44 protein-coding genes, 2 tRNA genes, 3 rRNA genes and 7 pseudogenes (2 of these 56 cut by a window edge) are annotated in these 57,671 nt (G+C 45.5%); 40 read left to right on the forward strand and 16 right to left on the reverse strand.

Annotated elements, in window-relative coordinates; translation table 11 throughout:
- The 9 genes from V6N89_RS01640 to V6N89_RS01680 all read left to right on the forward strand — a co-directional run.
- Window positions 1-730, forward strand: a 16S ribosomal RNA gene (locus tag V6N89_RS01640); it begins 803 nt to the left of the window's first position.
- A 78-nt stretch (window positions 731-808) separates the two neighbouring features.
- Window positions 809-884, forward strand: a tRNA-Ala gene (locus V6N89_RS01645).
- A 1-nt stretch (window position 885) separates the two neighbouring features.
- Window positions 886-962: transfer RNA gene (locus tag V6N89_RS01650), tRNA-Ile, on the forward strand.
- 405 nt (window positions 963-1,367) lie between these two features.
- Window positions 1,368-4,241, forward strand: a 23S ribosomal RNA gene (locus V6N89_RS01655).
- Window positions 4,242-4,360: 119 nt separating this feature from the next.
- Window positions 4,361-4,476 (forward strand): 5S ribosomal RNA (gene rrf / locus V6N89_RS01660).
- The 16S, 23S and 5S rRNA genes sit together here with 2 tRNA genes alongside, the layout of an rRNA operon.
- Before the next feature lie 469 nt (window positions 4,477-4,945).
- Window positions 4,946-5,413 (forward strand): hypothetical protein, encoded by a 468-nt coding sequence (locus V6N89_RS01665; RefSeq protein WP_338519859.1) that lies wholly within the window; start codon window positions 4,946-4,948, stop codon window positions 5,411-5,413.
- A gap of 43 nt (window positions 5,414-5,456) precedes the next feature.
- Entirely contained in the window at window positions 5,457-5,780 is a 324-nt protein-coding gene (locus V6N89_RS01670) for a PH domain-containing protein (RefSeq protein WP_338519860.1), read from the forward strand.
- An 89-nt stretch (window positions 5,781-5,869) separates the two neighbouring features.
- Window positions 5,870-5,992 carry a hypothetical protein gene (locus V6N89_RS01675; RefSeq protein WP_346993316.1) on the forward strand — a complete coding sequence of 41 codons (123 nt, stop codon included), beginning with the start codon at window positions 5,870-5,872 and terminating at the stop codon, window positions 5,990-5,992.
- Between the two features lie 211 nt (window positions 5,993-6,203).
- Entirely contained in the window at window positions 6,204-7,205 is a 1,002-nt protein-coding gene (locus V6N89_RS01680) for a branched-chain amino acid aminotransferase (protein WP_346993317.1), read from the forward strand.
- A gap of 63 nt (window positions 7,206-7,268) precedes the next feature.
- Here V6N89_RS01680 and gpmA read toward each other — a convergent pair whose 3' ends face one another.
- Both gpmA and V6N89_RS01690 read right to left on the reverse strand, forming a co-directional pair.
- Complete coding sequence (gpmA, locus tag V6N89_RS01685; protein ID WP_338519862.1) at window positions 7,269-8,015, reverse strand: 2,3-diphosphoglycerate-dependent phosphoglycerate mutase; 747 nt, start codon at window positions 8,013-8,015, stop codon at window positions 7,269-7,271.
- 182 nt (window positions 8,016-8,197) lie between these two features.
- The gene (locus tag V6N89_RS01690) at window positions 8,198-8,659 is read right to left on the reverse strand and encodes a cupin domain-containing protein (RefSeq protein ID WP_338519863.1); all 462 of its coding nucleotides are present in this window, start codon (window positions 8,657-8,659) and stop codon (window positions 8,198-8,200) included.
- A gap of 348 nt (window positions 8,660-9,007) precedes the next feature.
- Here V6N89_RS01690 and acnA point away from each other — a divergent pair, with 348 nt between their 5' ends.
- Entirely contained in the window at window positions 9,008-11,725 is a 2,718-nt protein-coding gene (acnA, locus tag V6N89_RS01695; protein WP_346993318.1) for an aconitate hydratase AcnA, read from the forward strand.
- A gap of 80 nt (window positions 11,726-11,805) precedes the next feature.
- Here the strand turns inward: acnA and V6N89_RS01700 are convergent.
- Window positions 11,806-14,024: pseudogene (locus tag V6N89_RS01700) on the reverse strand (GspE/PulE family protein).
- A 573-nt stretch (window positions 14,025-14,597) separates the two neighbouring features.
- Between V6N89_RS01700 and rpsJ the strand changes: the two are divergent.
- From rpsJ to V6N89_RS01760, 12 genes and pseudogenes are all read left to right on the forward strand, one after another.
- The gene (rpsJ, locus tag V6N89_RS01705; RefSeq protein ID WP_010179497.1) at window positions 14,598-14,909 is read left to right on the forward strand and encodes a 30S ribosomal protein S10; all 312 of its coding nucleotides are present in this window, start codon (window positions 14,598-14,600) and stop codon (window positions 14,907-14,909) included.
- Window positions 14,910-14,927: 18 nt separating this feature from the next.
- Window positions 14,928-15,566, forward strand: coding sequence for a 50S ribosomal protein L3 (rplC, locus tag V6N89_RS01710; RefSeq protein ID WP_014947975.1), 639 nt, complete (start codon window positions 14,928-14,930; stop codon window positions 15,564-15,566).
- 18 nt (window positions 15,567-15,584) lie between these two features.
- Window positions 15,585-16,190, forward strand: coding sequence for a 50S ribosomal protein L4 (gene rplD / locus V6N89_RS01715; protein WP_012516958.1), 606 nt, complete (start codon window positions 15,585-15,587; stop codon window positions 16,188-16,190).
- The gene (rplW, locus tag V6N89_RS01720) at window positions 16,187-16,486 is read left to right on the forward strand and encodes a 50S ribosomal protein L23 (protein WP_012516959.1); all 300 of its coding nucleotides are present in this window, start codon (window positions 16,187-16,189) and stop codon (window positions 16,484-16,486) included. Before rplD ends, rplW begins: the two co-directional genes overlap by 4 nt.
- 14 nt (window positions 16,487-16,500) lie before the next feature.
- The gene (rplB, locus tag V6N89_RS01725; protein WP_202263273.1) at window positions 16,501-17,325 is read left to right on the forward strand and encodes a 50S ribosomal protein L2; all 825 of its coding nucleotides are present in this window, start codon (window positions 16,501-16,503) and stop codon (window positions 17,323-17,325) included.
- A gap of 15 nt (window positions 17,326-17,340) precedes the next feature.
- Entirely contained in the window at window positions 17,341-17,616 is a 276-nt protein-coding gene (rpsS, locus tag V6N89_RS01730; protein WP_012516961.1) for a 30S ribosomal protein S19, read from the forward strand.
- A gap of 11 nt (window positions 17,617-17,627) precedes the next feature.
- A complete protein-coding gene (gene rplV, locus V6N89_RS01735; RefSeq protein ID WP_014947977.1) occupies window positions 17,628-17,960 on the forward strand; it encodes a 50S ribosomal protein L22 in 333 nt (110 codons plus the stop codon).
- Window positions 17,961-17,969: 9 nt separating this feature from the next.
- A complete protein-coding gene (gene rpsC / locus V6N89_RS01740; RefSeq protein WP_346993319.1) occupies window positions 17,970-18,674 on the forward strand; it encodes a 30S ribosomal protein S3 in 705 nt (234 codons plus the stop codon).
- A gap of 2 nt (window positions 18,675-18,676) precedes the next feature.
- Window positions 18,677-19,087 carry a 50S ribosomal protein L16 gene (gene rplP, locus V6N89_RS01745; protein WP_338519864.1) on the forward strand — a complete coding sequence of 137 codons (411 nt, stop codon included), beginning with the start codon at window positions 18,677-18,679 and terminating at the stop codon, window positions 19,085-19,087.
- Window positions 19,087-19,278: a 50S ribosomal protein L29 gene (gene rpmC / locus V6N89_RS01750; protein ID WP_012516965.1), complete on the forward strand. Its 192-nt coding sequence runs from the start codon at window positions 19,087-19,089 to the stop codon at window positions 19,276-19,278. Before rplP ends, rpmC begins: the two co-directional genes overlap by 1 nt.
- Entirely contained in the window at window positions 19,278-19,535 is a 258-nt protein-coding gene (gene rpsQ / locus V6N89_RS01755) for a 30S ribosomal protein S17 (protein ID WP_159627389.1), read from the forward strand. The genes rpmC and rpsQ overlap by 1 nt, the downstream gene beginning before the upstream one ends.
- Window positions 19,536-19,814: 279 nt before the next feature.
- Window positions 19,815-21,130: pseudogene (locus tag V6N89_RS01760) on the forward strand (3-deoxy-D-manno-octulosonic acid transferase).
- A gap of 300 nt (window positions 21,131-21,430) precedes the next feature.
- Here the strand turns inward: V6N89_RS01760 and V6N89_RS01765 are convergent.
- Window positions 21,431-23,237 (reverse strand): annotated as a pseudogene (locus V6N89_RS01765) (cation:proton antiporter).
- A 275-nt stretch (window positions 23,238-23,512) separates the two neighbouring features.
- Between V6N89_RS01765 and V6N89_RS01770 the strand changes: the two are divergent.
- Together V6N89_RS01770 and V6N89_RS01775 are read left to right on the forward strand one after the other, a co-directional pair.
- On the forward strand, window positions 23,513-24,355 hold the full coding sequence (locus V6N89_RS01770) for a hypothetical protein (protein ID WP_338520196.1): 843 nt from the start codon (window positions 23,513-23,515) through the stop codon (window positions 24,353-24,355).
- 165 nt (window positions 24,356-24,520) lie between these two features.
- Complete coding sequence (locus V6N89_RS01775; RefSeq protein ID WP_338519865.1) at window positions 24,521-25,108, forward strand: hypothetical protein; 588 nt, start codon at window positions 24,521-24,523, stop codon at window positions 25,106-25,108.
- Between the two features lie 21 nt (window positions 25,109-25,129).
- On the opposite strand, the gene V6N89_RS01780 is transcribed toward V6N89_RS01775, so the two are convergent.
- Window positions 25,130-27,040, reverse strand: a complete 1,911-nt coding sequence (locus tag V6N89_RS01780) for a methyl-accepting chemotaxis protein (RefSeq protein WP_346993320.1) — start codon at window positions 27,038-27,040, stop codon at window positions 25,130-25,132.
- Between the two features lie 275 nt (window positions 27,041-27,315).
- Window positions 27,316-29,500, reverse strand: a pseudogene (locus V6N89_RS01785) (M3 family metallopeptidase).
- Between the two features lie 331 nt (window positions 29,501-29,831).
- Between V6N89_RS01785 and V6N89_RS01790 the strand changes: the two are divergent.
- Window positions 29,832-30,104: a hypothetical protein gene (locus V6N89_RS01790; RefSeq protein WP_346993321.1), complete on the forward strand. Its 273-nt coding sequence runs from the start codon at window positions 29,832-29,834 to the stop codon at window positions 30,102-30,104.
- Between the two features lie 51 nt (window positions 30,105-30,155).
- The gene (locus V6N89_RS01795) at window positions 30,156-30,353 is read left to right on the forward strand and encodes a YgjV family protein (protein ID WP_338519868.1); all 198 of its coding nucleotides are present in this window, start codon (window positions 30,156-30,158) and stop codon (window positions 30,351-30,353) included.
- 7 nt (window positions 30,354-30,360) lie between these two features.
- On the opposite strand, the gene V6N89_RS01800 is transcribed toward V6N89_RS01795, so the two are convergent.
- The 3 genes and pseudogenes from V6N89_RS01800 to thpR all read right to left on the reverse strand — a co-directional run bounded on the left by V6N89_RS01800 (window position 30,361) and on the right by thpR (window position 32,450).
- Window positions 30,361-30,594, reverse strand: a complete 234-nt coding sequence (locus tag V6N89_RS01800; RefSeq protein WP_338519869.1) for a hypothetical protein — start codon at window positions 30,592-30,594, stop codon at window positions 30,361-30,363.
- Window positions 30,595-30,817: 223 nt separating this feature from the next.
- Window positions 30,818-31,672, reverse strand: coding sequence for a formyltetrahydrofolate deformylase (purU, locus tag V6N89_RS01805; protein ID WP_338519870.1), 855 nt, complete (start codon window positions 31,670-31,672; stop codon window positions 30,818-30,820).
- Between the two features lie 125 nt (window positions 31,673-31,797).
- Window positions 31,798-32,450 (reverse strand): annotated as a pseudogene (gene thpR, locus V6N89_RS21650) (RNA 2',3'-cyclic phosphodiesterase).
- A 155-nt stretch (window positions 32,451-32,605) separates the two neighbouring features.
- Between thpR and hrpB the strand changes: the two are divergent.
- The gene (gene hrpB, locus V6N89_RS01820) at window positions 32,606-35,212 is read left to right on the forward strand and encodes an ATP-dependent helicase HrpB (protein ID WP_338519873.1); all 2,607 of its coding nucleotides are present in this window, start codon (window positions 32,606-32,608) and stop codon (window positions 35,210-35,212) included.
- A 28-nt stretch (window positions 35,213-35,240) separates the two neighbouring features.
- Here the strand turns inward: hrpB and V6N89_RS01825 are convergent.
- A pseudogene (locus V6N89_RS01825) lies at window positions 35,241-36,415 on the reverse strand (lytic murein transglycosylase).
- 338 nt (window positions 36,416-36,753) lie between these two features.
- Here V6N89_RS01825 and mrcB point away from each other — a divergent pair.
- Window positions 36,754-39,114, forward strand: coding sequence for a penicillin-binding protein 1B (mrcB, locus tag V6N89_RS01830; protein WP_346993323.1), 2,361 nt, complete (start codon window positions 36,754-36,756; stop codon window positions 39,112-39,114).
- Window positions 39,115-39,397: 283 nt separating this feature from the next.
- On the opposite strand, the gene V6N89_RS01835 is transcribed toward mrcB, so the two are convergent.
- Both V6N89_RS01835 and V6N89_RS01840 read right to left on the reverse strand, forming a co-directional pair.
- Window positions 39,398-39,676 (reverse strand): hypothetical protein, encoded by a 279-nt coding sequence (locus V6N89_RS01835; RefSeq protein ID WP_338519874.1) that lies wholly within the window; start codon window positions 39,674-39,676, stop codon window positions 39,398-39,400.
- A gap of 334 nt (window positions 39,677-40,010) precedes the next feature.
- A complete protein-coding gene (locus tag V6N89_RS01840) occupies window positions 40,011-40,925 on the reverse strand; it encodes a DUF808 domain-containing protein (protein ID WP_338519875.1) in 915 nt (304 codons plus the stop codon).
- A 107-nt stretch (window positions 40,926-41,032) separates the two neighbouring features.
- Between V6N89_RS01840 and V6N89_RS01845 the strand changes: the two genes are divergently transcribed.
- From V6N89_RS01845 to V6N89_RS01860, 4 genes are all read left to right on the forward strand, one after another.
- Complete coding sequence (locus V6N89_RS01845; RefSeq protein ID WP_346993324.1) at window positions 41,033-41,578, forward strand: AraC family transcriptional regulator; 546 nt, start codon at window positions 41,033-41,035, stop codon at window positions 41,576-41,578.
- A gap of 35 nt (window positions 41,579-41,613) precedes the next feature.
- Window positions 41,614-41,760 carry a helix-turn-helix domain-containing protein gene (locus V6N89_RS01850; protein WP_346993325.1) on the forward strand — a complete coding sequence of 49 codons (147 nt, stop codon included), beginning with the start codon at window positions 41,614-41,616 and terminating at the stop codon, window positions 41,758-41,760.
- Window positions 41,761-41,957: 197 nt separating this feature from the next.
- Complete coding sequence (locus V6N89_RS01855) at window positions 41,958-42,149, forward strand: hypothetical protein (RefSeq protein ID WP_346993326.1); 192 nt, start codon at window positions 41,958-41,960, stop codon at window positions 42,147-42,149.
- Entirely contained in the window at window positions 42,109-43,515 is a 1,407-nt protein-coding gene (locus tag V6N89_RS01860) for a substrate-binding periplasmic protein (RefSeq protein ID WP_346993327.1), read from the forward strand. Before V6N89_RS01855 ends, V6N89_RS01860 begins: the two co-directional genes overlap by 41 nt.
- 246 nt (window positions 43,516-43,761) lie before the next feature.
- Here V6N89_RS01860 and V6N89_RS01865 read toward each other — a convergent pair whose 3' ends face one another.
- Entirely contained in the window at window positions 43,762-44,292 is a 531-nt protein-coding gene (locus tag V6N89_RS01865) for a hypothetical protein (protein ID WP_346993328.1), read from the reverse strand.
- A gap of 279 nt (window positions 44,293-44,571) precedes the next feature.
- On the opposite strand from V6N89_RS01865, the gene glnK reads away from it, so the two are divergent.
- The 4 genes from glnK (at window position 44,572) to V6N89_RS01885 (ending at window position 49,240) form a co-directional block, all read left to right on the forward strand.
- Window positions 44,572-44,910: a P-II family nitrogen regulator gene (gene glnK, locus V6N89_RS01870; protein ID WP_012516988.1), complete on the forward strand. Its 339-nt coding sequence runs from the start codon at window positions 44,572-44,574 to the stop codon at window positions 44,908-44,910.
- Between the two features lie 32 nt (window positions 44,911-44,942).
- On the forward strand, window positions 44,943-46,190 hold the full coding sequence (locus V6N89_RS01875; RefSeq protein ID WP_202263291.1) for an ammonium transporter: 1,248 nt from the start codon (window positions 44,943-44,945) through the stop codon (window positions 46,188-46,190).
- A gap of 281 nt (window positions 46,191-46,471) precedes the next feature.
- The gene (gene ggt / locus V6N89_RS01880) at window positions 46,472-48,163 is read left to right on the forward strand and encodes a gamma-glutamyltransferase (protein WP_338519881.1); all 1,692 of its coding nucleotides are present in this window, start codon (window positions 46,472-46,474) and stop codon (window positions 48,161-48,163) included.
- Between the two features lie 150 nt (window positions 48,164-48,313).
- Complete coding sequence (locus tag V6N89_RS01885; protein ID WP_338519882.1) at window positions 48,314-49,240, forward strand: Dyp-type peroxidase; 927 nt, start codon at window positions 48,314-48,316, stop codon at window positions 49,238-49,240.
- A 70-nt stretch (window positions 49,241-49,310) separates the two neighbouring features.
- On the opposite strand, the gene hemL is transcribed toward V6N89_RS01885, so the two are convergent.
- The 3 genes from hemL to V6N89_RS01900 all read right to left on the reverse strand — a co-directional run bounded on the left by hemL (window position 49,311) and on the right by V6N89_RS01900 (window position 52,404).
- Entirely contained in the window at window positions 49,311-50,591 is a 1,281-nt protein-coding gene (gene hemL, locus V6N89_RS01890; RefSeq protein ID WP_338519883.1) for a glutamate-1-semialdehyde 2,1-aminomutase, read from the reverse strand.
- 4 nt (window positions 50,592-50,595) lie between these two features.
- Entirely contained in the window at window positions 50,596-51,609 is a 1,014-nt protein-coding gene (locus tag V6N89_RS01895) for an aspartate carbamoyltransferase (protein ID WP_346993329.1), read from the reverse strand.
- Window positions 51,610-51,756: 147 nt separating this feature from the next.
- On the reverse strand, window positions 51,757-52,404 hold the full coding sequence (locus V6N89_RS01900; RefSeq protein ID WP_338519885.1) for a TetR/AcrR family transcriptional regulator: 648 nt from the start codon (window positions 52,402-52,404) through the stop codon (window positions 51,757-51,759).
- Window positions 52,405-52,619: 215 nt separating this feature from the next.
- On the opposite strand from V6N89_RS01900, the gene V6N89_RS01905 reads away from it, so the two are divergent.
- The 4 genes and pseudogenes from V6N89_RS01905 to V6N89_RS01920 form a co-directional block, all read left to right on the forward strand.
- Window positions 52,620-52,778 carry a hypothetical protein gene (locus tag V6N89_RS01905; RefSeq protein ID WP_338519886.1) on the forward strand — a complete coding sequence of 53 codons (159 nt, stop codon included), beginning with the start codon at window positions 52,620-52,622 and terminating at the stop codon, window positions 52,776-52,778.
- 5 nt (window positions 52,779-52,783) lie between these two features.
- Complete coding sequence (locus V6N89_RS01910; RefSeq protein ID WP_338519887.1) at window positions 52,784-53,761, forward strand: efflux RND transporter periplasmic adaptor subunit; 978 nt, start codon at window positions 52,784-52,786, stop codon at window positions 53,759-53,761.
- Window positions 53,761-56,911: pseudogene (locus tag V6N89_RS01915) on the forward strand (efflux RND transporter permease subunit). The gene V6N89_RS01910 and the pseudogene V6N89_RS01915 overlap by 1 nt, the downstream one beginning before the upstream one ends.
- Window positions 56,912-57,062: 151 nt before the next feature.
- Window positions 57,063-57,671, forward strand: partial view of a DUF2982 domain-containing protein gene (locus tag V6N89_RS01920; RefSeq protein WP_346993330.1) — the 5' portion only. 90 nt of this gene lie beyond the right edge of the window; the window shows 609 of its 699 coding nt (coding positions 1-609); it begins with the start codon at window positions 57,063-57,065; its stop codon lies beyond the right edge, outside the window.

Raw genomic sequence — 57,671 nt, forward strand, 5'->3', positions numbered from 1 at the left:
GTAAACGCTGTCTACTAGCTGTTTGTGATTTTAAATCGTGAGTAGCGAAGCTAACGCGCTAAGTAGACCGCCTGGGGAGTACGGCCGCAAGGTTAAAACTCAAATGAATTGACGGGGGCCCGCACAAGCGGTGGAGCATGTGGTTTAATTCGATGCAACGCGAAGAACCTTACCTACACTTGACATGCAGAGAACTTTCTAGAGATAGATTGGTGCCTTCGGGAACTCTGACACAGGTGCTGCATGGCTGTCGTCAGCTCGTGTCGTGAGATGTTGGGTTAAGTCCCGCAACGAGCGCAACCCTTGTCCTTAGTTGCCAGCATTAAGTTGGGCACTCTAAGGAGACTGCTGGTGACAAACCGGAGGAAGGTGGGGACGACGTCAAGTCATCATGGCCCTTACGTGTAGGGCTACACACGTGCTACAATGGCATTTACAGAGGGAAGCGAGACAGTGATGTGGAGCGGACCCCTTAAAGAATGTCGTAGTCCGGATTGGAGTCTGCAACTCGACTCCATGAAGTCGGAATCGCTAGTAATCGCAGGTCAGAATACTGCGGTGAATACGTTCCCGGGCCTTGTACACACCGCCCGTCACACCATGGGAGTGGGATGCAAAAGAAGTAGTTAGTCTAACCTTCGGGAGGACGATTACCACTTTGTGTTTCATGACTGGGGTGAAGTCGTAACAAGGTAACCCTAGGGGAACCTGGGGTTGGATCACCTCCTTACCATTACGTCGATAGACGCACTTGATGCAGTGCCTACACAGATAGTCTTGTTTAAAACGAAGAACGACACAAGTTTATGGGGCTATAGCTCAGCTGGGAGAGCGCCTGATTTGCATTCAGGAGGTCAGCAGTTCGATCCTGCTTAGCTCCACCACAGGCTTGTAGCTCAGCTGGTTAGAGCGCACCCCTGATAAGGGTGAGGTCGGCAGTTCAAGTCTGCCCAAGCCTACCATTTCTTACTTATACTGCGTTATCGTATCGCTCACGTGCTACTAGCACGCTACGCAATCCGATGCCTTGTCTAAGCAAGAAATAGATGGCAAAAATGTCAAAACGGAATTTAAATCCTAATGAATATTTACTGTTTCAGTAAGCATTGATTAGGGTTTTTTACTCTAAGGATGAAAGTACTGCTTTTGCAGGAAACATCTAACGTTCTTTAACAATTTGGAAAGCTGATATTAATAGTAATCAATCAAAATTGAGTAACTGAGAAATCGAAAGATGACTTTTTACTCTACTTGACTGAATTGCTTGTTATCAATCGATGATTTGATAACAAGGCAATTCTTCCGATTAGCTTGTCATTCATGCGACATAACTCAGGCAGAAGTCAAAAGGCTGTTTGGGGTTGTATGGTTAAGTGACGAAGCGTATACGGTGGATGCCTTGGCAGTTAGAGGCGATGAAGGACGTGTAAGTCTGCGAAAAGCTGTGGTGAGCCGACAAAATGCATTTGAGCCACAGATGTCCGAATGGGGAAACCCACCTATTTATAGGTATCGTTGCATGAATACATAGTGTAACGAGGCGAACGAGGGGAACTGAAACATCTAAGTACCCTTAGGAAAAGAAATCAACCGAGATTCCCCTAGTAGCGGCGAGCGAACGGGGAGCAGCCCTTAAGCTGTTTAGAATTTAGTGGAATCCTTTGGGAAGAGGAGCGATACAGGGTGATAGCCCCGTACACGACGAGTTCTTTATAGTGAAATCGAGTAGGTCGGGACACGTGTTATCTTGACTGAATATGGGGGGACCATCCTCCAAGGCTAAATACTCCTAACTGACCGATAGTGAACCAGTACCGTGAGGGAAAGGCGAAAAGAACCCCTGTGAGGGGAGTGAAATAGAACCTGAAACCGTATACGTACAAGCAGTGGGAGCCCTTCGGGGTGACTGCGTACCTTTTGTATAATGGGTCAGCGACTTATATTTAGTAGCAAGGTTAAGTGAATAACGGAGCCGTAGCGAAAGCGAGTGTTAACTGCGCGTTTAGTTGCTAGGTATAGACCCGAAACCCGGTGATCTAGCCATGGGCAGGTTGAAGGTTGAGTAACATCAACTGGAGGACCGAACCCACTAACGTTGAAAAGTTAGGGGATGACCTGTGGCTGGGGGTGAAAGGCCAATCAAACCGGGAGATAGCTGGTTCTCCCCGAAATCTATTTAGGTAGAGCCTCGGACGAATTCCATTGGGGGTAGAGCACTGTTAAGGCTAGGGGGTCATCCCGACTTACCAACCCTTTGCAAACTCCGAATACCAATGAGAACTATCCGGGAGACACACGGCGGGTGCTAACGTCCGTCGTGGAGAGGGAAACAACCCAGACCGCCAGCTAAGGTCCCAAAATATTGCTAAGTGGGAAACGATGTGGGAAGGCATAGACAGCTAGGAGGTTGGCTTAGAAGCAGCCACCCTTTAAAGAAAGCGTAATAGCTCACTAGTCGAGTCGGCCTGCGCGGAAGATGTAACGGGGCTAAGCAATATACCGAAGCTGCGGCAGCATGTTTACATGCTGGGTAGGGGAGCGTTGTGTAAGTGGATGAAGGTGAGTTGTAAAGCTTGCTGGACATATCACAAGTGCGAATGCTGACATGAGTAACGATAATGGGAGTGAAAAACTCCCACGCCGGAAGACCAAGGTTTCCTGTCCCATGCTAATCAGGGCAGGGTAAGTCGGCCCCTAAGGCGAGGCAGAAATGCGTAGTCGATGGGAAACGGGTTAATATTCCCGTACTTATATAATCAGTGATGGAGGGACGGAGAAGGCTAGGCAAGCTTGGCGTTGGTTGTCCAAGTGAAAGCGAGTAGGCCGAGTGTTTAGGTAAATCCGGACACTTAAAGCTGAGACGCGAGACGAGCCACCAAGGTGGTGAAGTTGTTGATGCCCTGCTTCCAGGAAAAGCTTCTAAACTTATGATTATATGAACCGTACCCCAAACCGACACAGGTGGTCAGGTAGAGAATACTAAGGCGCTTGAGAGAACTCGGGTGAAGGAACTCGGCAAAATTGTACCGTAACTTCGGGAGAAGGTACGCCCCTGTTTGTGAACACTTTACGTGGTAAGCAGATGGGGGCCGCAGTGACCAGGTGGCTGGGACTGTTTATTAAAAACACAGCACTCTGCAAACTCGTAAGAGGACGTATAGGGTGTGACACCTGCCCGGTGCCGGAAGGTTAATTGATGGGGTTAGTTCGTACGAAGCTCTTGATCGAAGCCCCGGTAAACGGCGGCCGTAACTATAACGGTCCTAAGGTAGCGAAATTCCTTGTCGGGTAAGTTCCGACCTGCACGAATGGTGTAACCATGGCCACGCTGTCTCCACCCGAGACTCAGTGAAATTGAAATCGCAGTGAAGATGCTGTGTACCCGCACCTAGACGGAAAGACCCCGTGAACCTTTACTACAGCTTGGCACTGAACATTGAACCTACATGTGTAGGATAGGTGGGAGGCTTTGAAGCACAGTCGCTAGATTGTGTGGAGCCGTCCTTGAAATACCACCCTTGTATGTTTGATGTTCTAACATAGGTCCCTAATCGGGATTGTGGACAGTGTCTGGTGGGTAGTTTGACTGGGGCGGTCTCCTCCCAAATAGTAACGGAGGAGCACGAAGGTTAGCTAATCACGGTCGGACATCGTGAGGTTAGTGCAATGGCATAAGCTAGCTTAACTGCGAGACAGACACGTCGAGCAGGTACGAAAGTAGGTCATAGTGATCCGGTGGTTCTGTATGGAAGGGCCATCGCTCAACGGATAAAAGGTACTCCGGGGATAACAGGCTGATACCGCCCAAGAGTTCATATCGACGGCGGTGTTTGGCACCTCGATGTCGGCTCATCACATCCTGGGGCTGAAGTCGGTCCCAAGGGTATGGCTGTTCGCCATTTAAAGTGGTACGCGAGCTGGGTTTAGAACGTCGTGAGACAGTTCGGTCCCTATCTGGTGTGGGCGTTGGATGATTGATGGGAGCTGCTCCTAGTACGAGAGGACCGGAGTGGACGAACCGCTGGTGTTCGGGTTGTCATGCCAATGGCATTGCCCGGTAGCTATGTTCGGAACGGATAACCGCTGAAAGCATCTAAGCGGGAAGCCGGCCCAAAGATGAGTCATCCCTGACCTTTAAGGTCTGGAAGGGTTGTTATAGACGATGACGTTGATAGGCAGGGTGTGGAAGCGTTGTAAGGCGTTAAGCTAACCTGTACTAATTGCCCGAGAGGCTTAACCATACAACGCCCAAAAAGCTTTAGGCTTTTGAGTGTTGTAGACAAGCTAAAGTAAGTAGAGTGAAAAGTAGTTACTCACTGATTGAATTAATATTATCTTTCCCAAATTGTTACCAGTTTTTCCTGGCAGCCATAGCGATACGGTACCACCTGACCCCATTCCGAACTCAGAAGTGAAACGTATTAGCGCCGATGGTAGTGTGGGGCTTCCCCATGTGAGAGTAGGACACTGCCAGGTCCTAATTCTAAAACAAAGAACCCAGCGAAAGCTGGGTTTTTTGCTTTAAGGACTAGCACTAACGTGCTACTCCCGCGGTCAGCCATCCCGAAGGGGCTTCCATGGTCTCGCAGAGCTCGACCGTTCATCACTTGCCGAATGCCATTAGGCATCCGTCATGCACCTGCGGTGCAGCGTTCCTCACCCCCAAGTGAGCTAGGACACTGCCAGGTCCTAATTAAAGAAAAGCCCTTGTCTGACGACAAGGGCTTTTTTTGTGTCTGTTCAAAAGCCTTACAAATATAGCCAATTGCTTAATGTACTGTAATTTAATGTTTCATATTATTTGCTTACACTTTTAACGCAATTTGGGGATAACCTCTTCCATAAAACCCTTTATATTTAATCAAATTGAATGTGTCTTTGTTCACCTTAAGTTCACTTAAAAGTGGTTATATTTATTAGATATTAATCGTACTAAAGGAATATCATGCGTAAACATATCGGGTTTCTAATAACACTTCTTTGTTTTTCTTCAACCGCCTATGCTCAAGGCGTCAATATGAGCGTCAGCGCAGGCTGGCCATTCTTTTTGATACCGACTGTATCGACTACATATAACGACATCGAATTTTATGCGAACTACAAAGTGGGGCTTGATGACGGGTTTACTGTTGGCGCAGAAAAGCAATATGGTCATCATGTATTTGGTGTTTTTATTGGGGCTGTAGGTGCAAGAGATGCAAATTATCCATGCGAGGCTGACGACTCTTGCCCACCTCTTCGAATAGTATTTACTGATGCTCAAACAACGCAAGGCTTAGGTCTATCTTACGAATATCGTTTGAATCAGGGGAGAGAAGGCTGGGCTTTTCGTGCAGAAGCGGGCTACGGTAAAGAATCTCAGAATGATGAAAAGCGCTTTGATGGTAACGTACAGGTTGTTTACCATTTTTAAGGCGTGTTAGCGTTGAACTAACTATTACAACAAGGAACTTATAATGTCTGAAAAAATAATAATTAATGCGACCTTTAACCCAGCGGTAAAAACTTACTGGCTTATAAGTTTATTGTTAGTGTCTACTCTCACAATAGTAGGAATACCTTTCTTGATTATTTCTATCCCGCTATTTTTCGTGATCAGCGGTAAAATACTTGCTGCAATGTCCGCTATTGTGACAGAGCGAAAGCTAGTGGTTAAGCGGGGTGTTTTTAACAAAGAAGAGAAGTCTATTCCATTAGAGAAAATAACCGATGTTGCTATGGTGCAAGGGCCGCTAATGCGCGTCTTCAATCTCTATCGGCTTTCTTTTGAGACTGCTTAGGTCAATCTGCCCAAGGCGCTTTAGTCTCACTGATTGGAATCAATGAGGCTGATACTTTTAGAGAGACCATCCTGGCGCAAAAAGATAAGTTGTTAACGGGTAGCAACGCCGTAACAGAACAGAAAAGCGATGAACAAAGTGATATGAAGGCACTTATTGAAAGTGTTAAACGCATAGAGCTATTGCTAGAGAAGGCACTGGAAGGAAAATAGCAGATATTCATATTTGCCGTTTAACGTCAATTAGCCAGCTTTAATAGCTGGCTTTTTTGTTTTTGAATTTTGAATTTGTTTTGCCGTCAGTATTTCTAGACGATCTTAGAAAATAAAAGCGCCAATAGAACCTACTTACTTTTAGCAAAGTGAGCAATTTTTGGTAAACTCTACCGGATATTTTTTTAGTCGAAGTAAATAGGACGAACCAATGGCCGTATTCGGTACAGTATTTATGCCACAAATGGCACTTGCTACCTTTGTCAACGATAAGTGGACTGACACCGAATTTGTCAGCGCAGACAGCATTAAATTGCATCCTGGTGCACATGTGCTTCATTATTCAAGTACTTGTTTTGAAGGCTTGAAAGCATTTAAGCACGAAGATGGCAGTATCAATATTTTTAGAATGGATAAAAACATTGAGCGTTTTGCTCAAAGTAGCCGTCTTCTTAACTTGCCTGAAATAGACAAAGCGCAAGTAGAAAAGATGATTATTGATATTGTAGCGAAATACGCGTCTGAAGTACCTGAGCCTCCAGGCTCCATGTATATCCGCCCTACGCATATCGGTACCGAAGCGTCTATCGGTAAAGCAGCAGCGCCATCAGCAAGCTCAATGTTGTATGTATTGTTATCGCCAGTAGGTGATTACTTTGCGGGCGGTGCAAAACCACTTCGCTTACTGCTTGATGAAACAGGGATGCGTTGTGCACCGCATATGGGAATGGTTAAGAGCGGTGGTAATTATGCCAGTGCATTACCTCCTATTTTAAAAGCGCGTGCTGAAGTGCAGGCAGACCAGATATTGTTTTGCCCTAACGGCGATGTTCAAGAAACGGGTGCAGCTAACTTCTTACTTATTGACGGTGATGAAATCATTACTAAAGGGTTAGATTCTAGTTTCTTGCACGGCGTGACACGTGCAACAGTACTTCAAATTGCTAAAGATCACGGCATGAAGGTTAGCGAGCGTGATATCACTGTAGATGAATTGCTAGAACGTTCAGCAAAACCTAATACTGAAGCGGCACTTTCAGGTACTGCGGCTGTTCTTACGCCGGTAGGTACATTTATCCACAACGATAAAGAGTATCAGGTTGGAAGTGGTGAGGCTGGCCCGGTAACCATGAAGTTAAGACAGGCGCTAAATGATATCCAATGGGGTAAAGCAGAGGATACTCACAACTGGTTGGTGAAAGTACCTCGCTAGTTCGTTGGGACACAAATAAAAAGCCTGCATAAGCAGGCTTTTTTGTATCTAAACGGTTACGGCTTATTTTGCTTTACCTTGCTTAGCAACAGCATCCATCATCGCCTTAATGGCTTCTGGATCGCCTAAGTATTCTTTTGAAATTGGCTTTAAGTTCTCATCTAGTTCGTAAACTAGAGGAACACCAGTAGGAATATTTAAACCAAGTACTTCTTCATCAGACATACCGTCTAAGTATTTAACCAGCGCGCGTAGGCTATTGCCGTGAGCCGCAATAATGACACGTTTGCCTGCTTGAATATCTGGACGAATTACATCGTGCCAATATGGAAGTACACGCTCGATAGTTAGCTTCAAGCTTTCTCCGCGAGGAAGGATGTCTGCATCTACCTGGCTGTAACGCGGATCGTGACCTGGGAAGTGTTCGCTTTCGTCTTCAACCGCTGGAGGTGGAATATCGAAGCTGCGACGCCAAATCTTTACTTGCTCTTCACCGTGTTTTGCTGCGGTCTCTGCCTTATCTAAACCAGTAAGCGCACCATAGTGACGTTCATTTAAGCGCCAGTGACGCTCAACAGGTAAATAGTGCTGACCCATCTCTTCAAGAGCAATGTTAAGCGTTTTAATGGCGCGTAATAATACAGACGTGTAAGCCTGATCAAATGCAAATCCTGCATCTTTAAGTAGCTGACCAGCGGTTTTCGCTTGCGCTACGCCAGTGTCAGTCAAATCAACGTCGTGCCAGCCTGTGAAACGGTTTTCTAAGTTCCACTGACTCTCGCCATGACGAATAAGTACCAATTTATACATAGTTGGGTTACCTGCGGCGTTATAGTGAGATAGTCTGAGAAGTGCCAATATCACGAATCGTATATAGACGTTCAGACGTATATTTAAAAACTGCCGTTATCATCCTTGATCGGCACTAAAAAATCCAGTTTCTCTACCGACAAAAATGCAGGTACGACAAGTGATGTCAAAGATGGGTAACGTTAAATGAATCGCGAGAGGTCAGGGTGCGCTACATCAAGCCACTGTTTCATAGAAGGCTCCTCTATAAAACTAAAGTCAGCAAAATCAAAACCTGGCGCTACAGTACATCCAACAAGAGAATAGTCCCCCATACTCTGCGCTGCTTGAAAATGGCCCGCACTCACAACTTCCACATATTCGTGTCCTTCACCACCAATCCGACGTTCCCAAAGCTGTTGCTTATGCAGTTGCAAAAGTTGAAGCGGTGCACCTTCGTAGTGATTCCATACTTCATCATGCAAAACACGATGAAAGCGGCTCACTTGCCCTTTTAATAACAAAAAGTAAATGTGGGTAAGTGCGGGCCTGCTTTCTCCGTGAACAAAAGAGGATGTCTTGTGTTCAGATTGGAATACTTGGCGATAAAAGCCACCTTCTGGGTGTGGGCTCAAATCATATTTTTTTACTAATGGATGGTTCATGCTCAAGTCAAAATCAAGTCGTCTCTTGTAAGGCGCTTAATGCAGCTTTGCGCGAGACTGTTCTAATATGCCTAAAGCATACCTTTTGTTCCATTGTAAGAAAATAAAAATGTTACTCAGATGTAAATGAAAAGGCGGTCATCGAAACAGGTTGCATTACAATCAAATGTGAACTTTATTTCATATTCATAGCGTACAAACATCACAAAGTTGTCATGACAACCAGTCGGTTGATTGCAACTGATAGCGTTTAGCGCAATTGCAACATGCATGGCTGTGCTGCCGACAAAAACGCGGCGTAGCGCGCTAGCTATTATTTTTTAACAGGCAAATAAGGATGAAGAGCGTATGAGATATAAGTCTTTTTCACAGCTTGAGGTAAATGGTAATACCTATAAAGCAGTAAACTTTGACGACATTGGAAAGCAATACGCCCTCGACCGCCTCCCTTTTTGCATAAAAATACTACTTGAGAACTTGATCCGTCATGAGGACGAGGAGTTTGTTAATAGCGAGGATATTGAACAAGTAGCCAAATGGGACATCAGTAATCATAAAGATCATGAGGTATCTTTTGTTCCCGCACGTGTCATTTTGCAAGACTTCACGGGCGTACCTGCAATAGTGGACTTAGCTGCAATGAGAGATGCGGTTGATAGATTAGGAGGAGATGCTCAGGCTATAAACCCTCTTAATCCTGTCGAGTTGGTTATTGACCATTCCGTTATGGTTGACCACTTCGCAGAAGACAATGCACTTGAAAAGAATACGGATATTGAAATTGAGCGAAATAAAGAGCGCTATCAGTTCTTAAAATGGGGGCAATCGAGCTTTGACAACTTTAAAGTCGTGCCTCCTGGTCGCGGTATTGTCCACCAAGTTAACTTAGAATATTTAGCTCGTTGTGCCTTTACTAAGGAAGAGAGCGGCGAAACTTTAGTGTATCCAGATACCTTGGTCGGTACAGATTCGCACACAACCATGATAAATGGTCTTGGCGTGCTAGGCTGGGGTGTAGGAGGAATTGAGGCCGAGGCAGCAATGTTGGGGCAACCTGTAACCATGCTGCTACCTAAAGTTGTAGGTTTTAAGCTTTCTGGCAAGCTGCCTGCTGGCGTTACGGCTACAGATATGGTGCTTACTATTACAAAACAGCTGCGTGAACACGGCGTAGTTGGAAAATTTGTTGAGTTTTATGGCCCAGGCCTGAAGCACTTAACAACGGCAGATAGAGCAACTATCGCCAACATGGCACCGGAATACGGCGCAACGTGCGGTATTTTCCCAATTGATGACGTTGCCTTAGATTATCTCAAGCTTACTGGTAGAGATGAGCAGCAAATTGCACTTGTAGAGTCTTACGCTAAATTTAGTCACCTTTGGCACGACGAACACACGAAGGACGCACAATACCATGAAACGCTCTCCCTCGACCTGAATGATGTAGTGCCCTCTATTGCGGGCCCCAAACGCCCACAAGACAAGATAGCACTAGACCAAGCAGCCAGTGCATTTAAAGAATGGCATCGTTCGCAAATAGATATCAAAGTGCAAGATGAAGAAGCAGACTTTGTGGCTGAAGGTGGCCTAGGCGCCAATGCTGAAATTGATGAAGATCACGATTCCTTCGTAGAATTTAGAGGAAGCAAGTTCAACCTAGAGGATGGCGCCATTGTAATTGCTGCGATCACGAGTTGTACGAATACCTCAAACCCATCAGTGTTAGTTGGCGCAGGTCTGCTTGCTAGAAATGCTGCAGCAAAAGGCCTCACGCGTAAGCCTTGGGTAAAAACATCACTTGCACCTGGTTCACAAGTCGTTACGCAATACTTAGAAGACGCCGGTTTAATGGACCCTCTGGAAGCGCTGGGCTTTAACCTGGTGGGATATGGATGTACTACTTGTATTGGTAACTCAGGACCATTACCCGATGCCATCACAGACGCTATACGAAAAGCGAAGCTCACAGTGACGTCTGTTTTATCTGGTAACCGTAATTTCGAAGGCAGGATCCATCCTGATGTAGCGGCGAACTATCTAGCGTCGCCACCACTGGTCGTTGCTTATGCATTAGCTGGTAATATGAATATTGATATTACCAAAGAGCCGCTAGGCCAAGCGGATGATGGTTCTCCGGTTTATTTGAAAGACATCTGGCCAACGGAAGAAGAAATTCAGCAATATATAGCAGAAAACGTAACCGACGAGTTATTTAAAGCTAAGTATGCTGACGTGTTTAAAGGCAGCGGTGAGTGGAATACACTTGAAGTAAGCAAAACGTCCGTTTACGACTGGCCTGAGTCTACTTACATCAAACATCCGCCTTTCTTTGAAGTCATGGGTAAAGAGCCTGAAGCACTCAAATCTATAGAGAATGCTCGGTGCTTAGTCAAAGTGGGTGACTCTATTACTACCGATCATATTTCACCTGCTGGCGCCATCGCTAAAGACAGTCCAGCAGGGGAGTATTTGCAGGCACAGGGAGTGGAGCCAAATGACTTTAACTCATATGGCTCCAGACGTGGTAATCACGAAGTCATGATGCGTGGTACGTTTGCCAACGTACGCCTTCAAAATCAACTTGCTCCTGGTACGAAGGGAAGTGCAACGACGCATTATTCAAGTGGCGATAGCATGTCAATCTTTCACGCCGCTATGCGCTACAAAGACGATGGTGTGCCTGCTATTGTTATAGGCGGTAAAGAGTACGGAACAGGGTCAAGCCGCGATTGGGCTGCGAAGGGGCCCTCGTTAATGGGGGTTAAAGCTGTGCTAGCTGAGAGCTATGAGCGTATCCACCGCTCTAATCTAATAGGTATGGGCATATTACCCTTACAGTTTAAAGATGGTGACAGCGCAACGTCTTTGGGTTTAAAAGGTGATGAATCTTACTCCATCGAAACCGTATCGCGCGGGCAAAAAGAGGTTGGCGTAACAGTCAAAACAGATGAGGGTAAGACTACGTCATTTATGATGGATATCCGAATCGATACCTCGAACGAGTTCACTTACTTCGAGAATGGCGGAATACTGCATTATGTAATTCGGGAATATTTGAAGAAGTAATGGCTATGCCATGCTATCAATGACCTAAGACTTATAAAAAAGCCCAGCATTGCTGGGCTTTTTTGGCAATAGGAAAGACGCTATTCGCCACCCACAATTTGTACCTGTGCTAGGTCGGTATCGCCTTTGATTACCTTAAATATAGCGTCTTGTACCAAGGTACGCATACCATCGTTTGCGGCTTGTTTCTTCATGTCGTTAACACTGGCTTCTTTGTATACCAATGACCGCAGCTCCTGTGTCATGCCCAGCAACTCGTGAACAGCCGGTACGGCCTTTATAGCCTGTGTTGCCGCATTCTTCGCATCCTTTGGCACGATAAAGCTCAAGTGGGCCATTAATGTTCAGTTCATGAATGTGCTCTTTACCATATTGGCGCTCGATAAACGCTAGGTCTGTTTCTGTAGCAACATACTTTTCTTTGCAATGCCCGCACAAGGTTCGAACAAGACGTTGAGCCAAAATACCCACACAGGCGTCAGAGAAGTTAACCGGATCAAGGCCTAAGTCGAGAAGTCGGGTTATGGTTTCTGGCGCAGAGTTGGTGTGAAGCGTCGATAACACCAAGTGACCTAGTTAGCGAGGCCTCGATGCCTGCGTGTGCAGTCTCTTTGTCACGCATCTCACCAATAAGAATAATATCAGGGTCAGCACGCAAGAATGCTCTTAGCGCATTGGCAAAAGTAAAGCCTATTTTGGGGCTCACCTGTACTTGCTGTAAACCCGGTTGCGTAATCTCTACCGGGTCTTCCGCTGTCCAAATCTTTTTCTCAGGCGTGTTTACGTAGCCTAAGATAGCGTGCAGCGTAGTGGTTTTACCTGAACCTGTGGGGCCCACAACGAGCAATATGCCGTGGGGCTTCTTAATCATTTCCTCAAGGCGAGCGCGGTTGTTGGGTGCAAGGTTCATTTTATCAATTGGCATGGCACCGCCTGATGCCAATATACGCATAACCACACCTTCGCCAGCTACCGTCGGTATGGTAGCTACACGCACCTCAACAAGTTGACCGTTCATCTTAAACGCTAACTTACCGTCCTGCGGCACGCGCTTTTCGGCAATGTTAAGATTTGACATAATTTTAATACGAGCAATAACCGCACTGTGGTGCGAGTTAGGCACTTGGTTCATATCGCGACAAACGCCGTCTATACGCATACGTACGCGCGTCGGGGCGTTTTTTTCAGGGTCGATATGGATATCTGAAGCATTGAGGCGCTTAGCGTCATGAAGTATGCGGCTTACCAAGCGAACTACCGCAGGTGCATCATCTGATAGTTCATCAACTTGGTCTTCTTTTTCTTCGGTGGACGAGCCAATTTCATCAAGAATTTCGCTCATTTCACCCGGTGCACCGCCACCGCTATTTTCGCCTAAATATTGAAGTACTAAGTTAGGTAGACTGACCGCTATTTCATAGGTGTCGATACCCATGGCGCTTTCAATTTCCATCAACAGCGCCGCATTATTTGGCTCAGCCATCAACACTATGGGTTTGTCATGGGCATCAGCAATCACTGCTACATAGTTGCGCTTCAAATACGACACATTTAAACGGCTGTCGTTTTCGAACTTGTGATATTTTTCTGGAAGGTACCCGATAAAAGGCACTTGATAGTGAATAGAGAGCGAATTGCCAATTTCCTGTTCAGCAATGCGGTACTCAGAAATGAGTCGCTGCACCAGTGCGCGGATATCAGGCGTAGTTTCTTGTAATTCCTTTAACGCAGCTTCTTCTATTAGCCCTTTGTGAACAAGTAGGTCAAAAGGATTATTGGTTCCGCCAAGTTCGAATCGGAATTTATCACCGAGTATCAGTGCTAATGCATTACCAAGTTGTAGATCATCATCGGAAAACGGACCAGAATTCTTGTTGATGATTTGAATAACGCCCATCAGTACGCCTGCATTTAAAATAGGTACGCACAGAATATTTTGCGTTTTGAAATCATTATCCTTATCAAACTTATCGGCAAAGCGCAGACGAGGGTGAATGTTTTGAAGTAACGACGGGTTATAGGGGTCAGCAACGATAATCGCTTTTTGAGACAGCGCAACATAGCCCGCAATCGACATTGGACTAATAGGAACTTTAATTTCTAACGTCTCTTTTCCTGTTTTAAACCGCGCGACTAAATCTTGATGCTGCCTGCGTCGCTGAAAAATACTCATACGCTGTGCATCGAACAAATCTAAAATGATGGGCTCAAGCACACTGTACGCATCTAATAGCGTAGAGTGATTGTTTAAAATGCGCTTTATTTGAGCAAACGTTTGTTGATTATCTACTACTTCCATATCTTCTCAATTCAAAGTGTTTTACACGCTCCGTGTGAATGCTACGCATAGCCGGAATTTACTGATCATCCAATCTATTACTATTTATACCACGAAACGAACAATACTACTTATAGAAGCTTACATACATTCGTATAGTATATAAACGCGACAAGTTCGACGACGATGTCGATATTTAACATTACATGAGTAAATGTAATTGAGAGATAGCAACGTATTTTTAGTTGGTAAAGTCGACTAATCAGATTGGCAACGGCAGTGAATACACAGCGATCAAGAAATGCACAACTATTTCGTACAAAAAGCAAACTTGGCCTTGCATTACAGTCTCCTTTCTGTATAATTCGCGCCCACTGCCCAATTAGGGCATGTAATTTTTAGCCGCGACCTCACTGCTTTTAGGGTGGTTGCCGAAGTAACGGATTCATCTTTACTGATTAGCCTGTTGCTGGCGTGCTAGAAAAAAGAACAGGGTTCCAATTGGGAACCATCGGTTTACGCACATCCTTTCTTTCCGGAATAAATGGAAGAGAAAGGGTGAATTTTTTTGTTCTTTCGATTGGAGCTTAATCGATGCCAAATCAAAGAATTCGCATTCGTTTGAAAGCGTTTGATCACAAGTTGATCGATCAGTCTACGGCTGAAATCGTTGAAACTGCGAAACGCACTGGTGCTCAGGTAAGTGGTCCTATTCCTCTACCTACTCGCAAAGAACGCTATACAGTTCTGATTTCTCCGCACGTTAACAAAGACGCGCGTGATCAATATGAAATCCGTACTCACAAGCGTTTGGTAGACATCATCGAGCCAACTGATAAAACAGTTGACGCGTTGATGCGTTTGGACTTGGCTGCTGGCGTTGATGTTCAAATCAGCCTGGGCTAATAAGAGAGGGTTATAACAATGGCGATTGGTCTAGTCGGTCGTAAAGTGGGTATGACTCGCATCTTCACTGAAGATGGTACGTCTATCCCTGTGACTGTTATTGAAGCGACCCCAAACCGCGTTACTCAGCTTCGTACTGAGGAAACTGACGGTTATCGCGCTCTTCAGGTTACTGCTGGAACTAAGAAAGCTAACCGCATCAACAAAGCTGAAGCAGGTCACTTTGCTAAAGCTGGTGTTGAAGCTGGACGCACTCTAGTAGAATTCCGCCTAGAAGAAAACGAAGGTGCCGATATTGAAGTAGGCAGTGAAATCACTGTTGAAATCTTTAACGACACCAAAAAGATTGATGTAACTGGTACATCAAAAGGTAAAGGTTTCCAAGGTGCTATCAAACGCTGGAACTTCAGTTCTCAGCGTATGACACACGGTAACTCTTTGTCACACCGTGCTCCTGGTTCAATTGGTCAAAACCAATCACCAGGTAAAGTATTCAAAGGCAAGAAAATGGCTGGTCAGCTTGGTAACAAGCAAGTGACTACTCAGTCTTTGGAAGTTGTACGTGTTGACGTAGAGAACGGCCTTATCCTAGTTAAAGGTGCCGTACCTGGCGCAACTGGCAACGATGTAATCGTAAAGCCAGCTGTTAAAGCGTAACGTCTGGGGAGTGAACTGATGGAATTAACATTGAAAGACGCGCAAAGCGCTCTTGAAGTATCCGAAGCGACCTTTGGACGTGAATTCAACGAAGCCCTGGTACACCAGGTAGTTGTAGCTTACGGTGCAGGTGCTCGTCAGGGTACAAAAGCGCAGAAAACTCGCGCTGAAGTTCGTGGTGGCGGTAAGAAGCCATGGCGTCAAAAAGGTACTGGCCGCGCGCGTGCTGGTACAATCCGTAGCCCAATTTGGGTTGGCGGTGGCCGTGCTTTCGCAGCTAAGCCTCGTGACTTTGACCAAAAAGTTAACAAGAAAATGTATCGCGGTGCGATCAAGAGCATCTTGTCTGAACTAATCCGTCAAGACCGTTTGGTTGTTGTAGAGAAGTTCGGTGTTGACGCACCTAAGACTAAAGCTCTTATTTCTGCACTTAACGAATATGAACTAAACGACGTTCTAATCGTTACTCCTGAAGTTGATGAGAACTTGTTCCTAGCGGCGCGCAACTTGTACAAAGTTGACGTACGTGACGTAGCAGGCATCGACCCAGTGAGCTTGATTGCATTTGAAAAAGTGCTAATGACTGCTGATGCGGTTAAACAACTTGAGGAGGCGTTAGCATGAAAGAAGAACGTCTACTGAAGGTGCTAGTAGCACCTCACGTTTCAGAAAAGTCTACTATGGCTGCTGAAGCGAACAACACAGTTGTATTTAAAGTAGCTAAAGACGCGAACAAAGCTGAAATCAAAGCAGCAGTTGAAAAACTGTTTGAAGTTGAAGTTGAAGGTGTTCGTACTGTGAACGTTAAGGGTAAAACTAAGCGTCACGGCATGTCTTTCGGTAAGCGCAGCGACTGGAAAAAGGCCTACGTGGTTCTTAAAGAAGGTCAGGACATCGACTTTGTCGGTGGTGCTGAGTAAGAAGGGGATTAGAAATGCCATTATTGAAAGCTAAGCCAACTTCTGCTGGTCGTCGTCACGTTGTTCAGGTCGTTAATCCTGACCTGCACAAAGGTGCACCTTACGCGCCTTTGCTAGAGAAAAACAGCAAGTCTGGTGGTCGTAACAACGGTGGTCGTATCACGACTCGTCACATTGGTGGTGGTCACAAGCAACACTATCGTGTAATCGACTTCAAACGCAACAAAGACGGCATTCCAGCTAAAGTTGAGCGTTTAGAGTACGATCCAAACCGTTCTGCGAACATTGCTCTAGTATTGTATGCAGACGGTGAACGTCGTTACATTCTAGCTCCTAAGGGTATGAAAGCAGGTGATGCAATCCAGTCTGGTTCGGACGCTCCGATCAAGTCTGGTAACACTCTACCTATGCGTAACATCCCTGTAGGTACTGTTGTACACGCAATTGAAATGAAGCCTGGCAAGGGTGCTCAAATCGCACGTTCTGCTGGTGCTTATGCTCAGATCCTAGCACGTGACGGAAACTACGTTACCCTACGTCTACGCTCTGGCGAAATGCGTAAAGTTCTTTCTGATTGCCGCGCCACCATTGGTGAAGTTGGTAATGCAGAGCACATGCTTCGTTCACTAGGTAAAGCTGGTGCTACACGCTGGCGTGGTGTTCGTCCTACCGTTCGTGGTGTTGCCATGAACCCGGTTGATCACCCACACGGTGGTGGTGAAGGTCGTACATCTGGCGGTCGTCACCCAGTAACTCCTTGGGGTGTTCCTACCAAAGGTAAGAAAACCCGAAGCAACAAGCGTACTGATAAGCTTATCGTACGTCGTCGTAACAAGTAATAGCGAGGATTCACCATGCCACGTTCTCTCAAGAAAGGTCCTTTTATTGACCTTCACTTGCTGAAGAAGGTAGAGGCTGCAGTGGAAAAGAACGAACGTAAACCAATCAAAACTTGGTCTCGTCGTTCTATGATCATCCCAGATATGATTGGGTTGACCATTGCGGTCCATAACGGTCGACAACATGTACCTGTCATTATTAGTGACGAAATGGTCGGCCACAAGTTGGGCGAATTTGCGCCAACGCGTACTTACCGCGGCCATGTCGCGGATAAGAAAGCTAAACGTTAAGGGGTAGGAAGATGGAAGCATTAGCTAAACACCGTTTTGCCCGCACGTCGGCTCAAAAGGCACGCTTGGTTGCGGATCAAATTCGCGGAATGCACGTTGAGAAAGCTCTTGAGCTTCTTGCGTACAGCCCGAAGAAAAGCGCAGCGCTAGTAAAGAAAGTATTGGAATCTGCGATTGCTAACGCAGAGCACAATGAAGGCGCAGACATCGATGAACTTCGCGTGTCTAAAGTTTTCGTTGACGAAGGTCCAACTATGAAACGTATCAAGCCACGTGCAAAAGGCCGTGCTGATCGTATCTTCAAGCGCAGCAGTCACATCACTGTGGTTGTAGCGGATAACTAGGAGTAGATAATGGGACAGAAGGTACATCCTACAGGTATACGCCTGGGTATCAGCAAACCATGGACATCTACCTGGTACGCTAATACTGCAGACTATGCAGACAACCTGTATAACGATCATCAGGTACGTCAGTATCTGACTAAACAACTTAAGAACGCTTCACTTTCTAAAATCGTGATCGAGCGTCCTGCTAAGAGCATCCGTGTAACTATTCACACTGCTCGTCCAGGCGTTGTAATCGGTAAGAAAGGTGAAGACGTAGAGAAGTTGCGTAACTACGTATCTAAGCTAGTAGGTGTGCCAGCTCAGATCAACATCGCTGAAGTACGTAAGCCAGAGCTAGATGGTCAGCTTGTAGCTGATAGCATCTCTAGCCAGCTAGAGCGTCGTGTTATGTTCCGTCGTGCTATGAAGCGCGCAGTACAAAACGCAATGCGTCTAGGCGCGAAAGGTATCAAAGTTGAAGTTAGCGGCCGTTTGGGCGGTGCAGAGATTGCACGTTCTGAATGGTACCGTGAAGGTCGCGTTCCTCTGCACACTTTCCGTGCGGACATCGATTACGCAACCTCTGAAGCGTCAACTACTTACGGTATCATCGGCGTTAAAGTATGGATCTTCAAAGGTGAAGTTCTAGGTGGTCTACCTACAACTCAAGAGCAAGCACCAGCTGCTCAACCTAAGAAGAAAGGCCGCAACGCTAAGCGAGAGGGCTAATCATGTTACAACCAAAACGCATGAAGTTCCGTAAGATGCACAAAGGCCGCAACCGCGGCTTAGCAGCGGGTAATACTGTTGCCTTTGGTACTTACGGCCTTAAAGCGACTGGCCGTGGTCGTATGACTGCGCGTCAAATCGAAGCAGCGCGTCGTGCTATGACTCGTCACGTTAAGCGTCAAGGTAAAATTTGGATTCGAGTTTTCCCTGACAAGCCAATTACTGAGAAGCCTCTTGAAGTGCGTCAAGGTAAAGGTAAAGGTAACGTTGAGTACTGGGTATGCCAAATTCAACCTGGTCGTGTTCTTTACGAGATGGAAGGTGTTCCTGAAGCTCTTGCACGCGAAGCGTTTGAATTGGCAGCGGCTAAACTGCCATTTAAAACAACCTTTGTAACTCGGACGGTGATGTAATGAAAGCGACTGAACTGAAAGACAAAAGCGTAGAAGAGCTGAACGCAGAGTTGATTAACCTGCTACGCGAACAGTTCAACCTACGCATGCAGCACACAACAGGTCAGCTTGAAAAAACTGACCAGTTGAGAAAAGTACGTCGTAACATCGCGCGTGTTAAAACCATTCTGACTCAAAAGGCTGATGCGTAATGACTGAGCAAAAAATTCGTACAGTACAAGGTCGTGTGGTTAGCAACAAGATGGATAAAACCATCACTGTTGTAGTTGAACGTTTTGTTAAGCACCCAATCTACGGGAAGTTCATCAAGCGCTCTACTAAGCTTCACGCCCACGACGAAAACAACGTGTGCAACCAAGGTGACGTAGTAACAGTACGTGAATGTCGCCCATTGTCTAAGAACAAAACTTGGACTCTAGTTGACGTTGTAGAAAAAGCTGGCGTTTAATCGCTAACTTATTTCAAAGTCTTAAAAAAGCCGCTTTCGAGCGGCTTTTTTGTGTCTGATAAAAAGCGCTTTAGATATTAGGCGTGAGTGCTTGACTCTACATCTTTATCAGTCAAACCTTATCGTTGTGAAGTAAATTCACTTAACTTACGTTTAAGTAACAACGGCGGGTTAACGCTTAGTTACGTAAGGGTTATCATTAGTCTATACCGTATGGTAATTCGCGATTTTGCGATAATAAAAAATCTGTATAAAAAGCATTACGCTAAGGACCTTATTATGTTTGGTGCCGAAAGAAACGGCTACAAACCTACTCTTATTGAAGATATCTGCCGAGTGGCATATTCGTTACTTTTATTGCTACTTGTCCCGTTTGTTTTTTTACAACTTATGTTGCGCAAATCAGCTAGTAGTAATAAGGCGCTCCACGGGTCATTCGAACGCTTCGGCCGTGTACTAACCCCACCGAAGCCTGGCGGTTATTTATTTCATTGTGTATCCGTTGGAGAAGTTGTCGCTGCGTCAAGTTTAATAAAGCGAATAATGGTCAGTGAGCCTGATGTTCAAATAACAATAACGACCACTACTGCGACCTAGGTTCGGCCAGGGTAAGATCTATATTTGGTGATAGCGTACATCACTTTTATTTGCCATTTGATTTGCAAGTAACCATGTCGTTAATGCTAAAACGAGTGCAACCAAAAGCGGTATTGATTACCGAAGTAGAGCTTTGGCCTAACCTTATCCATGCGTGTTGGAAGCGCAGTATTCCATCAATAGTTATTAATGCGCGTATGACAGACAGGTCGGCTCGTCGTTATAAGAAAGTGGGTAAACTGTTTATCCCCATGTTGAATAAGTTGTACCACGTCTGTGCCCAAGGCGAGAGAGACTTCAAAAACTATGCTTGGTTAGGTGTACCCAGTCATAAATTGACACTTACAAACAATATAAAATTCGACCAAGTTGCGGCTGGTAATCAGGATAAGTCATCGTTTTTAGGTCTAGAAAGTGGAAGTAAGCCCGTATTGGTAGCAGGCAGTACACACGATCCTGAAGAAAGCCTATTGCTCGATGCCATAGACAAGTTGTGGTCGTCCCACACAGACCTACTCCTTGTTATTGTGCCAAGACACCCTGAACGGTTCGATGCTGTAGCAAAATTGATGGAAAGCCGCGGCTTAGTATTTGTAAGAAGCTCTGAAGTCAGTGACGTGCCCACTGACGTCAACATTGTGCTGCTTGATGAAATGGGCAAGCTAAATCACGCTTACTCTGTAGCCTCATTTGCTTTCGTTGGCGGTTCTATTGCGCCTAGGGGAGGGCATAATGCCCTTGAGCCAGCGGCGTTTTCTGTTCCAATACTGATGGGACCGCATACATACAATAACCCGGTTATTTGTGAGTACTTGAAGGAGCGAGGTGCACTAACCATTATCCATGATGCGCAGCAAGTGTCTGATAATCTTTCATTGTGGTTAAGCGATCCAGAGTTAAGAAAAAGTGCAGGTGCTGCAGGGCGTTTAGTACTTGATGAAAACAGCGGGGCGTTAGACATTACCTTAGACTGCCTCAAAAAATACGTGAAAATATAGCTACTAGTTCACGGTAAGAGTGTTGGGTTTGATTGATTTTTGAACCCCGAAATGGTGCGGGAAATGCACCAAAGTGGTTGATAAACAAGCCTAAACTTGGTGTTAATATTGGCCTATCATTATAAGTCGCTGATTATAATGCGTTTGCCGTTTTGGCCTTTCACTTGCAACGTCCCGCAGGACAGCGTGACAAAGGTAAAACATTAACAATAATGCTTAGTCCAAAACGAGCACCGAGTCACGCGTTTTCCAGGGAGAGACCTCCTGCCGATGGGCAGGAGGTTTTCTTACTGCACTTTCTTAGTTATTTTCTTCACTCAACTCGGGCTCAATAAGGCTTATCACCCGCCAGTTTGCTTTAGGCTCAATACTATTACCATTTATGAAGGTGTAACTCTTACCTTCGTTGCTAATAGCAATAAGCGGTGTCGCTCTTACTCCATACTGCTTAGTATATTGCTCGTAGGTGAATTCATCAGACAATCGAGTCGTCTTTACTGTGGCCCCTCTAGCAATCGCCGAGGCGAGATAGCCATAAGTTACACCTTCATCAAATAAGGTAAGCTTCTTCGCATACTGTTCGCTTACTTGGTGACTAGGGCGAGCCGACTGTTCATTGTTAGTCAGCGCCCATACTTTGTCTTTACCAAGGGTATATTCAAAGTGGTACGCTATCAGCGGATTAAGCTGCTTATACGGCGACATGATCAATACTGTGCCGAAGGTCGCAATGTCAAGATGACGTGCGGCGTGGTCAGACATTGGGTTGCCAAAGTAAACAGGGATATCTGACATGCGAGCTTCTCGAATGGCGTCCCAGTTAGTATCAGCTATGGTCACATCTAACTTCTGATTTAGCATTTCGCACGCCAGTAGCCGATTAAACTTACTGCTTCCAAATAAAAGATATCCAGTAGGTGCAGGGGCGCGCACCCCAAGCAACGATGCCACTGTACGCGAAGTTAAACTTTGTACGACAACCGTGGCAATAATCACCATGAAAACAATGGGTACTATTATTCCAGCGCCTTCATAGCCAATTTCTTCAAGCTTTAAAGAAAATAGTGCAGAGACGGCTGCGGCAACAATACCACGCGGGGCTATCCAGCTAAGCAGTGCCAGTTCATTTAACTTGAGCCCAGTACCAACAGAAGAGGCTAATACTGAAAGTGGGCGCGCAATGAACATAATAGCGGCAAGTACTATCACTGACCCCCATCCAACATCAACGACCGATTGCAGATTTAAACGGGTAGCGAGTAAGATAAATAAGCCTGAAATAAGCAGAACACTCAGCGTTTCTTTAAACTCCAATATGTCTTCTACGTCTACGTCTTTCATGTTGGCAAGTACCATTCCTGTGATCGTGACCGCAAGTAGCCCTGACTCGTGAGCTACGTAATTAGAGGCGGCAAATACACCAAGAATGATGGTCAGCACTGCGGTGTTAAGCAGATAATGAGGTATGAGCTCTTTGCGGATAGAGATGCCGAGCAAGTAACCTGCTGCTAAACCTAAGAAGGACCCAATGCCTATGGTTTTACCAAATGCGATAAGCGTATGGGTAATGGCAGACTCTTGCGACGCAACAATAAACTCGAACACTAAGACCGCGAGTAGCGCGCCGATGGGGTCAATTACGATGCCTTCCCAGCGTAAAATATTGGCAAGGTTTGTTTGTGGCCGGACAGTACGCAGCATGGGGACTATAACGGTAGGTCCAGTTACTGTAACAATAGCACCAAACAAAAAGGACAACTGCCAAGAGAGCTCAAGGCTGTAGTGTGCGGCTGTAGCCGCGACTACCCATGTGACCAATACACCAACTGAACACAAGTTTCTCACCATATTGCCATGACTAGCTATATCATTAAATTTGAGGGTAAGTGATCCTTCAAACAAAATGATGGCTACCGAAAGAGAAACAACGGGGAAGAGTAAATCGCCAAACAGAGCGTCAGCGTTGAGCACGCCAAATACAGGGCCCACCACTATGCCTACTATTAAAAGCGGTAAGATAGCTAGGTAACCTTATTTTGTAAGCAAGGTACTGACACCCGATGGATAACAAACCAACGGCAACAAGGGATAAAAGCGGGTCCGACAAAGTTATATCCTTAATAATTCGTATAATTCCACTATGGCTAGCTAATGGTTTCCAGCTAACATTTTTGTCTTACTTTAATTCATTAATGCGCTAGTTTACGCATTGCTAATAACTGAATTACATGACTTAATGCTAAAGTACATGATCAACCGACGTTGATACGATACTGTACATAGATTAGACCAACACACTGCATTGCGCAGTTAAATAACCTTCAGTGCTCGTGCATTTTGTTATTGTATCGGTGTCCCTACTATCGGAGATTTTGCTTGAACGTGTTTTTAAGGCTTTCATTTTTAGTTGTTACATTTATCCTGTTATCAGCGTGTGCAGCATACTATCCCCCACCTTCAAGTAAACTAGAAATTGTCAGTACTGTAGCGTTACCCAAAACGCTCTCTGAAACCTCGGGTTTGTTTTGCGAAGCGAATCAATTGTACTCGCTGAACGACTCCGGCAATGCACCTGCTGTATTCAAGCTATCCCCTGATGGTGCCGTAATAAATGAAAGTAAGTTGTCACTAACTAATGTCGATTGGGAGGCAATATCGGCTGATGGCACATATTTTTACATCGCAGATGTCGGCAATAATAAAGGGAGTAGAGAAGTAGTAAGTATTTACAAAGTTAAGAGAGATAATCTTAACGATATACAAACACTGAGGCTGAAGTACAGTGGGAATACACCATCGAGCAATAGGGCCTATGCGCATGATTTCGATGCGGAAGCCATGGTAAAGACTGATGATGCACTGCTTTTGTTCTCTAAGAGTTGGCGCTCTGGCATTACTCGCGTTTATAAGGTGAATGCTGAAGAAAACGAACAAACACTGAACGCATTTGCACAGATTAAAAACCTTCCTGGCGTAGTAACGGGCGCTGACTTTGATAAAACAAGAAACCTCTTTGTTCTAACTGGCTACAAGTCTGACCCTTTCGGTAATTTTTCGACGTTTATCGCTCAAGCTTCTAGCAATTTCGATGTAGTAAATGTTTGGCCGCTCAAGTCGTTTAAACAAGTAGAAGGGATCTGCGTTGATGAAGTGGGAGACTATTGGTTTAGCGAAGAAGCTACCGAAGGCAGAGAGGCAACGCTAAGCAAAGCGGTGCTCCAATAGCGGCATTGTTGTTGCTTTTCTCAGCCCAAAGCCTCATGCCGCGCTGATGGTTATCATTTCTTACCTATTAGTAAAATGGCTAATACCCAAAGCATCTATTTCCTGTCTATACTGAAATTGTGAAGAGAGAAAGTTGTTTTCGATCACAATGTAGAGGCGGCAAAAATGCAGCGTATAACAAAGCCATTTTTAGCACTGTGTGCATGCCCTTGTTTACTGCTTTCATCAGTAGTGAATGCCTCTGCCGTTGAAAAAGCTGAGCGCTGGATAAATCAGTACACCAGCAGTGATAACGCGTTTTCAATGTCGTTAACCAAAAACAAAATTCAATTTAAAGGGTGCAAGCAAAAACGCTATCAGCTAGCGTTAAGTCAGCAAATTGCGCCTCAACTCAATATTGAAGCGATAGTCCATTACAACAAAGGGTTTCTGGACTACGGCATTTTGTCTCAGCGCGTACGAAGCCACGAATTCGAGTTGGTAAGCTGGTGGGATCGCGGGAACTATCGTGTGGGTTTAAGCCACAAAGTGCGTCCAAGTCACGAACTTAGAATGGCTGTAATAGATACAATACAGCTTCCAACAAGCAGAACTGCTGGTGTGTATGTGGAAGTGCCGTTTAATGAAGATAGCCATATGCTAACCATAGGTGCACTACAAGAGTCATGGGAAGCCGATGGCGCTGCGCTAAGTTCGCCATGGCAATCAAGCCGAGATAATCAAGTTAAGGTGCAATACGCCATCAGTTTTTAGCCAATGGCGCATCGTCAATTTTTATAGCTTAAAACGACTCACTTCTGTTGAAAGTTCTTGAGCAAGCTCATCAAGTCTATCACTTACGCTAACCAACACATGTGTCGCGTTTAGTGTTTCTTCACTAGATGCACTAATATCGTTAATGTTGCGATTGATATCCTCAACTACGGTTGCTTGTTCTTCAGTTGCTGTCGCTACTTGCGTATTAACATCGTTAATATGTGCAATCTCGTCGGCAATATCTTGAAGTAGCTTATCAATTTCGTCAGTTGCCAAAACCACATCTTCAGTGCGTTCTCGACTCGACTCCATTTGCGAAACCGCCGATTTAGAATCTTGCTGGAACTTGTCTATCTTCACTTGAATTTCATCGGTTGCTTCAGCTGCTCGCTGCGCCAGCGTGCGAACTTCATCCGCTACAACAGAGAACCCTCGCCCATGGTCGCCCGCACGTGCAGCTTCTATGGCGGCATTAAGTGCTAGCAGGTTTGTCTGCTCGGAAATGCCACGAATAGTGTCGAGAATACCGCCAATGGCCGCAGTATGAGCGTCTAGAGACTGAATTACTTGAGAGACATCTTTAATTTGCTCAGAGAGCCCTTTGATGGCGTGCACGGCGCGTTGCGTAACTTGTCTGCCATGGGCTGAATTTGTGGTGGCCATGTTCGCGTTCTGCGCTGCTAAAGTGGCTGATTGGGCCACTTCGTTCACTGTGCTGCCCATCTCGGTTAACGCTGCTGCTGCTTGCAATGTTTGGTCGCGCTGCCCTTTCGTAGACAGTTCGGTTTGATGAGACTGTTTTGCAACATCTTCAGCAGACGCTTTAAGAGCACGGCTGGTTTTGGCAACTTGAGAAATAGTGCCATGCAAATGGTCGATAAAATTATTAAAGCCTTCTACCAAACGCCCAATTTCTTTTTGTTCAGGCATGGGAATACGCGAGCGCAAATCGCCTTGACCTCGACCCAGTTGCTGAAAAACGTCGGCTAGCGTTTCTAGTGGTTTTGTTAGGGTACCCGCTAACCAAATGCCGATGAGTGTGAATGCACCTACTATGGCGAGTGCCCAGAATATAATTTGACGGCTGCCTGCATTTATCGAAGCATATAATTCACTTTCTGGTACTTGCGCAACCACATACCAACCAGCTTTCTCCACGTAAGTACTCGCAAATAGCAGCGTGCCTTCGTCGTGTTCACTGGTGGTCATGGAAAAATCTTTCTTGGTTAAAAGTTTGCTGGCTGCTGAAGGGTCACTTAGCGAAGCGAGCTTGGCCTTGCCTAACAGGTTGGTATCTGGATGCGCAATAATGGTGCCGTTACCATCAACAAGATAAACAAAGCCAGTCTTGGCAATTTTAACCGCATTTATGATGTCTAAGAGTTCGTCTACAGACTTTGCAACTCCAGACATACCGCGACCGTTGAGTTGCTGGTAATTGGCAAACAATCGGTAACCTTGGCCAGGCTCGTTGTAAAGGCTCAACGAGATAGGTTGACCTGAATCTTTATAAGCGAAAAACCACCCATCAAATTCATCATTTTTAAGAACTCGCAAAAAGCCCTCTTGATTCCAATATTTATAGGTTTGGCGGTCAACAAACGACGCTACCGTCAAGTCATTAAATGAGACAATTTCATTAAGATGCTTCAACAACCTGCGTTCACCTTCACTGTTTGCACCGGCTGCAGACCACGCTAACACATCAGGGTTTGATGCTACGCTGTGAGCCACGGTAAGCATGACACTGGCCTCGCGATCAACACGGTTTCCAATTTGCTGAAGTAATGAAGGAAGTTGGTATTGCTCAACGTTCTCTTTGACGAGATCTCGCGCAATCCACTGACTAATTGAGCCAACTAAAATAGAAGCTGCAAGTACTGCAACAACCAAAGTTATGATGAGTTTTTGTTTTATACTGAAAGTCATGACTTTCGACCACGTTAGTTAATGCTGAAAAATGACGTGGCATTGCAGGCACCGCAACGTCTAAGTGTGTCTAGTAGTTCACTAGAAGACAACCACGCAATTTAATAATTATTATAGCGTATTTTGGTTATCTATCGGCGCGTTGATAACAATGATTAGTTTTTTATTGAGATGGTTGTCCCCGCACATCGATACATGATGATTGTGCGTCAAAACTGACCAGCGGGTCAATAAAAAAGCCACTCGAGAGAGTGGCTTTGATAAAGTGATAAATACTATTCGCTGTCTTTAGGAACAGGGAAGCCTCTATCACGCATAAGAGCGTCTACTTTAGCATCTCTGCCGCGGAACTTACGGTAAGCTTCAGCTGGGTCCATTGCATTGCGCACAGAGAATAGGTATTTTACTAGTCTGTCGCCCACTTCTTTGTCGTAGAAACCGCCCGGAGCTTCCATAAATGCCTCTGAAGCATCAGCAGTGAGTACTTCTGCCCACATATAACCGTAATAAGCAGCGGCATAGCCTTCACCTGAGAATACGTGACCGAAGTGTGGAGAGCGATGACGCATTACGATTTCTTCTGGCATGTTGAGTTTTTTAAGTTCTTCACGCTCAAACGTATCGGGCTCAATGATGCTTGGATCGGTTGTGTGATACTTCAGATCCATAATGGCTGAGGCCATGTATTCGGTGGTTTTAAAACCTTCGTTAAATGTTGCCGCTTTCTTGATTTTCTCTACCAGTGACGCTGGAATAGGCTCGCCCGTTTCATGGTGAACCAAAAACTGATTAATCACTTCATCTGTCGTCAACCAACGCTCTAATAACTGTGATTGGAATTCAGTGTAATCACGCACACCAGAATGCGATGATGGATATTCAACGTCAGAAGCAAGGAAGTGCAGCGCGTGACCAAATTCGTGGAAATACGTTTCTGCATCATCCCAAGAAATCAGTGTCGCTTCACCTTCAGCGCCTTTCACGAAATTTGAGTTGTTAGAAGATAGTACGGTTTTCTTTCCATCAAATGTGGTGTACGAACGGTATGTTGTCGCCCATGCGCCCGAGCGCTTTCCTTTTCTAGAGAACGGATCTAAATACCATAAGCCAATGTGCTCGCCACTGTCTTTATCGGTTACTTCCCACACATTTACGTCATCGTGAAAAACAGGCACTTTGCCTTCTTCTACTGGCGTAAAGTTAAAGTTGAATAAGCGTCCTGCAACATAGAACATTGCTTCGCGTAATTTATCTAGTTGTAAATACTGCTTAACTTCGTTTGAATCTAGGTCATACTTTGCCTTGCGCACTTTTTCTGCATAAAAGCGATAGTCCCAAGGCGCAATAGTGATATCAGCGCCTTCTGCGTCGGCAATGGCCTGCATATCTGCAACTTCTTCCTCAACTCGTGCAATAGCCGCTGGCCAAACTTTCATCATCAAGTCCATTGCGTTTTCTGGGTTCTTAGCCATGCGGTCTTCTAATCGCCACTGCGCATAGTTGTCGTAGCCAAGTAAAGCAACACGCTCGTCGCGAAGGGTCAATATGCGCTTGATGATTTCATTGTTGTCAAAATCATCTGCGTTGTCCCCTCGGTTGTAATAGGTACGCCATACTTTTTCACGCAGCTCGCGGTTAGTTGAATAGGTGAGGAATGGGTCCATAGATGATCGCGTATTAGTAATCGCATATTTGTCAGCTTCTCCGCGCGCCTCGGCAGCGGCTTTTGCAGCTTTGACAAATGAAGCTTAGCAAGCCATCTAGCTGTTCGTCTGTGATGTAGGTCACATAGTTTTCTTCGTCAGCTAAGATATTCGTCGAGAATTTTGTGTGTAAGGTTGCCAGTTCTTTGTTGATTTCTGCGTAGCGCTTTTTGGCCTCGCCATCTAGGGTAGCGCCATTGCGTGCGAAATTGTTATAGGTCATCCATGTAATACGTTGCTCTTCTGGCGTGAGTGATTTTAGTGCTTCAGATTCATAAACCGCCTTCACACGCGCAAATAACTTTTCGTTTTGGGTTATTTGGGTGAAAAAAGATGAGAGCTTAGGTGACATTTCTGCCTGAATTTCGCGGAACTCAGGGCTTGATTTATTTGAGCTCCAAATGCCGTAGTAGGTGAATACGCGATTAAGTTCAGCACCAGCACGTTCCATTTCAACGATAACATTCTCAAATGTTGGCGACTCTTCATTGCTGGCAATAGCGTCAATCTCTTCTAAATTCAGCGCCATTGCTTTTTCTAATGCGGGCTTAAGATCTTCAAGCTTCATTTTGTCAAAAGCAGGAACGCCGCCATATGGACCTTTAAATTCTTGCAGTAGCACATTTTCAACTTGAGCTTGCTGCGTGCTCTCTGCGCTAGGCGCTTCAGAGCTTGTATTCTCAGGCGCTTGCTGCGAGCATGCACCTAGCGCTACTACAACTGCCATGGCAGTGAGCGATGATTTAAATTTACCCATGAATTTTCCTGTCTATTGTTATGGTTTTTACTGTCGTTGTTGGGGCTATGCAGTGCGTTATTACATATCTGTAGAGGCGAAAAATGCACTGCAAAGCGCAAAACGCCAATTTTATCTTAAGATAATGTTACCCGTAGTTAAATGTCCTTCAACGTAATTCCCTGCAATACAGCGGTTAAGTGGCACATCGTTATCTCATGCAATTCATCGAATGAAGTAAAATAATAGTTGGCAAGGTGCTGTATGGAATTTACACTGCGCGCGATTTTGTCTCACCACAACAGTGGGTGAGCGTCGGTTCAATGGACAATGATTAATTGAGTAAAACGCGATGTTTGAGTTACTGCTCCACACCTTACCAGTAGTGTTTGCAATTGCTTCGTTTTGGTCAAATACCGAACGAAAACTACTGCTGCTTAACCTAGGGCTATGCATTTCAATAGGCGCATTATTGGTCTTTGAGCAGGCTTGGGGCGGCGCCATTGTTATCACCATTGCTGGTTTAAGTACATGCTACCGACTTATTAAGCAAAAGCTATTATCATGCGGTGGCTACCTATATCACTCTTATTTCCATGATGTGTATTGTGCTGACTGTAAATAACCTGACAGGCAAAACATCTCTTATAGAAACCATGCTTAGGTATTCACATTTATGGCTTATCGTTTTGGCGAACTCCACTGCAAAGAAGCAGGGCTTCGAGTCTGTATGATTGTTGGCTCGCTCAACTTTACCGTCTACGGCATCATTACCCAAACATGGGGCTTAGCCATTACCGAAGCGCTTTTTGCACTGTCAAACATGTGGTATTACTTGAAGTTGAGAAAGGCAATGCGCGTTAGCCCAGTCTAATGGTGCGCTAGCGATGGTGGCGCTTTTTTGCAATGGCATCATTTTCTCGTGTTACAAAGAGAAAAGTAAGATACATCTTAGTCGGCAGAGACATGGCAAGCCCGATTGCCATGCAAAATGCGCCTAGATAAATTCCTCTTACCCCTAAGTTTTCAGGCAAGTCTGAGTAGCTGATGATGTAATGGCCAAGTAGAAATAACAAAATACCTGCTACCATCACCCATTTTAATGTTTTGATCATTGTTGCTGGCTCGCTTAGTACCCTTAGGCAAAGCATAGATGTGTGCATTCTATTGCGTATTGATAAAGGTCAATGCTATCGCGATAAAATGTACAAAATGGGTGTGTGCAGGTCTTTGAACACGCAAGCAGTAGGCGCTATGCGTGCTTTGAAAATAGGAATAAAGTGAAACAAAAAAAGGGGCGTTATGCCCCTTTTAGATATAAAGCGTAAGCATCGTTTTTTATGCGAACACGACGGTTTTATTGCGATGAATAATAACGCGGTCTTCAAGGTGATAGCGAACACCATGAGCGAGTGCATTAACTTCGCAGTCTTTTCCTTTTCTAACCATATCTTGTGCGCTGTCACTGTGGCTAATGCGCTTCACACTTTGTTCAATGATTGGGCCTTCATCAAGGTCTTTAGTCACGTAGTGACACGTTGCACCAATAAGCTTCACACCACGGTCATAGGCTTGCTGGTAAGGCTTAGCGCCAGCAAAGCTTGGTAAGAAACTGTGATGGATATTAATCGCTTTGCCCTGCAATTCTTGGCATAAGGTATCAGGCAATATTTGCATAAATCGAGCAAGTACAGTTAGGTCGATTTTGTATTCTTGAAGCAGTGTTGCGATTTGCTCAAATGCAGCCTGTTTGCCCAATGCTTTAAAGTCGACCCAATGGAATGGCACTTTATACCAATCTGCGAACTGTTTCATTTGTGGGTGATTCGCAATGATGACTGGAATATCACAGTGTAGTTCGCCTGTATGCCAACGGTGCAACAAGTCAACTAGACAGTGAGACTCTAAGCTTGCCAATAAGGCAACACGTTGCTTTTTATTGGAATCACTCAGTGTCCAATTCATCTGGTATTCATTGGCAAGTGGTGTAAACGCTTCTACAAAGCTTTGATGATCAAGCTTCAGTGAGTCAGTGCTTATCTCATGACGCATGAAAAAGCGGCCAGTTTGCAAGTCAGTATGATGGCTTGCTTCTACGATAGTCGCGTTATGGTCAGCGAGAAACTGAGACACGCTGGCGACCAATCCAATTTGATCGGGACAGTCGATAACTAATCTAAAGGTTTGTTGCATAAAATTAAGAATAATTCAGAAAAAAACAGGCAACCTTTTTACCGTTCAGTCAACATGAAGTAAAGCCCAATACGCGCAAGGCACCAGCATTATTTTGCATATCTCATAATGGTGTGATGTGCGACTTACTCATCAGTAATGCCGCGACGTAGTTTTTCGCGCACTGACATGTTGTGTTTTAAGCCCCAAGAATGCCGAATAGGGTAGGTGACGCCCTGCGGTGTTGATACTGACTCAAAAAGATGAAACGCCGAAGCATGTACTTCTACACTCGGGCTGTACAAGGGAAGTGGTAGTGTCGAAGTGGCTTTTCTAACCATAGTCACATGCGGTTTATACGTTTTGTTTTCCACTTCGATAGCAGCGCTACGGGCAGCTTTGCGTGTTAGCTTCGCTAATTCAAGAAGCGCTTTTGGGCATGCTGTCGGCGCGCTAAATAGAATTTTCGGACCGCTCCATTGCCCTGTAGTATCTAAAGTGAGCGTAAAAGGTTCGCAGGTAACATTATCTAGCTCGTACACGAGTGACTCGTGTTGACGATGTGTTATTTCGCCCAGAAAACACAACGTAATATGAAAGTTTGCTTAGGTGGCACTGCATAGGGTTGCGCAGCGCCATGCTTTGTACCGTTTTGCGCTTTTGTATCGCCTCGTTTACTTTTTGCTGATGACGCAGTGAGTTTGCTTCGAGGCATGACTTCGGGCAACGCTTGTTGTCGCCAGCTATCCAGTGCAAGTTTTTCTGTAGCACTCAAATCTAAACCGATAAAACAACGCATAATCTCACCTTGTAATAGTTAGATGGCAGGTTTTATTAAGCTCAATGTGTTCCCGAACCTAATGTGTTTTGTGCTATTGATAACGTGATGAACAAAAAGATGGTTAAAAAGAGGTACAATACCATCATGTAGTTTATATCACCTTTGTTTTCTTTATGTTACAGCCGTTATCACATCTTCCTGCGTTTGCACTGGTGTCACCACTTCAACAGGCCATCGATGAACACAATGTTATTATTGGTGCTCCACCAGGTGCAGGTAAATCTACGGTTTTGCCCCTAGCACTTCTGCTAACAGAATTTGAAGGGAAAGTGCTGCTAATGCAGCCGCGCAGAGTGGTCGTAAGAAACCTTGCTGATTATCTTGCAAAGCAGTTAGGCGAGCCTGTGGGAAAAACGGTTGGCTATCGTATAAAAGGTGAAAGCAAGGTGTCTAGCGACACTAAGTTGGAAATCATCACCGAAGGTATCTTGTCTCGAATGATTCAGCAAGATCCCGAGCTTGACGGTGTCTCGGTGATTGTATTTGACGAATTTCACGAGCGCAGTATTCACAGCGACTTTGGCTTAGCACTCGCGCTAGAAGTTCAGGCCGGGCTGCGTGAAGATTTACGGCTTGTCATCATGTCAGCAACCTTGGATGTCGACCCCCTTACTGCGCTTTTACAAGATCACAGTGCATGTGATGTACAAACTTTATTTACCGAGGGGCGTACATTTCCAGTCGATGTCCGCTACAGCAAAGACGGTGGCGCAAGTGACGTTGTGCCTCGCACCATTGATATGGTAAAGCACACTTTACTTACGCACTCCGGAGACGTGCTGGTTTTTTTACCGGGTAGAGGCAGTATTAACGCAGTGGCGCGAGGTTTATCCTCTGTAATTGAGCGGGAGGACGTAGCGCTACATCGTCTTTACGGTGCATTGAGCAAAGAATTACAGCAAGCCGCTATTGCGCCTGACCCCGACGGAAGGCGAAAAGTTATCCTCTCTACTAATATCGCAGAAACCAGTTTGACAATAGAAGGGGTGCGCGTTGTCATCGACAGCTTGTGGGAAAACCGCGCTCATTATCATGCTGCAAGCGATATTACGGCATTGGCTTGGCAGCGCATCTCTCAGGCTTCCGCTATTCAAAGGATGGGACGTGCAGGGCGTGTAAGCGAAGGGGTGTGCTATAGGTTATGTAGCAAAGACAGTTACGAGCGACTGGCAAAATTTAGTGAAGCGCAAATAGAAAAAGAAGACGTGAGTAGCTTATTGCTTGATACCTACGCATGGGGAAGCACGCCAGATACTATGGCTTTGCTAACAAAACCTTCAGCCGCGCAAACTGCAGCAGCGAAATCTAAGCTCAGTCGTATTAATGCGGTTGAGCAAGATAATCTAATAACGACCTATGGGCGTAAGCTTGCTCAACTGCCGTGCCAGCCGCATCTTGCGCACCTGCTCTCGCTCTGTCGCGATGGCGTAGAAGGGTTTGATGAAAAAACAAACCACTTGCTTAAACATGCCGCGCCTTTTGTGGTTGCCTTAAGTGAAAACTCAAGTGGTTTGCCTCAGCAAGGCGATGCGCTGACATCGCTCAAAGAAGCCAGTGCAAATGTGCGGCATCAGCTAATTAAGCAGGCTAAACGTTATGCAAAGTACGTTGGTTTAGATGCGAATCAACTGGATATCAATGCGCTAGAGGGGGATGCACTAGGCTTGTGTATCGCAATCGCATTTCCATTGCAGGTGGGTTATTCAAGGCTCGCGTCTGCTAGAACGTCTGAAGTAGCTGAAAAGAGAGAATACAAACTTGCCAGCGGCAAAGGTGCCAACTGGCAGAGTGCTCCCGCGGCGTCGCACTATACCGCAAACGCAAATACGTTTGATGCGCAGTGGATTGCTGTGCTAGAGGGGCAGTTATTAGGAAGCACAGTAACTATCAACTTGGCGCAAGCCGTTCCCGAAAACTGGCTGCGTACGGCATTTGATAATGTATTTCGCGAACGACGGAACGTGAGCCTAAATGCTCAAACCGGACAAATGGAAGCGCGTGTGAGCCAAGGTTTTTATGCCATAACGCTCAATAGTCGCCCTGTATCAGGGCAGGAAAAAGCGAAGGACAATGCATTTTGGAAAGGCGCTCTTGTTGATGCGTGGATAGCCTATTTAGATAACCTAACCATCGATAAATGGCCACTAGGTGAAGACGACTGGCAATGGTGGTATCGGGTACTGCTAGCGTCAAAGCTAGATCTTTATCAGGCAAGCGCATTTGACGGTTATGAGCCATGGCCAAGTTCCTTAAATGCTTTACTAAATTCAGCTCGCGAAGGGATGCACGAAGCATTAGGTCAATGCCACTCCCTAAAAGCCCTAGAGAGTCTGCCTTGGAAGACGACATTAAACAATGGACTGACTTGGCCCCAGCAAGATGCACTTGCTAAATTATTACCAACAGCGATACCCCTGCCTACGAACAGAGCGGCGCCGCTAAAATATCAAAAAAGTGGCGATGTGGTGCTTAGTGTCAAAATGACAGAGATGTATTCGCAAAACCAACCTATCACTCTGGCGAACGGGAAAGTGACGGTGGTCTGTGAATTGTTATCGCCCGCTGGTAGGCCTTTGCAAACGACCAGTGATTTAGGCGCTTTCTGGCAGGGAAGCTACAAAGAAATTCAAAAAGAGATGAAAGGGCGTTATCCAAAACATTTTTGGCCAGATGATCCGGCCAATGCGTCACCCACACATAAGACAAAAAAACATATGTAGAGTGATAAAAGATAACGCGCCTTATGCGCTAAGATGCGTTTGTTTTATCGCGCTCAAGCGAAACGTCCAAGGCAGCCATAACATCAAGCCCTGGAAAGCCATCAGCAATCATGTTGTTAGCAATTTGATAGTTGCGAATGCCTTCGCGAGTCGCAGGACCAATAATGCCATCTGGCTTACCCACGTCAAAGCCAAGTGCATTGAGTTTGCTTTGAAGCGCAATAATGTCTTTGCGACTATAAGCAGGTAGGTCAGGAAGCGACGCTTTAATACCTGACGCACCTGCAATTTTGTCTGCCAAAACGCCAACTGCAATGGCATAAAACTCGGAATTGTTCCAACGCATGATCACGCGAAAATTCTTATATGCTATAAACGCAGGGCCTTGGTGGCCTGCAGGCACAATAACGTAGGCGCTAGTGTCACCTTCACCTAATTCGCTGCCATTTGCTTTCTTTATGCCTTGCGCGTGCCATTCACTTAGTGATTGGCGGTTTTTGTACCCTGACTGTTGATAGTCAAAATTCGTTGGTAGCTGCACTTCGCGCCCCCAACGGTATCCGGCTTCCCATCCCAGGTTGGCTAAAAAATTCGCCGCAGATGAAAGCGCATCTTCTTCACTTGACCATAGGTTGACTTGTCCATCGCCGTCACCGTCTATAGCGTAATTGGTGTAAGCTGAAGGCATAAACTGCGTGTGGCCCATTGCGCCAGCCCACGAGCCTACCATTTCTTCACGGGTGAGTTGTTCGCGTTCAAAGAGTTTCACTGCGACTAAAAACTCTTGAGTAAAATAAGTGCTGCGTCGCTTGTCGCATGCAAGAGTCGCCAGCGAATCCAGAACCTAAGCATTTTCCCTTTGTAGCTTCCAAAATTGGTTTCCAGTCCCCAAAAAGCCAGAAGATAGTGTGGAGGAACGCCGTATTTGTCGCTTAGCTTTTGCAGTAAGTCTTTGTGTTTCGCATACATCTCTTTCCCTTTATTTGTGCGCCAATCAGTGACGCGCTTGCTAAAGTAACCGGGAAATGTCTGAACAAACTCGGGTTGGCTTCTATCTAACTCAATCACGCGGTCTTGATGCACCAAGTGTGGAAAAATGGCGTCGATGGTTGTTTGGCTAACACCTTCTTGCTGCGCTTTGTCAGCTAGCGTTGCGGTGCATTGAGCAAACTGCTCATTTGCCAGTGCATTATTTAGGGACATACAGCCAATTAAAAGCGCGAGAGATTTGCGCAGCGAGTTACGCGAACGCGATATTGAAAAAGACGATAAAGAATTAAAAAAACTGAGCGCATAGTACCGTTCCTGTGTTGCGTAAATGCATGCTATCGCATTGTGACTGCGAAACGCGAGTAAAATTCACAGCGACTGGTGAAACCCTTTCTGCTAGGTAAAACTAAGTTGTGCTTTTTCTTTGTGCCTGCGCCGCTTTGCAGTTGTTGCAAGTTGGTCACAATGATAATGTTACTGGCACACACTGATTTCGCGTTAGACGCGTTGATGTGGCAAAAGCATTCATAACCTCTTCATGGCGTTTTCTTGTGGCAAAAAGACAATCAAATACCTCTTCATCTTCAAAAAAGAAATCAACCACGGCGACATCAGCAAAATCGGGGGCGAAAAAGCGTCACTGGATGCTCACGCTATTTTGGCGTTTAAGTTTAGTAATGATTGTTGTCGTCGGCGCTTATTCATTTTATCTCGATGCTCAAATTAAACATTCGTTCTCGGGGAATAAATGGGAAGTGCCAGCGCAGATTTTCGCGCGGCCCCTTGAGATTAGTAAGGGAGAAGAGATTACCCCGCAAGAAGTCATTGATGAGCTCAATCTGCTTGGCTACCGAAAAGTAGTTTTTGCCAACAGTAGCGGAGAATACAGTTATCAAAATAAAGTACTACATGTTCAGCGCAGGGCGTTTCAGTTCCCACAAGGTGCTGAGCCTTTGCGCCATTTAGTTATTACGTGGAGCGGTAGTCGTATTGGTGAAATATATGACAAATCGCAAGATAGACCTTTTGGTGCGGTTAAATTAGAGCCATGGCTGGTAACTAGAATGACCAGTGGCTCAAGAGAAGACCGTATGTTGGTGACGCTTGACACTATTCCGGACATGCTTCCAAAAGCGCTAACGCTGGTTGAGGATCGCAACTTTTATAACCATCACGGTGTAGCGCCTCTTTCTATTCTTCGAGCGCTAATGGCGAATATAGCCGCAGGTCGCACAGTTCAAGGTGGTAGTACCTTGACGCAACAGTTGGTGAAAAACATGTTTCTCACCCGCGAGCGCTCCATTGTCAGAAAAGCAAAAGAAGCGTTAATGGCCATCATTATCGATGCTCGATATAGCAAGTCTGAAATTATTGAAGCCTACTTAAACGAAGTGTTTCTTGGACAAAATGGAGGCATGGCGGTACATGGATTTGGCTTGGCAAGTTACTTCTACTTTGATCGCCCGGCTAACGAACTAAGTGTTCCCGAGATTGCGACACTCGTGGCTATCATCAAAGGGCCTTCGTATTACAACCCGCGTAAGTTTGCAGAGCGCGCGAAAGAGCGCAGAGATCTTGTTTTGCGGATGTTGTTTGACGAAAACGAAATTAATCGACAGCAATACGAACAGTACGTAAACATGCCATTAGGCCTAGCTAGTGGTGCAAGTCTTGCCAGTGGAAAGCACCCTGCATTTATGGAGCAAGTTCGTAGAGAACTTAACGAGATCCTAGCCGAGCCAAGCTTGCGAGATTCTGGCGTGAAAGTATTTACTACCTTGGATATTGTAGCCCAGCGCCGCGCGGAGAAAGCGCTGTCGGGAACCTTGTCCGGTCTGCAAAAAGATAGAAAGGCTGCGCTGCAAGGGGCCATGGTCGTCACTGATAGTGCCAGTGGCGAAGTGCGCGCAATTGTAGGGGATAGAGACTACGAATTTAAAGGTTTTAATCGTGCGCTTGAGGCCAAACGTCCAATTGGTTCATTAATAAAACCCGCAGTGTACCTAACGGCGCTTGAAGACCCTACCCAGTTTAATCTAGCAAGCCCTCTAGGGGATGAGCCCATTACTCTTGAGAGCAAGAATGGCCAACAATGGTCGCCACAGAACTACGACAAAAAATTCAGAGGGCAAGTATCGCTACTGCAAGGGCTGACTGAGTCACTCAATATTCCCACCGTTAATTTGGGAATGCAGGTTGGACTAGACGCTATTGCTGACACTATTGAACGTCTTGGCGTGACGGCGCCAATGGAAAGGGTACCTTCTTTAACATTAGGGGCGTTTGAATTGACACCATTTGCGACTAACCAAATGTATCAAACGCTTTCAAACAACGGACGATATATACCCCTTCACACCGTAACGTCGGTAGTGACTGCTGACAATGCGCTGTTGTGGAAAAAGGCAGAATATTATGCGCAGCGTACAGATGAAGCTGCAAATTACTTACTCAATTACGCGCTTTATAAAGTGACAACACAAGGCACGGCGAAGCGAGTAGGGGCAAACTTTGGCAATATAAATATGGTAAGCAAGACAGGAACAACGGATGACTATCGCGACAGTTGGTTTAGTGGCTTTGATAGAAACCATGTTGTTACGGTATGGGTGGGGAACGATGATAACCAACCCATTAACCTTACAGGCGCTGGTGGCGCGCTGCCTGTTTTCATCAACTATATGCGTTCGCAATCGCCAAAATCATTATCACGTCGTTTTCCTGAGGGGCTAGGCATTGCCCATTTTAATGCGAAATCGGGGGAAGTTGTTGTTGCTGGGTGTGCAGGGAGCTTAAGTGTTCCTGCTATTTTGGATGTGCTTCCGCCGCCTCAACAAGACTGTGCCGGGCGCCCGGTCAAAGACAAGAAAAGTGATAAAGAAAAAAGCTGGTGGGAGCGTATTTTCGGATAAAAAAAGCCCCAGGAAGAAGATAGAAAACACAATCACTTGGTTATAGTCGATTACTTGGTGCTTTCTATCTCCCTCTGGAGCGGAAATGCCCAGGGAAGGCAAATGGGAACCTAGTCCTTGAAGTCAGGTCTACCTCCTGACATCGTCCGTTTAACGCGATTTCAGTGTCCTTTTTGTAAAAACAGCCTCGCCGTTGAAAACAAAAGGGCGCTGACGATAAAAGCGATAAACGGGCCGAGTACTAACATGAAAAGTGTACCAAGCAGTCAACATAGCAAACTCCTTATGCGTCGTTATCATCCAAGCTCACGGGCTCAATAGGCGTTATGGTAATGTCAGCAACCAACGTATTATCTTCGCTAGCTTCTGGTTCAAACTTATGGCTTGCCGTCAGCACGTCGTAAGTCACACCTAGATCCAAGTTTTGTTTAACATCCATTACAGCGCTTTCAACCATGTAGTCGGTGTAAGCCGCCACGTTATCTTCGTGGGCAAATGCTGCTGCACTCATTACGCTAGTAGCTAAAGTCAATGCAGTGAAAAGTTTGCGAGCGGTAAACATAATAATCTCCAAAATAAAAAGTTAGACACTGCACTGAAACATACTGCGTGGCAGCTATCGTATTGCAAAGGTTTCGATATTAAGTCGTTATCAATTAACAATTAGTTTATAGCGAGGGACGTGCCAATTTTTTAAAATGAGCTAACTTATTGATATTGAAGGTTTTATTTTTAAAATAAAAATTGAGATGACAAAGGTGGGAATGACCAAATGCTAATATTTGGTCATTTCTAAAAAGAGTTGGTCAAAAAGACTAATGCTGGTCTAGCATCACCGTCAGCTGACAGTGATGCATTAAAAGTATTGGGCTAAAAAAGAGTGACTATTGCGATAATTAGCGTTTGAGTTTACCTAACATCGCTACTGACAGGGCTATCACAACACCTGCAGCGATACCTGTGACACCGTCGGCTAAAATCGACATGAGCAGCGTCATACTGGGTAATAGCGCCACAAAAAAGTCGGTAACATGGTGCAAAACGCCAATGCTATGAGTAAGTATGCCTCCTCCTACCAAAAACATAGCGACGGTACCTACCACTGCCAGTGTTTTCATAAGTGCAGGCGCGGTTACTAGTAGGGCTCTGCCAATAAATCGCTGTAGCCCATTCATAGAGCCTGTCAGAGATTTGCGAAGCATATATAGCCCCACATCGTCCATTTTTACCAGCCCCGCAACTAAACCATATACCCCAAGTGTTATGGCTAAACTAAGTGCAACCAGTACACCAATCTGTGTTGTTAATGTGGCGTCACTTACGGTACCCAGCGCGATAACAATAATCTCAGCAGATAGAATAAAGTCCGTTCTAATGGCCCCTTTTATCTTGTCTTTTTCAAAGGCAACCATATCGACATCTTCATGAGTCAATGCTTCTATTCGTGCCTCGCGGTGTTGAATCTCATCTTCGTGGGGTAGGTATTTGTGAAGCAGTTTTTCCGCCCCTTCAAAACATAAATACAGGCCACCCAATACTAATAAAACAGTAATAAGAGAAGGAACAAAGGCACTAATTGCCAGCGCCGCAGGCACTAATATAGCCTTGTTGAGCAAAGAGCCTTTTGCTACCGCCCATACAACAGGAAGCTCTCTGTCAGCTTTGACGCCTTGAACCTGATCTGCATTTACAGCTAAATCGTCTCCTAATACCCCCGCTGTTTTTTGTGCGGCAACTTTTGACATTGTAGCGATATCGTCCATCAAGGTGGCGATATCATCTAGAAGCGCGAGTAAATTGGCTGCGGCCACGGTGAATTTCCTTTTATCATGGTTATTCGTAAAGCATACGCGTTGAAACTTAGTATTGGCAACATGCATTTGTCGTTTGCACTAACATCATGGAGTACGGCAGAATAATGAATATGTCTAGTTATTCAGTACCTTCTTTGTCTATTCGGTCTTACACGAAGACCATGCGAAGTCATGCGCACTCGTTTTATCAGCTGGTGCTTCCTATCAATGGGCACATTGATATTCAGCTAGATAACTTTGCAGGCAAGGTAGGCGTGGGGCAAGGGGTCTGCATTGCCCCACACGAAGTTCACATGTTCAAGGCGCAGGCTTTGTGCAAATTTGTCGTTGCTGATTTATTAGACGTGCCACAACATTTGAAAGATAGAGGTCAACCTATATTTCAAGTGAATCACGTGTTTCAAGCATTTCTGAATTATGTTGATACGCAACTCAATCATTCTACTGACGGGGCGCTTGATGAAACCATAGCGTTATTTTTAGCGCTATTGAGCAGTTGTGAGAAGGGCGCAGACATTGATAAGCGCATAACACCCGTAATTAGTTACATTCATCAAGACCTAACGCAGGATCTTAGCATTGATACACTGGCAAATATTGCCTGCATGGGAACAACACAGTTTAAAGCGCGTTTTAAGGCAACCACCTAAGCTTAAGCTTGAGGGCTTACTTGGTAAAGACAAAAATGGAAAAAGCTAAAGCGCTGCTAACCAATACCGACACGCCTACTTTGGCTGTAGCACTGTCTGTTGGATATGACGATGTCACCTCGTTTACGCGCCGTTTCAAAGCCTACTATGGACAGCCGCCAGGATTTTACAAACGCTCATAGACATGCTCCTACTGTTACTTGAATGCGAAAAACAGCATTTATACAAACCAGGAGGTGCAAACAAAATTTGGCTGATCGACCCTTTTGGTCAACATTAAATTAGCCAATGCTTTATTGGTACGACCAACAGATACTGTTTGTTTTTCATTTACGCTTTAGTCTACTATTGCATCAGTTTATTCAAGGAGAGATTTCTATTGGCGTTACGTTGGTTAATACTGAGCTGCTTGTTGTTAGTCAATCTTTCCATGGCGAAAACCCATGCTGACGAGTCTCTCGTAGTTCTTTCCGGTAATACGCCTGTCTTTAGTGAATTTCAGCAAGACGGAACCGTTGAAGGTTATTCTGTTGACTACGCTCGCGCTATTCTCAACGCCGCTCAGTATTGAGGCTAACGTCACTCCTTTGCCATTTGCTCGCTTAATTGAACGTATGAAATTAGGAGAGCAGATAGTCGCGACAGGAATAGGGCGAACCAAGGAACGGGAAAACAATTTTTATTGGTTGGCACCGCTCACGGCAAACGTTATTGGTATTTATGGCAAAAAGCCTATTAACTTGTCGGTGCTGACGAGTCAAAATGAAACCCTTTCTGTTTCTGTCATGCGTGGTGACTACCGTGCCCAGTTGGGTAGTGAATATTCACAATTTGACATGGTTGAATACGACACTTGGGGGCAAGCTATAGAAGCTGTTCTTCAAGGGCAGGTTGATGCCGTCTTCTTCTCTGAGTTTGGCATGGATGTTATTTGCAAACAGAGAAACCTCAATTGCACATCAATATCTAGACAGCATACTCACGATATTCAATACAGCTATATCGCGATGCCAAAGACAGAAGCCAATAAGGCGATGGCAGATAGATTGACCAAAACGGCGAGAGTATTTGCGCAAACACCAGCGTTTGAAACGCTCGTTCAACGCTGGCTTCCAACTCTAACTCAAATTTCCAGTGATGCTAACGAGATTGAAGGTGTAATAGCACTGGGGAAAATTGAAAAAGATGAAAGCAATGTCTCGAATCTTTGGGTAATTACAAACCTAGAACCTTTGTTTAGCGAAAGAGGCAGGCGCGGAAAATTAACGGGATACGCTGTCGAACTGGTACAAAATATTTTGCGCCAAGCCAGCTTGCCTACCGACATTTTAACGGCGCCTTGGCAACGTATATTTGTTGAAAGTGCTATGAAACCTGATGTGCTGGTTTTTTCTCTGGCTAGAACGCCTGAAAGGGAAGATGAGTTCCATTGGATCACGCCCATAACGCAAAATGCTTATTCGGTGTTTGTTCGCGCCGACTATCAAGGCAGAGCCACATCACTTGAAGACTTGCCAAAAGGCAGTCGTATTGCTGTTTTGAAAGGCGACTTTCGTCAAGCACTTGTAAAAGCCGCAGGCCATATAGATGTCACAGCAGATTCGTGGGATAAGGTAGTTATGCACCTTACCGATAAAGAAGCAGATTTTTTGTTTTTATCAGACGGAGGAGCAAACATTATATGCGACGGCTTAGATGACGCATGCGATGGGTTCAGAAAGCTATTCACTTATCAAAAAGCGACGACGTATTTGGCCATGTCAAAAAAAGGGACTAATCAAGCATTAGTCAATAAACTCAAGTTTGCCGCTGATAGCTTTAAGCAGTCTGAACAGTACAACGCGCTTTCTTCAAAATGGCTTAATACTTATTCAAAGAAAACGTCATTGAAAATGTTTGAACAAGACGGTGTGATCGTCTTGGGCAAGCTAGAGTAAATGATTAACGCCCCTCATTGGGACGTTTTTTCACCCGAGCATCAATAAACTTATTAGGATCGCCCAAATTGGTGCATTGAAGTGTTCCTCCGGTGATGCCACTCAATATAGCAAGCGTCTTCGCGGCGCCATTCGTGCAATTTAGTCGCTTCACTGGTCTAGGTGGAATGTCAGTAATTGGTTTATCCTTTCTTGGGTCAACAATTGTTGGGCTGTTCTTTTGCTGTTGGTACTCTCTTGCTGCATCTACGGCTTCTTGCGCAAGACGGTCGTTGTTGTAAGCATCAAAATACTGTGTAGCGGCGTCTTTGACAGAGAAATTAAACTGCCCAGCGCGTTGATTGGCATTTGTCGTGGTTGTGTCTGTAGTGGGTATCTCTTGCGCTTAGGTTGTACTGGTAATGCTATCGCGTTATTTGTTTTTTTAGGTTGTTGTTTTATCTCGCTAATTTCTTCTTTTTTTGATGTGGTCTTTTGCGGCTGTGGTGCATCCTGTACTTCAACTTTTGATGGCACAGTATCTTCAACATCTTCAACTACCTTAGTAACCGTTGTGGGAAAATAGAGCGCCGCTTTTATTGGTGTTTGGTTAGGCTGTGTTTGAATATAGTCACGCCTTTTTTCAAGAGAATACTGAGAAAGAAACACCACTAAAACAAAGCCCAAAACATGTACGCTTGATGACACCAATAGGGAACGCCACGTTGCTTTTTTAGCCGTGTTGCGGACTTCCATATCGCGCTTGGGCGCAAAAAAAGAATCGGTGATCGTGGTCATAGTAATCAACTGACATCTAAAGTGGCCAAATAGTTCCGTCCTACACTCGTCATACTTATTAGTACGCTTATCTCGCTTGGGTAAATTTGCGCCTCATCGTTGGGCAAATCTCCATGCGTGCACGTTTTTGGTGCAATGTTTTTTCTGTGAAATCGCGGCAATATGATTATCTATATGATTTATATGAATAATTATTTATGGCATGGCTCTTGGTTTAGCTTAGCAACAACAAGAAACACGCGAATAGCACAAATAACCAAAATAAACTGGGAGCATCTCATGAAACTAGTCACAGCTATCATCAAGCCGTTCAAGCTAGATGATGTTCGTGAAGCCATTTCAGAAATCGGTATCGACGGTTTAACCGTGACTGAAGTGAAAGGCTTTGGACGTCAAAAGGGACACACAGAACTTTACCGCGGAGCGGAATATCAGGTGGATTTTCTACCTAAAGTCAAACTGGAAATTGCAGTTCAGGACGACCAAGTAGAGCGCCTGGTTGAAGCCATCGTTGGCGCAGCCAAAACAGGCAAAATTGGTGACGGCAAGGTATTTGTTTACGACCTTGAACACGCCGTTCGTATTCGAACTGGTGAGTCGGATAGCGACGCGCTGTAAGCCAAAACGAAGAATTTGCGGAGAACACAATAATGGAAATCACTTTTGAACTTGGGTATGCGCTAGATACCTTTTACTTTCTAATTTGCGGTGCGCTAGTCATGTGGATGGCTGCGGGCTTTGCTATGCTTGAAGCAGGTTTGGTTCGAGCGAAAAACACTACTGAAATCCTAACTAAAAACGTTGCACTATTTGCGATTGCTTGCACCATGTACATGGTATGTGGCTACGGCATTATGTACGGTGGCGGCGACTGGGGTCCTTTCCTAAGCGGTATTATGGCTGATGGCGCAACTGGTGTTGCTGAAGACCCAGCAACGTATGCACCTTCTGCTGACTTCTTCTTCCAAGTAGTATTTGTTGCAACGGCAATGTCAATTGTATCGGGCGCGGTTGCGGAGCGAATGAAGCTTTGGGCATTCTTAGCGTTCGCTGTTGTAATGACAGGTTTCATCTACCCAATGGAAGGCGCATGGACATGGGGCGGCGAAGCAGTATTTGGTATGTATACGCTTGGCGACCTAGGCTTCTCTGACTTTGCAGGTTCAGGTATTGTTCACATGGCAGGTGCTGCGGCAGCATTAGCAGGTGTGCTTGTACTTGGTGCGCGTAAGGGCAAATACACTGCAGACGGCAAAGTTAATGCTATCCCAGGTGCTAACCTTCCGCTTGCAACGCTTGGTACATTCATTCTTTGGATGGGCTGGTTTGGTTTTAACGGCGGTTCTGTACTTGCTACAGCGACTGTTGAAAGTGCAAACTCAGTAGCCATTGTGTTTATGAACACTAATGCCGCTGCTGCGGGTGGTTCAATTGCAGCGTTAATTGTAGCGCGTATTTTGTTCGGTAAAGCTGACCTTACTATGGTGCTTAACGGTGCGTTGGCGGGTCTTGTAGCGATTACTGCAGAGCCTTCTACGCCAACGCCACTAGAGGCAACACTATTCGGTGGTCTTGGTGGTATCCTTGTAGTGCTAAGCATTGTTGGTCTTGATAAGCTTAAGATTGATGATCCAGTAGGCGCAATTTCTGTTCACGGTGTGGTAGGTCTGCTTGGTCTTATCCTTGTTCCTTTCACTAATGACGGTTCAAGCATCACTGGTCAGCTTATTGGTGCAGCGACAATCTTTGTTTGGGTATTCGTAGTAAGTTTAGTGGTATGGCTAGTACTGAAAGCGGTTATGGGTATCCGTGTAAGCGAAGAAGAAGAATTCGACGGCGTAGATATGAGCGAGTGTGGTTTGGAAGCATACCCAGACTTTACAAGCAGCCGTTCGTAAGTAAGTCACGATTAGGCAACACGACAACAACAATAATAATGCCTACATTACTTCACTTAAGCCCCGCATCAGCGGGGCTTTTTTCGTTTTAGCATTGGTATTAGCCGTATTGTGACAATAACGCTACACTAGGGTGGGTAGGAAAAATACGAATGTATAGCTCTAATCCATTTATAAATGTAGAGAAAAAACAATAATAAGAGTGTCTTTTACGGTATACGCAAACTTTATGTCTGGGTGTACAAAAAGGAAAAAGGCACTGTTGCTCTTAAGGGAAAACTATGGCGTTAAAAGTACGTTTAGTGGCGGCATTGCTTGTATTTGTCAGTGTGTCTAATCATGCTTATGATCGAATTACTGGTAAACCCTTTGCCAGCCGCTCTGAAGTTATTGCTCAAAATGGTATGGCTGCCACCAGTCAGCCACTGGCCACACAGGTCGCGCTTGATATTTTAAAGCAAGGCGGTAGTGCCGTTGACGCTGCCATAGCCGCAAACGCCATGCTAGGCCTTGTCGAGCCAACAGGCTGCGGAGTGGGTGGAGACTTATTCGCCATCGTTTGGGACGCAAAAGAGCAAAAACTAGTGGGCTTAAATGCTTCTGGGCGTTCTCCTCGGCAGCTGACAAAGAATGTTTTCGCAGAGCGTGGTCACAATACCATTCCCAAGTTTGGACCCTTACCCGTATCTGTTCCAGGCGCCGTTGATGGGTGGTTTGAGTTGCACGAAAAATTCGGCAAGTTGCCAATGTCCACGTTACTCACTCCAGCCATCAAATACGCACGAGAAGGCTTTCCTGTATCAGAGCTTATTGCCTATTACTGGGAAATGAATAACGCGCGAATAGGCCATTACGATGGCTTCGCTGAGACCTTCTTAATAGATGGAAAACTACCGAAAAAGGGCGACATATTCAAAAACCCTGGCCTTGCGGTAACCTACGAAAAAATTGCAACGGGCGGAAGAGACGCGTTTTATAAAGGCGATATCGCTCGCACTATTGATGCCTATATGAAAGCTCAGGGCGGCTTTTTGTCATACCAAGATTTATCATCGCACACCTCTGAGTGGGTTGAGCCTGTATCAGCAAATTATCGTGGGTACGACGTTTGGGAGTTGCCGCCCAATGGTCAGGGCATAGCAGCGCTTCAAATCCTCAACATTCTAGAGCAATACGACATCGAAGGAATGGGGTTTGACTCTGCCGACTATATACACACTTTTGTAGAAGCGAAGAAGTTAGCATTTGAAGATAGAGCAAAGTTTTACGCAGACCCAGCATTTAACGATATTCCTGTAGATTGGCTTATTTCAAAAGACTATGCCAAAGAAAGGCAAAAGCTTATCGATAACGAAAAAGCTGCCATGCGTGTAGATGCGGGCATTTATGAGGGCGATACCATCTACCTAACCGTTGCTGACAAAGACGGTAATATGGTGTCACTTATTCAAAGTAATTATCGCGGTATGGGGTCTGGAATGACCCCGCCAGGGTTAGGCTTTATTCTGCAAAACCGCGGTGAGATGTTCACGCTGGAAGACGGGCATTTTAACGAGTATCGCCCTGGAAAGCGGCCTTTTCACACCATTATTCCTGCTTTCGTTACTCGTAATGGCGAACCTGTGCTGAGCTTTGGTGTGATGGGCGGAGGAACGCAGCCGCAAATGCATGCACAAATCATTGTGAATATCCTCGACTTTGGCATGAACTTACAAGAAGCTGGCGATGCTCCGCGGATTTTACATAGTGGCTCAAGTAGTCCGACGGGAGCGCTCATGATGGACGGCGGATACGTAAGCCTAGAATCAGGGTTCAGTGAAACTGTCCAGCGAGAGTTAATGGAGCGCGGGCATAAATTACAACGCGTGGTCGGGGCATTTGGCGGTTACCAAGCCATTGCGAAGGATAAGCAAAAAGGTGTTTATTTTGGGGCGTCTGAAAGTCGAAAAGATGGACAAGCTGCAGGCTATTAAGCACACTAGTTAATTAAAAGGCATCACAGCACACGTGGTAAAAGGGTGTACCGCTTAGTGTCAGGTGAATGTTTGAAAAGAGGGCGCGAGTTTTCAATAAGGCCCTGATAGAAGCTGGGTATACATACTTTAATAAGAATAAGAGCGGCAATGACACAACCACAAAAAGGTATTTGCGCTGAACCTAACTTACACGCACAGTATTTAATGCTGAATGTTATTGATGATGACAGTGAAGCCGTTCGAGCTAAACTGTCTCGCGTGTTAGATATTTTTGAGCACTTTGAAAACGAGCATTATGAAGCCATGGTGACAGGTGTTGTAGCCATTGGGACAAGCTATTGGACTGAAGTTTATCCTGGTCTTATTCCTGTCGAGTTGACGCCGTTTCCTGATATGCAGTGCGAAGATAGAAGTGCGCCCACCATGCCCTATGATATTTTCATTCAAATACGAGCTGATAGACTGGATATTTGTCACGCTGTTGGCATTGAAGTAATGGATTTGCTTCGCATACACGTTGAATTGGTTGAGCAAATTCGAGGGTTTCGCTATTTGGATGGAAGAGACTTAAATGGGTTTATCTACGCAGCAGAAAACCCCAGGGGAATGAAGCGCCGTCAAGTTGCGATCATTGGCGAAGACGACCCAGATTTCGCAGGCGGAAGCTATATCCACATTCAGCGCTATCGCCATGATCTAAGACGCTGGCAAAGTTTGTCGAGTCGCCAGCAAGAGCAAGTGATGGGAACCACCCAAGAGCACAATTTGGCAAGCAGTGAACAATCTGCTTCATCACATAACGTACGAGCAAGTAGCGCAACCCCTGACAGCGATGCGCCGCGACTGATAAAACAAGGTATGCCTTATGGTGATATGGCGTCACAAGGACTGTTTTTTGTAAGTTGTAGCGCGAGTGCTAGACCATTTAAAGATATGTTGCATAGCCAAATTTACGGTAATGGCGAAGGTGATTATGACCGTTGGTTAGACTTCACCAGCGCTGAGACAGGGGCAGCATTTTTTGCGCCTTCGATTGCCTTTATACGACAGCAAGCCAAGTTGTCTCACGATTAGTGGTTTGGTTAGTTGAGAGAAAGGTACAAAAAAGCCCCGATATCGGGGCTTTTGCGTTATTAATTCGCCGTTAGAGAGTAGCGAATACTTTGTCTGCCGCCGCAAGTGTCTTTTCGATAATAGACGCGTCGTGGGCTTTAGACACAAAGCCTGCTTCATAGGATGCAGGGGCTAGGTAAACGCCTTCATTTAGCATGCCGTGATAAAACTTATTAAACTGTTCAGTATTACAATTGATGGCCTGCTTGTAGTTAGTCACCTTCTCGACATCGGTAAAGAAAATACCAAACATACTGCCAGCAACATTCGTGGTTAAACTGATATTGTGCTTATCAGCAATGGCTTGGAAACCATCGACTAGTGCCTGCGTGTTTTCAAAAATAGAGTCATACAGGCCTGGCTGACTAATTTGCTGCATGGCAGCAAGACCAGCAGCCATTGCTACTGGATTACCAGATAAGGTGCCTGCTTGATAAATTGGGCCTGTTGGTGCGATATGGGTGATGATATCTTTGCGACCACCAAAGCAGCCTACTGGCATGCCGCCGCCGATGACTTTGCCTAGACACGTTAGGTCAGGTTTTACGTTATAGCGTTCCTGTGCACCACCGCGTGATACGCGGAAGCCAGTCATGACCTCGTCAAAAATAAGTACGCTACTGTATTCATCACAAACCGCACGCAATCCTTCCAAGAAACCTTCAACAGGAGGAATGCAATTCATGTTGCCAGCTACAGGTTCAACAATAATACACGCGATATCATCTCCGTGAGCGGCGAATACCTCTTTTACGCTATCGATGTTGTTGTATTCAACCGTCAACGTATGCTCTGCTACATTGGCAGGCACGCCCGGAGAGCTAGGTACGCCAAGGGTAAGTGCGCCAGAACCTGCTTTTACAAGCAATGAATCGGCGTGACCGTGATAGCAACCTTCAAATTTCACGATTTTGTTGCGGCTGGTGTAACCACGCGCCAAGCGAATAGCAGACATGGTTGCTTCGGTACCCGAGTTTACCATGCGCACCATTTCCATTGATGGAACCAGTTCGCTTACCATTTCAGCCATAATAATTTCAGCTTCAGTAGGTGCGCCAAATGACAATCCATTATGTGAAGCGGCAATAACTGCCTCACGAATTTTGGCATTGTTGTGGCCTAAAACCATTGGGCCCCAAGACTGGACATAGTCAATGTACTTTTTGCCATCGGCATCCCACATATATGCGCCGTCAGCTTTGGTGATAAAGCGTGGCGTGCCGCCTACGGCCTTGAACGCGCGCACTGGTGAGTTAACGCCGCCAGGGATAGTTTTTTGCGCACGGGCGAAAAGGGCTTCAGATTTTTGCATGTAATTACTTACTCTTATTGCTGTACCAAACCACGTCGCGTTCGTATTTTGTCACTAAGTTTTCAACACCTAGCGTTAACGCAAAAAGTGCCATTCTTACCAGCACACCATTGTCGGTTTGCCTAAAAATGGCAAGGTTTGGATTGAGGTTTAGATCGTTATCCAATTCATTGGCTTCCATACGTGAATCTCGAGGAAGTGGATGCATAATAACGGTCTTTGATTGGAAGTGTTTGGTGTAAATAGACTGATTAAGTCTGAATTTACCGCGATATTTATTGGCTTCTTCTTGCGAAGGAAAGCGCTCTTCCTGAATACGCGTTTGATAGCAGATATCAGCATCCATATTACCTTCTAATGTCTCGGTAATCGTAAGCTGATGACCTGCATTCTCTATTGCGTCAATGACTGGCTGCGGCATGGCAAGTTCTTTTGGCGAAATAAGTGTAAAACGCACGTTTTTAAATAGGCACAGCAAGCGTGATAGAGAGTGTACCGTTCTGCCATAGCGCAAGTCGCCAATCATGGCGATATGAAGGCCATCAATGCCGCGGCCGTTGTATTCTAATTCGCGCTGAATAGTGAATAAATCTAGCAGTGCTTGAGTCGGGTGTTCGTTAGCGCCATCACCGCCATTGATGACAGGGACGCGGCTGCCTTCTGCGAATTCTGCAACCGAGCCCGCGGCAGGATGTCGCATAGCAATAATGTCAGAATATCCGCTTAGTACACGAGCGGTATCATAAAGCGACTCTCCTTTGGCCAGCGCCGAGCTTGACATGCCAGTTGTCTCTCTTACTTCACCGCCAAGTAAGTTGAAGGCGGTGCCAAAGCTCACACGAGTACGTGTGCTTGGCTCAAAAAAGAGATTACCCAAAATAGCACCCTCGAGTACGGTGGTGCGCTTTTGACGACGAGCGTAGGGTTGCATGGAATCGGCAACTGAGAACACTTTCTCAATGGCCTCGCGATCGAATTGATTAACCGAAAGAATGTGGTTACCGGTAAAGTCAGACATGAATCACTCAATCATCAACGAAAACGGCGCTAGTGTATAATACGCGCTTGCTTAAGTCATCATGACAAGTGGCATAAATAAGGTCAGGGACATAACAAACATCATCATTTATTGCCGTTGCTCCCCAAGATAGCCTTGATGTGTGGTTTAGTCAGCTTGAGATGTATAGTGTGTAAATAGTAACTCTACTTTTTCTACGGCTCGACTCACGTATTTCTCGATGCTTTCCTCGGACATAGGCGCTTTTAAACCGCATAACATCATGGTGTGAAATTCACCTTTTAACAGTGAGCAAAAATCGAATGCTAGTTCGTGAGCGCAATCTTTACTTAGTTTTCCATGTCCGTATTGTTCTACCACACTGCTGAGTGTCGCTAGGTAGGCCTGTGGACCTGCTTGATAGAATAAGTTAGCCACATGCGTATTGTTTGCGGCTTCGGCAATAATCACCCGAAACATGGCAACCGCTTCTTTATCCTGAAGAAGACGAACAAACTGTGCGCCTACTTTTTTCATGCATTCACTAAACGACATCGTACCCGACGATGCTTCTACAAGCTGCTGTGCATCAAGTTGGTAAGTTCGGCATTTCGAGGTTATTGCGGCTTGAAATAGGGAATCCTTACTATCGAAATGAGAGTATACCGTTTGTTTGGAGACCCCAGATGCCTTTGCAACCGTATCCATAGAGGTGTTGGCAAAACCGTCTTTTAAAAACAAACAAGAGGCTGCATCCAAAATAAGACTATTTTTTTCTTCACTCTTTGGTCTACCTTGTTTTTTTGCCGTTGCCACAATACATCTCTCTATAATTTTAATAAATATCAAACTGGACGGTCTAGTATTTATATACTAGCATAGCATAAAGCGTATGCAAGAGTATGCAAACGTAGCTAAACACGTATTGACGAATGTCGATTAAAGCCGTATCAACATAAAGTTAGGTCTTAAGGGCTTGTATTTGTTGCCGATATACAACAATACGCCTCAGGAAGGATAAAGGAAAAGTTATGACTGCTGCGCAGGTGCCAACGAAAGGCGGCCAATTAAAACTTATCATCTCTATAGTTGTGTTTATAGCAGCCCTGTTCATATTGTTAATGATGGCTGGCCTAGGGAATGCGACACAAACGCCTGAGGCGCGGGTCCCAGTCGCAGTATCTACCTAAGCACAGTGAAAATTCAACAAGGTTTCGACACACCAATTAATGTTTTCGGCCTTATAGAGTCACCAAAGGCCACATCCTTATCTTTCGACGTTGGTGGGCAAGTGGTTGAAATGTTCGCTGAGGAAGGTGACGTTGTAAATAAAGGGGATGTTCTTGCCCAGCAAGACGTTGCTCGATTAGACGCAAGGCGACAAGAGCTTCAAGCCAGCTTGGCGCGAGCAAAAGCCGATTTGGCACTGGCACAGGTCAATAACGAGCGCACTATTTCCCTTGTTGAGAAAAAGCTAGAGTCAGCGCAGCGCTTAGATGAAACCGCTGCAAGCTTAAATGTATCAAAAGCCCAACTTAGTGAAATTGAAGCGGCCATAAATTCGTTAGATGTTGAAATTAGCAAAGCGGCGTTGGTTGCGCCATTTGATGGGGTAGTTAACCGACGCTTTTTTGATGAAGGCGCCGTTGTCGCAGCAGGGAGTCCAGTACTTGGATTGACCAGCATTGATAAGTATCAAGCAAGATTTGCCGTACCTGCTGACGTCATTGAACAGTTTGACATAAACGAACCTGTTCTTGTTCGCGTGGGCGCTACAGATGTGGCTGCAACAATTACGCAATTACTTCCTACTCGAAATGTGCAAACCCGAACGGTAGATATACTGGTTACGCTAAATAGCAACGAACGTGTACGCCCGGGGGATATGGCTATTTTATCGGGCTTTCGCTCTCACGAGGAAACTGGGGCTTGGATACCTGTTAATGCGCTTAGTAACGGATTGCGTGGCCTGTGGCGAGTTTTTGTCTTATCTAGTGATGCTCAGTCGAAGCTTGAAGCACGAGTCGTGGAAGTGGTTTACACCGATGGTAACAACGCATTTGTAAGAGGTGCATTGAAAGACGGCGACATTTTCGTAAACGAAGGTACGCATAAACTTGCACCAGGGCAAATGGTGTCACTACCTAATCAACAGCAGGCTGGGGCACGTTAATGAATCCGTTTAACCGTGAAGGCGACAAAGCCTACCCTTGGTACACCTTGTTTTATCGTCGAGGCCATCTGCTAGTACTGAGTCTCGTTATTTTGATTACGGCGGGCCTATCTGCGCTAGGTTCACTTCCTCGTATTGAAGACCCACGAATAGATACCCGTAATGCGCTTATTATCACACAATACCCTGGCGCATCCGCAGAGCGTGTTGAGGCCTTGATTAGCGACGTGCTAGAAGACCGGTTACGAGAAATATTTGAGATAAAAGAAGTCAAATCTACGTCTCGAGCGGGAATATCTGTCATCCTCATCGAAACACAAGACTGGGTAGATAACAGTAATAACGAAGAATTGTTTAGCGAAATTCGTGACGCTATTGGCGCGGCATCGTCATCTTTTCCTGAAGGTGCAAGGGCTCCGGTATTTGATGAAAAACGCGGAGCCACTGCGTTTACGCTGCTTTTGTCATTACGAGCGACATATCCAGACACCACGCCTATTACCTTGACCTCAAGGCTAGCCCAGGAGCTTACCGATAGATTGCGCAACGTTAACGGCACTGAATTGGTTCGTGTATATGGAGCGCCTCGAGAAGAAATAAGCGTCAGTATTGACCCTGTAAAGTTGGCAGCGACAGGCCTTAATTTGCAGCAAGTGAGCGTCTTGATTAGTCGTGCCGACCCGAAGTTGCTTAAGCGGGAATGCTCAATAGTGAACAAAGTAACCTACGCTTCACTGTGGGTGAGGGTTTAGATGGCGTAAATATGATTGCTTCTATACCCTTGGTAAACGATCAAGGCCGCTATTTGCGCGTTGAAGACATTGCTACAGTAACGCGCAGCTATACCACGCCTCGCAATGAAGTTGCATTTCTTAATGGCGAAGAATCTATCTTTGTCGCAGCGCGTATGCAGCCTTCGTTGCGTTCTGATGTGTGGACCGAAAATGCACTTGCGGTGGTAGACAAGTTTAATGCCGACTTCAGCGGCACATTGCAGGCTACCATTGCCTTTGAGCAAAACGAATATACCGCTACTCGTTTGTCAGACTTGTCGATGAATTTGCTGATGGGTTGCGCCGTAGTGATGCTTGTTATCTTGTTGTTCATGGGCTTTAGAGCAGCATGGATCGTAGGTTTAGCACTGCCATTATGTGCTGCATTTGCGTTATTTAGCCTTAGCTTCTACAACGAGCAAATCCACCAGATGTCCATTTTCGGCATGATCATAGCGATTGGCTTGCTTATCGATAACGCTATCGTCATTACCGACGAAATAAGAATTAACTTAACAGACCCAACGCTTACCCGAGTAGGCGCAATGGCAAAAAGTGTTTCGCACTTGTTCGCGCCGCTTTTAGCATCGACGTTGACAACCATTCTTGGGTTTATGCCAATCTTCTTGTTAGACGGAAACATTGGCGACTTTGTTGGTCCTATCGCCATCAGTGTAGTTATGGCGTTAATCGGGTCTTTATTTATATCGTTAACGGTTATTGCAGCACTGGCGGCGCGCTTTTTGCCAAAAAATGACGGCGTGTCGCCTACATCTGAGGCGGCATCTTCGTGGTGGAAAGTTGGTCTTCAAGCGCCTTCGCTAAGTCTGGCGTTTAGCAAACAGTTAGGGAGATGGATAAAACAGCCGTGGTTGGTTCTGCCTTTAGTAACGGTGTTGTGTCTGTCTGGCTTTGTTCTCTCGTCTACCCTGGCTAATGTGTTTTTCCCAAGTGCTGACCGCGACCAGTTTGAAGTGTATTTGTGGACAAAAGAAGGCAGCAGTATCGAGAACACTACCCACTATGTAAAACGCATCGACAGCGCTATTAGGTCTGAAGATGGCGTAGAGCAGGTGAGTTGGTTAGTTGGCGGCTCTGCACCATCGGTGTATTACAACCAAATGATGACCCGCGACAACATGCCTTACTTCGCCAATGCCGTAGTCACAACTAATACCGTTGAGAATGCGGCGCTCTTAGTGGGTAAGTTGCAGCGAGACTTGGATGTCGCTCATCCAGAAGTGCAAATTGTCGTGAGAGCATTTGGCCAAGGCCCTCCAATTGCAGCCCCCGTTGAAGTAGAGATTTTTGGCCCTGACCTTAACATTCTAAACGACCTTGGCGATCAGGTGAGAATGCTAATGTCACAAGTTGACGGTATTTCCCAATCCACCGCAAGTGTATCTATGGGTGAGCCAGAGCTTAAAGTAAACGCAGATAGCGACAACCTATCTTACCTGGGGCTTTCCTTGTCTGAATTAGCCAGCCAAATGCAGGTTAATTTTTCGGGAATAACAGGCGGTTCGGTGCTAGAGAGTACAGAAGAAATCCCAGTTCGTGTGCGCATAGACAAAGCATTTAGACAAAACGTGACTGGCGTTGATGCTATGCCAATTCCTGTAGCGGGTGATAACGCTATTTCATGGTCGCCATTAGCTGCAGTCACAACCCTCACACTGCAACCTGCAACAAGTAGCATCACGCGATTAGATGGCGAGCGGTTAAACCGAATTCAAGCATTTTTGTTGCCAGGCGTACAAGCAATAGATGCGAGTAATCAGCTACGCGAGCTACTCGAAACAAGGCTGGTATTGCCAGAAGGTTATCGAATTCATTTGGTAGGTGATGCCGATGAGCAGCAACAAGCGCTTGGTAAACTCGCGACCTATGCTCCGGTATTGTTAGTGCTTATGGTAACTACGCTTATCCTTACCTTTACCAGTTTGCGTATGGCAGGTGTCATTGGGTTGGTTGCTATTTTGTCAGTTGGACTGGGAATGTTTAGCTTATGGATATCTGGCCTTCCTGTTGGCTTCAATCCTTTGCTTGGCTGCGCGGGCCTTATAGGGGTAGCGATTAATGGCTCGATTGTTGTTATTGCCGCCATTAATGCGAACCCAAAAGCCAAACAGGGCGATACAAAGGCTATTGTTGAGGAAACGATGAGCTGCAGCCGTCACATTCTTTCGACGACCTTTACTACCGTTGGCGGCCTGATACCTTTACTGTTATTCAGCGAAGGGAGTTTCTGGCCTCCGCTTGCCGTTGTATTGGCTTAGGTGGCGTTGGCTTCTCGGTAATACTGTCATTGGTGTTTACACCTACGATTGTTGCCGCCTTCCAGCGATATCGTCATCGTAATCTCGTTAATGCATAGTAAATTGAGGTAAACTTACACCACGATAGGCACGTATCTAAAGGTAACAAAGTGAATGCGTTTAAACGTTGGTGGCACACTGATTGTGTCAAATGCAAACGTGTAAGACTCTATGTGGTATGGGCCGTAATTATGTTGGTGGTGTATTTTTATGTCTGGCAATAACGATGGGTCAATTTTTATTAGAGCCGTTTCGAAAAGCAACGGTATCACTAGCGTCGTATTCGGTGCTATCGGGCTAGTTATTGCAGCGCTATGGCTGACGCTGTTACCAGAGTGGTTGTTTTTGGCAGGTATCTTTATCACTAGCGCTGCACTGGTGTGCTTACTTATTGGTTATTTCAAAATACGCGAGCCAAATTATAGTTTAGAAATAGCCAAAGACTACATTACCTATCAGCATCGTTTGGGTAGCTGGCGCATTCATTGGGACGACTTGCAACGTGCAGATTGCCCAAAGGTGCGTCATGGTCTTGAGCATGTACCGCTAGAAGCCGTGGGTTTTAAACTAAAAAGCTACAATGACTTTCTTCGCACCATTTCTCCTAGACTAGCGACCCATCTGTTGATGGAGCAGCGCCCTTTGCTGATGCAAAATACCGATGAAAATTGTGCTTCAGGTAGCTGTTACGAGCAATCAATGTTTGATGACAAAGATTATGTAATGGAAGACGGCACGGTACTCAAAGGCATCAAAGCGATGCTGGCGCATAGAATGGTAGAGTTAAGAAAGCGGCTTGGGTTTGATATTTTTATTGCA

Source organism: Alteromonas gracilis, from assembly GCF_036870955.2.
Classification (GTDB): Bacteria; Pseudomonadota; Gammaproteobacteria; order Enterobacterales; family Alteromonadaceae; genus Alteromonas; species Alteromonas gracilis_A.

Excerpts from the sequence above, each read along its gene's own strand:
- rpsS (WP_012516961.1), top strand. The coding sequence starts at position 17,341 with ATGCCACGTTCTCTCAAGAAAGGTCCTTTTATTGACCTTCACTTGCTG.
- V6N89_RS01905 (WP_338519886.1), top strand. The coding sequence starts at position 52,620 with ATGACTGCTGCGCAGGTGCCAACGAAAGGCGGCCAATTAAAACTTATC.
- V6N89_RS01895 (WP_346993329.1), bottom strand. The coding sequence starts at position 51,609 with ATGTCTGACTTTACCGGTAACCACATTCTTTCGGTTAATCAATTCGAT.
- rplV (WP_014947977.1), top strand. The coding sequence starts at position 17,628 with ATGGAAGCATTAGCTAAACACCGTTTTGCCCGCACGTCGGCTCAAAAG.
- V6N89_RS01670 (WP_338519860.1), top strand. The coding sequence starts at position 5,457 with ATGTCTGAAAAAATAATAATTAATGCGACCTTTAACCCAGCGGTAAAA.
- V6N89_RS01800 (WP_338519869.1), bottom strand. The coding sequence starts at position 30,594 with ATGATCAAAACATTAAAATGGGTGATGGTAGCAGGTATTTTGTTATTT.
- rplW (WP_012516959.1), top strand. The coding sequence starts at position 16,187 with ATGAAAGAAGAACGTCTACTGAAGGTGCTAGTAGCACCTCACGTTTCA.
- purU (WP_338519870.1), bottom strand. The coding sequence starts at position 31,672 with ATGCAACAAACCTTTAGATTAGTTATCGACTGTCCCGATCAAATTGGA.
- rplD (WP_012516958.1), top strand. The coding sequence starts at position 15,585 with ATGGAATTAACATTGAAAGACGCGCAAAGCGCTCTTGAAGTATCCGAA.
- rpsJ (WP_010179497.1), top strand. The coding sequence starts at position 14,598 with ATGCCAAATCAAAGAATTCGCATTCGTTTGAAAGCGTTTGATCACAAG.
- hrpB (WP_338519873.1), top strand. The coding sequence starts at position 32,606 with ATGTTACAGCCGTTATCACATCTTCCTGCGTTTGCACTGGTGTCACCA.
- hemL (WP_338519883.1), bottom strand. The coding sequence starts at position 50,591 with ATGCAAAAATCTGAAGCCCTTTTCGCCCGTGCGCAAAAAACTATCCCT.
- V6N89_RS01865 (WP_346993328.1), bottom strand. The coding sequence starts at position 44,292 with ATGACCACGATCACCGATTCTTTTTTTGCGCCCAAGCGCGATATGGAA.
- ggt (WP_338519881.1), top strand. The coding sequence starts at position 46,472 with ATGGCGTTAAAAGTACGTTTAGTGGCGGCATTGCTTGTATTTGTCAGT.
- rpsQ (WP_159627389.1), top strand. The coding sequence starts at position 19,278 with ATGACTGAGCAAAAAATTCGTACAGTACAAGGTCGTGTGGTTAGCAAC.
- rpmC (WP_012516965.1), top strand. The coding sequence starts at position 19,087 with ATGAAAGCGACTGAACTGAAAGACAAAAGCGTAGAAGAGCTGAACGCA.
- V6N89_RS01775 (WP_338519865.1), top strand. The coding sequence starts at position 24,521 with ATGCAGCGTATAACAAAGCCATTTTTAGCACTGTGTGCATGCCCTTGT.
- V6N89_RS01690 (WP_338519863.1), bottom strand. The coding sequence starts at position 8,659 with ATGAACCATCCATTAGTAAAAAAATATGATTTGAGCCCACACCCAGAA.
- glnK (WP_012516988.1), top strand. The coding sequence starts at position 44,572 with ATGAAACTAGTCACAGCTATCATCAAGCCGTTCAAGCTAGATGATGTT.
- V6N89_RS01835 (WP_338519874.1), bottom strand. The coding sequence starts at position 39,676 with ATGTTTACCGCTCGCAAACTTTTCACTGCATTGACTTTAGCTACTAGC.
- V6N89_RS01665 (WP_338519859.1), top strand. The coding sequence starts at position 4,946 with ATGCGTAAACATATCGGGTTTCTAATAACACTTCTTTGTTTTTCTTCA.
- V6N89_RS01885 (WP_338519882.1), top strand. The coding sequence starts at position 48,314 with ATGACACAACCACAAAAAGGTATTTGCGCTGAACCTAACTTACACGCA.
- V6N89_RS01795 (WP_338519868.1), top strand. The coding sequence starts at position 30,156 with ATGGCTTATCGTTTTGGCGAACTCCACTGCAAAGAAGCAGGGCTTCGA.
- V6N89_RS01780 (WP_346993320.1), bottom strand. The coding sequence starts at position 27,040 with ATGACTTTCAGTATAAAACAAAAACTCATCATAACTTTGGTTGTTGCA.
- V6N89_RS01845 (WP_346993324.1), top strand. The coding sequence starts at position 41,033 with ATGAATATGTCTAGTTATTCAGTACCTTCTTTGTCTATTCGGTCTTAC.
- rplC (WP_014947975.1), top strand. The coding sequence starts at position 14,928 with ATGGCGATTGGTCTAGTCGGTCGTAAAGTGGGTATGACTCGCATCTTC.
- rplB (WP_202263273.1), top strand. The coding sequence starts at position 16,501 with ATGCCATTATTGAAAGCTAAGCCAACTTCTGCTGGTCGTCGTCACGTT.
- rpsC (WP_346993319.1), top strand. The coding sequence starts at position 17,970 with ATGGGACAGAAGGTACATCCTACAGGTATACGCCTGGGTATCAGCAAA.
- V6N89_RS01850 (WP_346993325.1), top strand. The coding sequence starts at position 41,614 with ATGGAAAAAGCTAAAGCGCTGCTAACCAATACCGACACGCCTACTTTG.
- V6N89_RS01875 (WP_202263291.1), top strand. The coding sequence starts at position 44,943 with ATGGAAATCACTTTTGAACTTGGGTATGCGCTAGATACCTTTTACTTT.
- V6N89_RS01790 (WP_346993321.1), top strand. The coding sequence starts at position 29,832 with ATGTTTGAGTTACTGCTCCACACCTTACCAGTAGTGTTTGCAATTGCT.
- gpmA (WP_338519862.1), bottom strand. The coding sequence starts at position 8,015 with ATGTATAAATTGGTACTTATTCGTCATGGCGAGAGTCAGTGGAACTTA.
- V6N89_RS01680 (WP_346993317.1), top strand. The coding sequence starts at position 6,204 with ATGGCCGTATTCGGTACAGTATTTATGCCACAAATGGCACTTGCTACC.
- acnA (WP_346993318.1), top strand. The coding sequence starts at position 9,008 with ATGAGATATAAGTCTTTTTCACAGCTTGAGGTAAATGGTAATACCTAT.
- rplP (WP_338519864.1), top strand. The coding sequence starts at position 18,677 with ATGTTACAACCAAAACGCATGAAGTTCCGTAAGATGCACAAAGGCCGC.